The following is a 45,326-nucleotide window of genomic DNA, read 5'->3' as shown; positions in this document are numbered from 1 at the left end:
TTGTCGCGGCTTACGCCGCTCCTACAGGGGAGGATGGCGGCCGGAGGGTATCGGTGCCTTGCCGCCGCGCACGCTTCCGCGTTTGTAGGAGCGGCGCGAGCCGCGACGACCGCAGCGGTGGACGCAAGCGGGGTATCCGCAGGCCGGACCGTCGGGACAAAGCTTCGGCGCTCGACGATTTGGGCTTCGTTCGGCGGCGCTTTCGACCGTCGCTTCGGTTGTCGCGGCTTACGCCGCTCCTACAGGGGAGGATGGCGGCCGGAGGGTATCGGCGCCTTGCCGCCGCGCACGCTACCGCGTTTGTAGGGGCGGCGTGAGCCGCGACGACCGCAGCGGTGGACGCAAGCGGCGTATCCGCAGGCTGGGACAGTCGGGACAAAACTCCGGCGCTCGCCGATTTGAGCTTCGCTCGGCGGCGCTTTCGACCGTGGCTTCGTTTGTCGCGGCTTACGCCGCTCCTACAGGGGAGGATGGCGGCCGGGGGGTATCGGTGCCTTGCCGCCGCGCACGCTTCCGCGTTTGTAGGAGCGGCGTGAGCCGCGACGACCGCAGCGGTGGACGCAAGCGCGGTATCCGCAGGCTGGGACAGTCGGGACAAAGCTCCGGCGCTCGACGATTTGAGCTTCGTTCGGCGGCGCTTTCGACCGTCGCTTCGGTTGTCGCGGCTTGCGCCGCTCCTACAGGGGGCGATGGCCTCTGTAGGGAACCGATGCCGGCGGCGACGCCCGCGATGGCGCGGCTCAGAACCCGCCGTAGCGCGCCATGGCCGCGGCGAGCACGAACACCGCGCCGAGCAGCACCAGTTCGAAGCGCACGATGGCGCGCATCTTGGCCACGTCGGCGGCCTCGGGCAGGAAGGCGGGGTTGGCGCCCAACGCCTTGCGCCAGCGCAGAAAGCGCACGGTCGGCAGGATCGACAGCAGGCCGACCAGGACGAACGCGCCGAGCTTGGCGTGGAACCAGGGGTTGTGCAGATAGAAGTCGGGGCCCTTGACGCCGAACCACAGCCGCCCCAGGCCGATCGCCAGCAACAGTCCGGCGCAGCCGCCGTAACCGGCGTCGAGCTTGGCCAGACGTTGCAGCACGCCGCCGTCGAGCGGGCCGCGCAGCAGCACCGATTCGGCGACCAGCATCGCGACCAGGGCGAACACCAGCAGGTGATGGGCGGCGGCGAGCAGCAGATCGTTGAGCATGGCGGAGCCTGGTTGGCTGAGGCGGATCGCGATCTTCGCGGCGGGCCGGCGAGCGGGCCGCTGCGGGATGTCGCGCCGCCCGGGCGGGCGAAACCAGCGGCAGTCTGCGCGTGAGCGGAGCGTGCGCAGAAGGCGCGCGGCGCGGTCGAGCGTGCCGCGCGACCGGCTTACCGGCCGCGCAGGCTCAGGCCGCTTCGTCGGTGGCCAGGGTGCGGTCGACGCGGCGGAACCACTCGCCCTCGCGCGGGACGAACATCGAACAGCATTCCATCGGCGCCTTGTAGATGTGCAGCGACACCGCGACCGAGTCGTTGCTGGCGTTGCGGATGGTGTGGTACTCGTGCGGCGGAATCAGGCTGCCAGCGCTGCCGGGACCGGCGTGCATGCCGCCGGCGGCGCGGAAGCGGAAATTCTCGCCGTTGCGCTCGAGCAGCTCGTACTGGGTGATTTCCAGCTCGCCGTCCCACACGCCTTCCACGCACCACAGGCCGCTGTGGTCGTGCATCGGCGTGCCCTGGCCGGGGCCCCAGGTCATCGCGACCACGCTGTAGCCCAGGTCGGGGCTGCGGTAGATTTCGCGCCGCGCGTAATGGTCGTCGATCGGCTCGAACACGCACTCGGGCAGGTGCACGTCGCGGTCGCGGATCATCTTGCACAAGGTGTTGCGCAGGGCCGCGGTGACGGCATGTTCGTCGCCGGCGTTGACGGCGTCGTCGATTGCGGCGACCAGTTTGTCGTGGCCGGGAAAGTCGAGGTCGGGCAGGGCGTCGGTGGCGTTCATGCCGGCGATTCTACGCCGGTCCGCAGCTGGGCGAGAAATCCGCCGACCGCCGGTCCGAAACGGCCGATGTCGACCAGGAAGGCGTCGTGGCCCTGCGGCGATTCCAGCGGCAGAAACTGTGCGTCGGCGCCGCCGGCGCGCAGGCCGTCGGCGATTTCCTGCTGCTGCTGCAGCGGGAACAGGATGTCGGTGTGGACGCCGATCGCCAGGGCCTTCTCGACCCGGATCGCAGCCAGGCCGCGGCGCACCCGTTCATCGTTGTCGAGGCCCGCGCCGTCGCAGTAGTCGCCGAGGTCGAACCAGTCCATCGAGCGGCTCAGGTACAGATAGCAGTTCGGGTCGAACCGACGCACGAATCGGCGCGCATGGCCTTCCAGGTAGCTTTCCACTTCGAACTCCAGGCCGAAGGGCTCTTCCTCGGCGCGGTCGGAGTCCAGCCGCACCCGACCGAAGCGGCCGTCCCATTCCAACGCCGAACGGTAGGTGATGACGCCGAGCTTGCGCGCCATGCGCATGCCCGACTCGGGATAGTGGGCGTCGTCGTAGCGCCCCTGGTTCCACTGCGGGTCGAGCCGGATCGCTTCGCGTTGCAGCGAGCGGATCGCGATCGAGAACGGCAGCGCGCGCGCGGCGCCGGAGATGTTGATGTGGGCGCGGGCCAGGCCGGGATGGCGGATCAGCAGCGCCAGCGCGGTCATGCCGCCCATCGAATTGCCGATCACGCAGGCCAGGCGCTCGATGCCGAGCGCGCGCACCACGTGCGCGGCGGCGTCGGCGCCGTCTTCCACCGACAGTTCGGGAAAACGCAGTCGGTAGGGGGCGCCGGTGGCGGCCTCGATCGAGGCCGGGCCGGTCGAGCCCTTGCAACTGCCCAGCGAATTCACGCAGATCACGAACCAGTGTTTGCTGTCGATCGGCTTGTCGGGGCCGAGCATGGCCTCCCACCAGCCCGGCTCCGGGTTGGCGGCGTTGGCGGCGGCATGGGCGTCGGGCGACAGGCCGGTGACGATCAGGATCGCGTTGTCGCGCTCGGCATTGAGCTCGCCCCAGGTTTCGTAGGCGATGCGGGCGCCGTACAGGGCGCCGCCGCGCTTCATCGGAAACGGCGAGGGCAGGTCGATGTGGCGGGTGCCGGGCGGAATGAATTCGGTCATGCCTGAAACTCGTCTGGCCGGCGGAGCCGGTGTCCTTGGAGGGCGGCGGCGGGCGCCGGCGAGTGCGCGAGGCCGGCCGCAGCGCAGGGTAAACCATCGTCGCCGGACGCGCTGCGCGCCGGCGCGATTCTGTGCCTGGCGCAGCAGTGGCGCTGCGCCGCCGGTCGTGCGTCGCGGCTCACTCGATGGCGCGGTCGATGCGCAGCACGATTTCTGCGGCGTTGCCGCGCACCTGGACCACCACCGGCGCCGACGCGAGGTCGCCGGTTTGCGGCATGGCGTTGCCGCTGGCGGAGATCCGCGCCAACACCTGCACCCGTTCGAGCTGGGACAGCTTGGCGGTCGGCATCGGGCTGTCGCCGTCGTCGAGCACGACCTGCATCGGGAACTTCGTCGCCGCGAGCTTTTCCACCGCGACCGGCATCGGCCGGCCGTCGGCCTGGCGCGCGAGCACGAACAGGCTGGCGCCGGCGGGCACGCGCGCGGCCAGGGCCGGCGCCAGTTCGACCTTGATCTTCAGCCCCGGCGGCGCGGCGGCGGCCGGCGCCGGCAGCGGCGGCAGGCCGGCCTCCTGGCGCGCGCCGTTGATCTGTTCCAGCAGGCTGGCGGCGGTGCCGGCATCGACCACGCCCAGCAGCGGTTCCCAGGTCTGCGCCGCTTCGGCCGGACGCTCGCCCTGGCGGTGGGCGATGCCGAGGAACCAGCGCGCGCGCTGGTGCATCGGCTGTTGCTTCAGGGCGTGCTGCAGCATGCGCACCGCTTGTGCGTCGAAGCGACGGTCGTCGGTCGCCAGCGCGCGCGCTTCGGCGGCCTCGGCGAGCAGGTCCGGGTTGTCGGGCGCCAGCGCCACCGCGCGCGCATAGGCGTCGCGCGCCTTTTGGGTCTGGTTTTCGGCGGTGTAGGCGCTGCCGAGCAGGCGCCAGCCTTCGATCTGGCGCGGATCGCGCTGCAACTCGGCTTCGAGCTGGACGATCGCGTCGGCCAGGGTCTGCGGCGGCTTGCTTTGCTGCGGATCGAGCGCGCGCGGGGCGCCGATCGCCAGATAGATCGCCAGCGTCGCCAACCCCAAGGCCAGGCCGAGGCCGGCGCCGAGCAGCGGCCGGGCGCGCCACAGCGGATAGAGGGTGATGCCGAGCCCGAGCACCACCAGCAGCGCCGCGGCCGCGACGAACATCGACATCGACGCGGACCCCATCGCCACGGCGCTCACCATTCCCGCGCTCACCATTCCTGCTCCTCGTCGCTGCGCGCGTCGGCGGGCGCGCTCGCGTTGCGGCGCCCGCGCGCCAGGCGCGCGACGGCGAAACCGCCGGCCAGCAGCACCAGCGCCGGACCGAACCACAGCAGCCAGGTCTTGGATTCGACCTGCGGCCGGTACAGCACGAACTCGCCATAACGTGCGACCAGGAACTGTTTGATCTGGGCGTCGTCCTGGCCTTGGCGCATCAGGGTCAGCACTTCGCGGCGCAAGTCGCGGGCGATCTGCGCGTTGGAGTCGGCCAGCGATTGGTTCTGGCACATCACGCAGCGCAGTTCGGCGACCAGGGCATGGAAGCGGCGCTCTTCGGCGTCGTCATGGAAGCTCAGCGGCGCCGGGTCGTTGGCGGGCTGGGCGAGCAGCGGAGCGCTCACGACCAGGCTCAGGGCGAGGGCGACGGTCGCCAGGAGTCGGCGCGGACGGGACAAGGCGACAGTGCCGTCAGATCCTTCCCGTCCCCCTGTTTTCGGAAGGGGCCGCAGGGCGAGAAAGAACGCCGATGCCGGCGAGCGCACCGTTGCGCTTCTCCCCCCTTCGAGAAAGAGGGGCGGGGAAGATTCGCTCAGGGGCGCCGTCGCCAGCTTCATCGCGTCTTCTCGACTTCGTCCAGCATCGGTAGCAACTGTTCGGCGACGACCTTGTCGGTCAGCGGGCCGACGTATTTCCAGCGCACGATGCCGCGCGCGTCGACCAGGAAGGTTTCCGGCGCGCCGTAGATGCCCCAGTCGATCGCCGACTTGCCGTCGTAGTCGGTGACGACGATCCAGTACGGATTGCCGTACTGCTCCAGCCAGCGCAGCGCGTCGGCGTGTTCGTCCTTCCAGTTGAAGCCGAGCACGCGCACGCGCTTGGTTTCGGCGAAGCGGGTCAGCACCGGATGCTCGTCGCGGCAGGCCGGGCACCAGCTGCCCCAGACATTGAGCAGGTAGGGCGCGCCGCGCAATTCGTCGGACGACAGCAGACGCCCGGCCTCGTGCAGCACCGGCAGCGAGAATGCCGGCGCCGGCTTGCCGATCAGCGGCGAGGGCAGGGCTTCGCGGTTGGGATTGCGGCTCAGCCACACGCCCGCGGCGAGCAGGACGGCGAGGGCGGCGAATACGGCCAGCGGCAGCCAGCGGCTCTTGTTCATCGGTCAATCTCCATCGTCCGCAGCGCCGGACGTGTCGGCATACGGCCCGTCGTCGGTGCGGCGGTGACGCTCGTGTTCGAAAAAGGCCTCCGGGCCGTGGGCCGTGGCCAGCGCGCCCGGCGCGCCGCGGGCCGGCTTCGGCGCTTGCGCCAGCGCGGGCCGGAAGCGTCGATCGGCCGCGGCGACGAAACCGCCCAGCATCATCAACAGCGCGCCGGCCCAGACCCAGCGAACGAACGGCTTGACGTGCACGCGCACGGCCCAGGCGCCGTTGCCCAACGATTCGCCCAGGGCGACGTACAGATCTCGGGTCAGGCCGCGTTCGATCGCGGCCTCGGTCATGACCTGGCCGCCGCTGGCGTAGGCGCGCTTCTCCGGATGCAGCACGGTCAGCTCGCGGCCGCCGTCGAACACGGTGACGGTGCCGTAATCGGCCTCGTAGTTCGGTCCGACCCGGTGCGCGACCCGGTCGAAACGGAACGCATAACGGCCCAGGTCGACGCTTTGGCCCGGGGCCAGCGCGACTTCGCGTTGCACGCTCAGGCCTTCCACCAGCAGCGCACCGACCAGGAACACGGCCACGCCGAGATGGGCCAGGGTCATGCCCAACATCTCCGCGGTGTAGCGGGTGCCGTCGCCGCGCAGGCGGGTCCAGACGAAGCACAGAGTGCCGGCGCCGACCCAGACCGCGCCGCCCACGCCGGCGGCGACCTTCCACGCCCCTTGCGGAGCGAGGAAGAAGGCGCCGATCGCCGCGCCGAGGGCCAGCCCGAGCCAGGGAACCAGCATCGCCAGCGGCCGCGCCGGTTGCTCACGCTGCCATCGGAACAGCGGACCGAACGGCAGCAGCAGCACCAGCGGCGTCATCAACAACAGGAACATCAGCGCGAAGTACGGCGGGCCGACCGAAATCTTGCCCAGCTCCAGCGCGTCGGCCAGCAGCGGATACAAGGTGCCCAGCAGCACCATCGCGCAGGCGGTGGTCAGCAGCAGGTTGTTGAGCAGCAACAGGGTCTCGCGCGAGGACGCCTGGAACGGTTTGCCCGGGTCCTCGTCCGACGAAGGCGCGCGCAGCGCGTACAGCAGCAGCGAGCCGCCGATCACCAGGCCGAGGAACACCAGCACGAACAGGCCGCGCGAGGGATCGGCGGCGAAGGCGTGCACGCTGGTCAGCACCCCGGATCGGACCAGGAAGGTGCCGAGCAGGGACAGCGAGAATGCCGCGATCGCCAGCAGCAGGGTCCAGCCGCGGAAGCTGCCGCGCTTCTCGGTCACCGCCTGCGAATGCAGCAGCGCCGCGCCGGCCAGCCAGGGCATGAAGCTGGCGTTCTCGACCGGGTCCCAGAACCACCAGCCGCCCCAGCCCAGCTCGTAGTAGGCCCACCACGAGCCCAGGGCGATGCCCAGGGTGAGGAAGGCCCAGGCGATGTTAGTCCAGGGCCGGGTCCAGCGCAGCCAGCGCGCGTCTACCTTGCCGTCGAGCAGGGCCGCGATCGCGAACGCGAACGGCACCGCGAAGCCGACGTAGCCGATGTAGAGCATCGGCGGGTGGATGATCAGGCCCGGGTCTTGCAGCAAGGGATTGAGATCGCGGCCTTCGGCCACCGCCGGCAGCAGGCGCGCGAACGGATTGCTGGTGAAGATCAGGAAGGCGAGGAAGCCGACGCTGACCACGCCCATCACCGCCAGCACGCGCGCGATCACCGGCGCCGGCAGCGCGCGCGAGCACCGCGCCACCGCGCCGGTCCACAACGCCAGCACCAAGGCCCACAGCAACAGCGAGCCCTCGTGCGCGCCCCACACCGCGGAGTAGCGATAGCCCATCGGCAGCAGACTGTTGCTGTTCTCGGCGACGTAGCGCAGGGAGAAGTCCTGGACCACGAAGGCGTGGGTCAGGATGACGAAGGCCAGGCCGACCAGCAGCAATTGCGCGTAAGCGGCCGGACGCGCGATCGCCATCCACGCGCCGATGCCGCGCTGGGCGCCGAGCATCGGCAGCACCGCCTGCACCAGCGACACCAACAGAGCGAGGATCAGGGCGATCTGGCCGAGTTCAGGCAGCATGGAGCGGCTCGCTGGACGGAGTGAGGCGTGAGGCGGTCGTTGCCGAGGCAGCAACAGCAGCAGCGAATTCTGTACGCCCCCACTTTTTCAAAAGGGGGCGGGGGGCGGGAAAGCGCGAAGAAATTCGTACGTCCACGTCCACGCCGATGCTTTTGCTGTTCCCCCCGTGGAAAAAGGAGGGCAAGGGGGAGTCGCCTGTGATCCGATCCAGCGCCGCCATCAACGCGCCGTCTCCTTCCCGCCCGGCGCCGCGACGTCGTGCTTCTGGTGCGCCTTGCCCATCTTGTCGGCGACTTCCTTGGGCATGTAGGTCTCGTCGTGCTTGGCGAGGATTTCCTCGGCGACGAAAGCGTCGCCCTGCATGCGGCCGGTGGCGACCACCGCCTGCTTCTCGCGGAACAGGTCCGGCAGGATGCCGCGGTAACGCACCGCCAGCTCGGCATCGCCGTCGGTGACCCGGAACTGCGAGTCCAGGGTGCCCTGGGTGCGCTGGAACGAGCCGGCCGCGACCATGCCGCCCAGGCGGAAGCGCTTGGCGTCGCCGGCGTCGCCGCGCAGCACTTCGCTGGGCGTGTACAGGTACGCGATGTTGCGCTGCAAGGCGGTGGCGACCAGGGCGGTGGCCACGCCGGCGGCGGCGACCAGGCCGAGCACCCACAGCAGGCGGCGGCGACGGGCGGGATTCATCGGCTCAGTTCTCCGCTGCGGGGGCGCGCGGCCGCGGCGCGCGCGGCGCGCGCGCGGGCCTGGTGCAACTCGCGCCGCACCTGCCAATGGCCGGCGACGAAGTCCCAGCCCAGGACGACGACGAAGACCGCATAGGCGGCGACGATATAGGACAGGTATTCCATCAGCGCGTTTCCTCGCCGGCGCCGGCCAGTTCGGCGACCCAGGCCTTGCCGCGCTCGCGGCGCAGATTGTCGGCGCGGGCGCGGGTCAGCAGCGCGCCGACGAACCACAGCTTGGTGCCGATCAGCATCAACACCAGCGGCATCATCATGCTCGGGTCCAGGCTCGACTTGCCGAGCAGGCGGATGGTCTGGCCCTGGTGCAGCGAGTTCCACCATTCCACCGAGTAACGGATCACCGGCAGCAGGGCGACTCCGACGATGGCCAGCAGGCCCGCCGCGCGCGCGGCCGCGCGGCGGTCGTCGATGGCCTGGTAGAGGCCGATCACGCCCAGGTACAGGAACAGCAGGATCAGTTCGCTGGTCAGGCGCGGGTCCCAGTCCCACCAGGTGCCCCACATCGGCTTGCCCCAGATCGAACCGGTGGCCAGGGTGATGACGGTGAAGCCGGCGCCGATCGGCGCGCAGGCCATGGCCAGGACCTCGCACAGTTTGATCCGCCAGACCAGGGCGATGCCGGCGTACACCGCCATCAGCGCGAACACCGCCATGCTCATCCAGGCGCTGGGCACGTGAATATAAAGAATGCGGAAGCTGTCCTTCTGCTGGTAGTCGGCCGGCACTTGGAACAGGGCCCCGTACAGCCCCCAGGCCATGACCAGCAGGCCCAGGCCGTAGGCCCACGGCGCCCAGCGCGCGGCGAAGCGGTCGAAGTAGGGCGGCGAACCGAGTTGATGGAACCAGCGGACGATGGGATTCATTCAGCGGTTTCGGCGTCCAGGCCCGCCCTTGCGGGCCGGACGGTTGGGGCGCGCCGGTGTGGCCGGCGCGCGGGATCGGTTCACGGCCTCAGGTCAGCGCGATGCGGATCGCCGTCGCGGCCGCCAGCGGCGCCAGCAACAGCGCTATCGCCAGGCCCGCAGCCAGGATCAGCAGGGCGCCGACCGGGTCCAATCCCTGGGCCGAGGCAGCCACGCTGCCGGCGCCGAACACCAGCACGGGAACGTACAACGGCAACGCCAACAAGGCCAGGAGAATACCAGAGCGGCGCATCCCGACCGTCAGCGCGGCAACCACCGCGCCGAGCAAGCTCAGCAGCGGCGTGCCCAGAGCCAGCGAGGCCATCAGCACCGGCAATTGTTGCGCAGGCAGATACAGCAACTGCGCCAGCAGGGGCGTCGCCAGCAGCAGCGGCAGGGCGGTGGTGGCCCAATGCATGAAGGTGCGCACGGCGACCAGCCAGCTCAGCGGCACCGGCGCCAGCATCCATTGCTCCAACGAGCCGTCCTCGGCGTCGCCGCGGAACAGGGTGTCGAGCGAGAGCAGGCCGGCGAGCAGGATCGCCAGCCACAGCACCGCCGCGGCGACCCGGGACAGGGCCTGTTTCTCGCCGCCCAGGGCCAGCGCGAACAGGGTCACCACCAGCAGCGCCAGCAGCGCCGGCTGGGCCGCGTCGCCGCGCCGGCGCCAGAGCAGGCGCAGGTCGCGCAACAGCAGGGCGCGCGCGGCGGCGGCCAGGCCGGGCAGGGCGCGGTGATCGGGAATGGCGCTCGTGCCTGGGGCGCTCATGCCGCCTTCTCCAAGACCAGCATGCGGGTGCGCACCGGCGGCGCAGCGTAGGCGCCGTGGGTGGTGACCAGGGCCGCGCCGCCGTCGCGCAAGTGCGCCTGGACCATGCGGTTGACCAGTTCGATCCCGTCCAGGTCGAGGTTGGCGTAGGGCTCGTCGAGCAGCCACAGCGGCGCAGGCGAGGTCCACAGCCGCGCCAGCGACAGGCGCTTCTTCTGCCCGGCCGAGAGCTGGCGCGCCAGCGCGTCCTCGTAACCGGCCAGGCCGACGATCGCCAGCGCGTGCTCGGGCGACTGACTGGGGCGCCGGCCCTGCAGGCCGCACAGGAAGTTCAGGTTCTCCAGCGCGCTGAGGTCGGCCTTGAAGCCGGGCAGGTGGCCGAGATAGGCCATGGCGCGGGCGCGGTGGGCGGCGTCGGCGGGACGGCCGTCGAGTTCGATCCGGCCCCCGTCCGCGGGCAGCAGGCCGGCCAGCACCCGCAACAGCGTGGTCTTGCCGGCGCCGTTGTCGCCCTGGACCAGCAGGGCCTCGCCGGCGTCGACCGCGAAATCCAGCGGGCCGAACACCGGTTCGTCGTTGCGCGCGAAGCGCAGGGCGCGGGATTGCAGCAGCGGCGGGTGGGGGTCGGGTGTGGACGTCATCGGCGGCGAGCGTGCGGCCGGCGGGGCCGCGGATCGCCCAGTTTATGCGAGTCGGCGCCCGGCCCAGCAGGGGGCGGTCGAGACGAGCTCAGGCGCCGACCCAGTCCGTGTAGTCCGAGCGCTCGGCATCCGCGGGGCGGGCGATCAGCATGCGCAGCCGGACCGGCTCGCCACGGCTCCAGGCCAGCACGCCGGCCTGGCCGAAATCGCGCGCCAGGGCGTTGGCGGCGAAATCGTCGAGATCGGCCAGCAGCCAGCCCGGCTCGCGCCATTCGCCGGCCGCGTCTTGCGCCCAGGCGGCGTGACGTGGGATGCCGGCGGCTTCCAGGCGCGCGATCAGGCGCTCGTCGGCGGCGCGGTTGGCGCTCTCGGAGTGCGGCTCGGAGGCTGGGTTCCAGGCGCTGACGAACAGATAGCGCGCCGCCGGCCAGTAGGCCTCCAGATCGCCGGCCGGGCGTCCGACACGCAAGGGCAGGGCGTCGCCGTCCAGCGCCACCGCGTACTCGGCGGCGGCGTAGGCGAGCGCCAGCTCGGCGGCATTGACGACCTGCAATTCGCGCATGAGCGCAGTGTCGGGCGGGGCGCGATGCAGCGCAAATCCGGCCGACGGGCGGCGCGGGTCGGGCCGGGCTGGTCGCGGAGCCGGTTCGTCCGCGGCGTGCTTGTCGGGGGCGGCTCGTCAGGGGCTGGTTTGTCCAGGGCTGCGCCGGCATACCGATATGAGCGCGGGGAATCGCTGACGCCGGCTGCGGTCTCACGTCCTGCAATCGCGATTTCGTACACTCGCGGTTTCCGTGTGCGACCCCTGCCAGGCCCATGACGCCCGAAACCAAGCTGCCCAAGGTCGGTACCACCATCTTCACCGTGATGTCGCAGCTCGCGCTCGAGCACCAGGCGGTCAATCTCGGCCAGGGCTTCCCCGACTTCGACGTACCCGCGCGTCTGGTCGACGCGCTCGCCCGGGCGATGCGCGAAGGCAAGAACCAATACGCGCCGATGACCGGCATTCCGGCCCTGCGCCAGGCCATTGCCGCCAAGACCGAGCGCTGCTACGGCTACCGGCCCGACGCCGATGCCGAGATCACCGTCGTTTCCGGCGCCAGCGAGGCCATCTTCGACGCGGTGCAGGCGGTGGTGCGGCCGGGCGAGGAGGTGATCGTGCTGGATCCGTGCTACGACAGCTACGAGCCGGCGATCGATCTGGCCGGCGGCCGCGCCGTGCACGTGCCGCTGGACCCGCAGACCTTCGCGGTCGACTGGGAGCGGGTGCGCGCCGCGGTCACGCCCAGGACCCGCTTGCTGATGATCAACTCGCCGCACAACCCCTCCGGGGCCATGTTCGACGCCGACGACATCGTCCGCCTGAGCGAGCTGCTGCGCGATACCGGCATCTATCTGTTGTCCGACGAGGTCTACGAACACATCGTCTTCGACGGCCGCCGCCACGAATCCGTGCTGCGTTACCCGGAACTGCGCGAACGGGCCTTCGTCGTGTCCAGCTTCGGCAAGACCTACCACTGCACCGGCTGGAAGATCGGCTACTGCATCGCGCCGCCGGCGCTGTCGGCCGAACTGCGCAAAGTGCACCAGTACAACAGTTTCTGCAGTTTCGCCCCGGCGCAGTGGGCGTTCGCCGAGATGATCGAGGCCGAGCCGGAGCATTACCAACAGCTCGGCGCCTTCTACCAGGCCAAGCGCGACGCTTTCCGCGATCAGTTGCTGGGCACGCGGCTGCGTCCGTTGCCGGTGCCGGGCGGCTACTTCCAACTGGTCGATTACGCGCAGGTCAGCGATCTGGACGACGTCGCGTTCTGCCGTTGGCTGACGATCGAGAAAGGCGTGGCGGCGATCCCGTTGTCGCCGTTCTACGAAACCGCGCCGGCCGGGCAGCGCCTGGCGCGACTGTGTTTCGCCAAGAATCCGGCCACGCTGGATGCGGCGATCGAACGCCTGGCCCGACTTTGAGTAGCAACTCTAGATTGCACAAAAACTGCGTGACCACTTGCACACTGCTTTGACTTCGGTCTAACCTTCGCTTACGAGTGTCGGCAGACGCTCGAACGACGGCGCAGCCGTCTAGCAAGGGGGAGTTCATGGACAGAACGATCGTCATCCGCTGCACGTTGCGCGCAGCCCGTATCTCGCGAACCGAAGCATCCGCGGCCGACGCCGTTCGCGTCGCCGCAAAAAATGTGTCTTCTGTCGCAGTTTCGTCCGCTCCTGTCCGGACAACCCAATTCCAACAATGACCGCGGCGACGCCGTCGCAGCGCCTGAATCCAGGCGCGGCCGGCGCCACCGCGGACTAACTCGTGCGTCAGCTCATTACCTAGCCGGGGAAAGCGTGAGACATACAACTGCAACCAGCCCTCGTTTGTGGACCGCGATTCTGCTGGCGACCGCGCTGGCCGGGTGCGCCACAAGGCCCGCGCCGGATTTCGGCGGCCGCTGGAAGCCGGTCAACCGGTATTCCGAGGCTCCGAGCGAAATCCCGCTGCACCAGTCCTATGTGTTCTATCCCTCGCCGATGGACGGGACGCTCAAGGCCATGCTCACCCGTTGGGCCCAGGACACGAGCATGCAGCTGGACTACCAGCACTACTCCGATTTCACCCTGCACCAGGGCGTGTCGACCATCAACAGCACCAGCCTGCCGGACGCGATCAGCCAGTTGAACACGGCTTACGCGGCGCAGGGCGTGGTGATCGCGCGCGAAGGCGACCGTATCGTGGTGCGCACGGCGCCGTCCGCGCCGGCGGCCGGCGGCGGCGGCGAGGCGGCCGGTCCGACGCCCTGATCCATCGACGGGCCCCTAGGCCCCAGGTACCGGCGAGGGAACGGTTCGGATGCCGTTCCGCCTTGTCGGCAACGATCGCATAGTGATGGATGCAGCCCAGATGTTCGGAAAAAAGCCCGTAACCCCGCAAATCGAAAATGCCGTCGCCAAGGCGGCCAACTATGAAGTCACCGTCGCCGACATCGCCCGCAAGAGCGAGCGCCGGGCCTGGATCGTCGCCTGGTGCTCGGTCGTGATGTCGCTGATCCTGGCCGGCGGCTACTTCTACTTCCTGCCGCTGAAGGAGAAGGTGCCCTACGTGGTGCTGGCGGACGCCTACAACGGCACCGCGACCGTGGCCCGCCTGGCCAACGACTTCACCAACCCTTCGATCGCCACCAGCGAGGCGATCAACAAGGCCAACATTTCCCAGTTCATCATGGCCCGCGAGTCGTACGACTACTCGCAGATCGGCCAGAAGGACTGGGGCACCGTGTTCGCCATGGCGGTCCCGCAGGTGACCAGCGGCTATTCGGCGTTGTTCAAGAACGACAACCCGAACAACCCGATCAACCTTTACGGCAAGAGCAAGACCCTGCGGGTCAAGATCCTCAGCATCCAGCTGCAGGGCGACAAGAACGTCGATTCGAAGGCCAAGGTGGCGACGGTCCGCTTCCAGCGCAGCGTCTACAACAAGGACTCCGGCGGCTCGACCCCGCTCGACAGCAAGATCGCCACGATCGAGTACCTGTACAAGTCGAACCTGAAGATGGACGAGCTTAACCGTTTGGCCAATCCGCTCGGCTTCCAGGTCATCGGCTACCGGGTCGACAACGACTACGCCGCCTCGCCGCCGATCGCGACCGAAAACTACGATCCCAGCGCCGCGCCGCAGCCGGCCGCCGCGCCGCAGCCGCAGGGCTACCCGCAGCAGGGGTATCCGCAGGGCTATCCGCAGCAGCCGGGCGCGCCCGGTCAGCCCGGCGTCGCCCCCGCGCAGCCCGGCGCCGCGCCGGCGGGCTATCCGCCCGGCACCGTGCCGCCGCAGCCGGGCCAGCCTGGCGCTCCGCTTCCCAACAACCCCGCCGCCAATCCGGCAATGACGCCGGCGGCCGCCCAAGCTGCACCGACTGGCAATGCGAATGGAGTCAGCAACCGATGAACTGCCTGCGTAAACATCGCCTGGCCGCCCTGATGTTCCTGGCGGTTTCCGGCCTCGCGCAACCCGCTTCGGCCCAGGTCATCCAGGAATACGAGTACGAGGCCAACCGGATCTACACGGTGCGCACCGGCCTGGGCATCACCACCCAGATCGAACTCAGCCCGAGCGAGAACATCCTCGACTACAGCACCGGCTTCAGCTCCGGCTGGGACCTGAGCCGTCGCGACAACGTGTTCTACATCAAGCCGAAGAACGTCGACGTCGACACCAACATGATGATCCGTACGAGCACCCACTCGTACATCTTCGAGTTGAAGGTGGTCGCCACCGACTGGCGCGTGCTCGAGCAGGCCAAACAGGCCGGCGTGCAGTACAAGATCAAGTTCGTCTACCCGAACGGCACCGAGTTCTCGAGCGCCAAGGAGGCCAAGCCCGAGGAACCGACCCCGGAGCTGAACACCACGCTCGACAAGAACCGCGTCTACAACTTCGACTACCAGTACTCGAGCCGCAAGAAGCAGTCCTGGCTGGTGCCGACCAACGTTTACGACGACGGCCAGTTCACCTACATCAAGATCAGCGGGCTGAAGTCGCTGCCGACCGGCAACTTTCCCGCGGTGTTCGGCCGCGAACGCGAAGGCAGCGAAGACTTCGTCGTCAACACCACGGTCCAGGACAACACGATCGTGGTGCACGGGACCTATCCCTACTTGATCATCCGGCACGGCAATAACGTCGTCGGTCTGCGCAGGAAGAAGCAGAAATGAGCCAGAACATTCCGCCCAACACGCCCGGCCAGCAGCCGGACGACAACAACGGCCAGCAGGGCGCTTACGGCTATGCCGGTGCCGGCGCCAACCCCTATTACGGCCAGCAGCAGGCCGCCGCGGCGCCGAACCTGGACGCCGGCGCGCCGATGCTCAAGTCGGCCGACGTGCAGAAGCTCAACCGTAAGGCGCTGCTGTTCCTCGGCGGCATCGTCCTGCTGCTGATCATCGCTGCGGTGTGGATGTTCAAGAGCGCGACCTCGGGCGACGACGACAAGAAGCCGGTCGAGGAAGAGGTGGTCAACATTCCGGAGCTGCCCAAGGCCGCGGCCGACAATGCGCCGCCGCTGCCGCCGGTCGAGCCGGTGCAGGAAATGCCGCCGCTGCCGATGGCCCAGGACCCGACGCCTCCGCCGATGGAAGAGCGCGAGCCGCAGCCGCAGGAAGAGCAGGGGCCGCGTCCGCCGTCGCTGCTCGAGCGTCGCATGGGCATGGTCGAAGGCGGCGGCTACGCCAGCGCCGGCGGCGGTTCCGATGGCGGCAACGACCCTTACGCGGCGGCCATGGCGGCCGCGGTGCAGGCCAACACGCCCGGCGGCGGCGCCAAGGCGCGCGACGAGCGCGACATGCCGACCAGCGCCCAGCCGCTATACAACCCGGACACGCTGCTGCTGCGCGGCACCTACATCCGTTGCGTGATGGAGACCCGCATCGTCACCGATATCCCGGGCTTCACCTCCTGCATCGTGACCGAGCCGACCTATTCGGTGAACGGCCGTCGTCTGCTGCTGCCGAAGGGCTCGAAGATCTCCGGCCGCTACCAGTCCGACAACATCACCGGGCCGCGCGTGTCGGTGATCTGGGACCGCATCACCACCCCGAACGGCATCGACGTGAACATGGCCAGCCCGGGCGTGGACAACCTGGGCGGCGCCGGCCATGTCGGCGACTACAACGCGCACTGGGGCAGCCGCATCGCCTCGGCCCTGCTGATCAGCCTGATCAGCGACGCGTTCAAGTACGCCGCCGCGGAGAATGGTCCGCGCTCGACCGAAGTCAGCACCAGCGGCAACATCGTCTCGACGCCGTACGAGAGCAACACCGCCGAAGCGATGGAGCGTCTGGCCAACCAGGCCCTGGACAAGAGCATCAACCGTCCGGCGACCGTGACCATCAACCAGGGCACGATCGTCAACGTCTACGTCGCCAAGGACGTCGACTTCTCGTCGGTGATGAGGTGAGCCGTTCGCGGCCGCAGTAACGATGGACGCAGACAATTCACCGATCGCGCAGGTTTCCAACGCGTTCCTGGAGTATCAGTACCAGGTGCTCGGCATCCTGGAGTACATGAACTCCCCGGACGTCACCGAAATCTGCATCAACCGGCCGGGCGAACTCTATCTGGAGACTCGCGCCGGCTGGAACCGGATCGAAGTGCCGAGCCTGACTTTCGAGCGGGCCCGGCAGTTCTGCACCGCGGTGGTCAACGAGAGCAACACCGGCCAGCGCATTACCGATGCCGACCCGGTGGTCTCGTTGACCTTTCCGACCGGCCAGCGCGCGCAGTTCGTGATCCCGCCGGCCTGCGACGCGGGCAAGGTGTCGATCACGATCCGATTGCCGTCCAAGCACAGCAAGACCCTGGCGCAGTACCAGGAAGACGGCTTCTTCAACCAGATCCTGGAAGGCGCGCACACCATCAGCGACCACGACCGGGAGCTGCTGGAGTTGCGCGCGCAGCGCAACTACGCCGATTTCTTCCGCAAGGCGGTGCAATACAAGAAGAATGTCGTCGTCGCCGGCGCCACCGGCAGCGGCAAGACCACCTTCATGAAGTCGCTGGTCGGCCATATTCCGCAGTACGAACGGCTGGTGACGATCGAGGACGCGCGCGAACTCTTCATCGAGCAGCCGAATGTGGTGCACTTGCTCTACTCAAAAGGTGGACAAAGCACCAGCAATGTCACGGCCAAGAGCTGCATGGAGGCCTGTCTGCGAATGAAGCCGGATCGGATCATCCTGGCCGAGCTGCGCGGCGACGAATCGTTCTACTTCATTCGTAACTGTGCCTCGGGCCACCCGGGATCGATCACCAGCTGTCACGCCGGCAGCACCGCGCAGACCTGGGATCAGCTCGCGCTGATGGTGAAGGCGTCCAACGAAGGGTCGGGGCTGGAGTTCGCGGTCATCAAGCGGCTGTTGATGATGACCATCGATATCGTGGTGCACATCAAGGCCCATGCGGGCCAGCGATACATCACCGGCATCGACTTCAACCCGGAGCGCGCCTTCGCCGAGTGAGGCGAGGACGCTGAACGGCCTGAACTGTGACACAGATGTGCACGGCCATTGACATTGCTGGCTCCAGAATGAATCATTGCTGCGTCAATGCGACTTGCGATAAGTCCTTCATTTCTGGAATGTTTGCAGGGGGTCGGCGCCACGGTCGGCACGGGGGGATCAAGGAATGTTGCCCGGAATTGAGTTGACGAACTGCACGGGCTTGGCCGTCCCGCACGAGGTGATGCAACACGTCGTGCGCGTGGAGTCCTCGTTCAATCCCTACGCCATCGGCGTGGTCGGCGGCCGCCTGGTCCGCCAGCCCAAGAACCTGTCCGAAGCCGTGGCCACCGCGCGCATGCTCGAGCGCCGCGGCTACAACTTTTCCCTCGGCGCCGCGCAGGTCAACCGCTACAACCTGGAAAAGTACGGCCTGGAGTCGTACGAGAAGGCTTTCGAGGTCTGCCCGAACCTGCAGGCCGGCTCCAAGATCCTGGCCGAGTGCTACAGCCGCTCCGGCTCGGACTGGGGCAAGTCCTTCAGTTGCTACTACTCCGGCAACTTCGTCACCGGTTTCCGGCACGGCTACGTGCAGAAGATCTACGCATCGATCAACAGGGCCGCTGCGGCCGAGTCCGACGGCCAGGCGATCGCCCTGGCCGGTGTGCCGGCCCCCGTTCAGCGCCGGGTCGGCAGCGCGCCGATGTCCGCCGCCGCCGCGACCGCCACCGCCCGCGGGGTCTACGCCCCCGGCCGGCAGAGCGGTCCGCAGCGCTTGGCGGCCGCTTTGGGCGTTGCCGCGCCGCTAGCGGCGCCGGCGCCGGTCATGGCCGCTGCCCCGACCCCGATGCCGTTACCTACGCCAGTGGTAGTGGGGCCCCAGCCTCCTGCCGCGGCGGTCCGACTTGCTCCGGCCGGTGCGGCCGCGGCCCAGCCGCAGCCCAACCAGCCGGTCAAGGTGATGCCGATGAACGCGGCCACGGCGGCTGCGCCTGTCGCTTCCGCGCCGGCAACGGCGGTTTCCCCGGGAGACCAGGCCTTCGTCTTTTGATTGTTGATGTCCTCCACCGACCCCGTAAGCGATACCGTTTTCCTCGACCACCACTGACCACTCGCTAAAAAGAAGGGATTTCTTCATGAATACCACCATCCTCAAGAATTTCGCTTCGGCCTTCGCCATGGCCGTCATGTTCGTCGCCCTGCTGGCTCTGCCGGAGCTGGCCTTCGCCCAGAACCCGGCCGAAGGCCGCGTCAAGGGCTTCCTCGACAACCTGAACGGCCTGCTGAACATCGCTTCGGTCGCGATCGTGACCATCGCCGTGATTTTCGCCGGCTACCAGATCGCCTTCGCCCACAAGCGCATCTCGGACGTCGCTCCGGTCCTGCTCGGCGGCTTCCTGATCGGCGCCGCGGCCCAGCTGGCCAAGATGGTGATCCCGGAAGACGTCGGCGCCGACCCGGGCATGATCCTGTCCGCCCTGTCGCTGTATGCATAAGAACGTACTGTTTCGCGGCTGCACGCGCCCGCCGATGTTCCTCGGCGTGCCGTACGTGCCGTTCGCGATCGGCGCGGGCACCAGCCTGCTGCTGACGTTCTACATCGACATGTTCTGCATCCTGCTGCTGCCGATCGTGATTTTCATCATGCGCCAGATGGCCCGGCGCGACGAGATGATCTTCCGGCTGCTCGGGCTGCGGCTGCAGTTCCGCATGCGGGTCCGCAACCTGCAGAAGAACGGCAGCATGTGGGTGTTCTCGCCGAACCTCTATCGCAACCCTGGCGAAAAGAGCAAGGCATAGTGCCGTAAACCGAACGCCATTGCGGCCCGCCGCAATGGCGTTCGGCGCAGTACCGCAGTCAGGTTCGGAACCTGCGACGGCCGAGGCCGGCGCGGGCTCCGCCCACTTCCCAATGCAGACACCAAGCGCCGCCACATGCTGAGTCCAGACGCTCCCATCAGCGAATTCATCCCGCTGTCCACCCATGTCTCGCCCACGGTGATCAAGACCACCGGCGGCGATTACATGCTGGTGTGGCACCTGGGCGGCCTGCCGTTCGTCGGCCGCGAGGAGTGGGAGCTGGAGCACCGGCACAACACTTTCAATCGCATGCTGCAGACGCTGCGCGCGCCGGATTTCACCAACGTCGCGTTCTGGGTCCACGACGTGCGCCGCAAGCGCCGGATCAAGACCGAGAGCAAGTTCGGCCAGACGTTCAACCAGCAGCTCTCCGACGGCTATTTCGCCTCGCTGTCGGGGCAGAAGCTGATGCAGAACGAGCTGTACCTGACGATGATTTACCGCCCGATCGTGTCGGGCAAGCGGCTGACCGAGAAGTCTTCGAACGTGCAGCAGCTGCAGGAACAGCAGGACCAGGCCATCGCCAAGGTGCTGGAACTGGCCAGCAACGTCGAAGCGGTGCTGAAGGACTACGCGCCGTACCGGCTGGGCATGTACGAAGCCAAGAACGGCGTGGTCTTCTCCGAGGCGTTGGAGTTCTTCGGCTACGTGCTCAACCGCATCGACGAGCCGGTGCCGGTGCTGCCGGCGCCGGTCTACAACTACCTGCCGGTCAGCCGCCACACCTTCGCCAGCAAGACCGGCGACTTCGTGGTCACCACGCCGACCGGGCAGAACCATTTCGGCGCGATCCTCAACGTCAAGGAATACACCGACGGTACCTACCCGGGCATCCTCAACGGCCTGAAGTACCTGGATTTCGAGTACGTGGTGACCCATTCGTTCAGTCCGATGGGCCGCCAGGACGCGCTCAAGGTGCTCGACCGCACCAAGGGCATGATGATCTCCTCCGGCGACAAGGCGGTCAGCCAGATCGTCGAGCTCGATTACGCGATGGACCAGCTCGCCTCGGGCAACTTCGTGCTCGGCGAGTACCACTTCAGCTTCACCGTGTATGCCGACAGCCAAGAAGCGCTGGCGCAGAACATCGCCATGACCCGCGCCGAGCTGTCCAACGCCGGCTTCGTCTCGGTCAAGGAAGACCTGGCCGTGACCGCCGCGTACTACGCCCAGTTCCCGGGCAACTGGAAGTATCGCACGCGCCTGGCCAACGTCAGCTCGCTGAACTTCCTCGGCCTGTCGCCGCTGCACAACTTCGCCACCGGCAAGAAAGAGAACAACCCCTGGGGCGAATGCGTCACCACGCTGCAGACCACCAACGGGCAGCCGTACTACTTCAATTTCCACGCCACCCATCCGGCCGAGAACTCGCTCGGCGAGAAGGCGATCGCCAACACCATGGTGATCGGCAAGTCCGGTACCGGTAAGACCGCGCTGATCAACTTCCTGCTCAGCCAGGTGCAGAAGCTGCAGCCGGTGCCGACGATCTTCTTCTTCGACAAGGACCGCGGCGCTGAGATCTTCGTCCGCGCCTGCGGCGGCAACTACCTCGCCCTCGAGAACGGCCAGCCCACCGGCTTCAACCCGTTCCAGTGCGAGAACACCGAAACCAACGTCCAGTTCCTGTCGGACCTGATCAAGGTGCTGGCCGGCAAGACGGTGTACTCGGCGCGCGAGGAGGAAGACATCTTCCGCGCGGTCGAGAACATCCTCGATACGCCGATGCACCTGCGCAGCATGACCAACCTGCAGAAGAGCCTGCCCAACATGGGCGACGACGGCCTGTATGCGCGGCTGCGCAAGTGGACCGCGGGCAATTCGCTGGGCTGGGTGTTCGACAATCCGGTCGACACGATCAACCTCGAGAAGGCCAGCATCATCGGCTTCGACTACACCGACGTGATCGACAACGTCGAAGTGCGCGTACCGGTGATCAACTACTTGCTGCACCGGCTGGAAGAGCTGATCGACGGCCGCCCGCTGATCTACGTCATGGACGAATTCTGGAAGATCCTCGACGGCGGCGGCGCGCTCAAGGAATTCGCCAAGAACAAGCAGAAGACCATCCGTAAGCAGAACGGCCTGGGCATCTTCGCCACCCAGAGCCCGGAAGACGCGCTGGCCAGCGACATCTCGGCCTCGCTGATCGAGCAGACCGCGACCTTGATCCTGCTGCCCAACCCGAACGCCAGCCGCGAGGACTACATCGAAGGCCTCAAGCTCACCGACGCCGAGTACCAGGTGGTCAAGAGCCTGGACGAGCGCTCGCGTTGCTTCCTGGTCAAGCAGGGCCACGCCGCGACCGTCTGCCAGTTGAACCTGCGCGGCATGGACGACGCGCTGGCGGTGATCTCCTCGTCGACCGACAACATCGAGATCATGCACCAGGTGGTGGAGAAAGCAGCGCACAAGGCCGGCGTGGCGGCGGACGATCTCAGTCCCGACGCCTGGCTGCAGGATTTCTACGACAACCGCAAGGGCTCGGGCAAGGGCGGCGCGAAGAGCGCTTCGCCTAGCCGGTCCGCCGCTTAATCACGCGATCACCTTGAACCGCAACGTCAAGCGCGACTACGAGATCAGGAGAAAAGGAAGATGAAGACCATGAATGCCAAGCAGGCGATGAAGAAGAACCTGGCCGTTGCGGTCCTGGCGGCAGGCTGCGTCCTCGGTATCGGCAGCGCCAACGCGCAGTGGGTGGTGACCGACCCGGGCCACACCATCCAGAACATCGTTACCCAGATCAAGGGTTTCGCCGAGCGCTACGGCCAGCACATCAAGGAATACACCAAGCTGCAGCAGCAGGTTCAGCACTTCCAGCAGCAGGTCATTCAGATCTCCAGCATGCTGCAGAGCATCGGCATGCCGACCCAGCAGCCCTGGGCCGAGATCAGCAACAGCGAGCGCAACAAGCGCATCACCGACCGCTGCTCGACCGGCGGCGGCGGCCTGCTCGGTTCGCTGGCCAGCGTCTTCAAGCTCAACCCGAACGGCGACCTGGCCGAGCAGCAGAAGCAGATCTGCGCCAACATCGTCACCGCCAAGGTCGACAAGTACAACTACACGGTGCGCTTCGCCACCCAGACCCTGCCGCAGATCGAAAAGCAGATCAAGGATCTGGAATCGCAGCGCAAGCAGAACAACAAGCAGGGCAACCTGGAAACCGTCGCCAACGACTCCACCCGCCTGGCCAACAGCATGAGCGCCAGCTTCCAGATCTATCAGGGTCAGATGCAGGCGTACGACAACTACGTGCTGCAGATGGAAGACGAGCAGCGCGAGCTGGTCAAGACGGCGATGAAGGGCCGCAACGACATCCTGGGCTCGGTGTTCAAAGGCGTCGCGCTCGACAAGGCGTTGAACTGATAACGGCGCAAGCCATGGGGCATGGAACGTGCCGGGACCTTCCGGCACGGCGTTATGGATGCACTAGACCGGGGTAATCGACCCTAGGGGATGTGGCGGCATGAACAAGGCATTCGAAATTTTCAGCGGTTTGCAGGGCAGCCTGATGGGCTGGCTGGCGCCGCGCGTCGATTCGATCGGGGACTTCATCTTTTTCCGATTGATCCTCAAGTACCTCCGCAAGGAGATCAACAAGTTCGGCGTCGAGATGATGGGCAACGCGATGGAGTGGGCCGGCGGCATTGCCCTCACCTTGCTGACCCTGTGGATCTTGATCCAGGGCTACCGCATCGCTACCGGCCAGTCGCGCGACTCGATGATGGCCCTGGTGACCAACTCGCTGCGCGCCACCCTGATCGTCGGTGCGGCCACGACCATGGCCATGTTCGGCACCCCGGTGCAGAAATTCCTGAGCGAAGACGTCAAGCAGGAAATCCACTGGGTGGTCACCGGCGACAACACCAAGCCGGAGGACGCGATCGACGAGAGCCTGGGCTGGATGCAGGTCGCCTGGTCGAGCATCGACATGCTCGACGTGATGGACGACAAGGTCCTCGACGACCAGAAGACCCGGGCGATGTGGTTCGTCGGCGTCGGCGCCGGCGGCCCCGCGGTGACGGCCGGCATCTCGCTCCTGCTGTACGAGATCGCCATGGCCTTGTTCATCGGCTTCGGGCCAATATTCATCCTGTGTTTGCTGTTCGACCAGACAAAGCAGCTGTTCAGCAAGTGGCTGTACTATGGCATCGGAACGATGTTCTCGATGGCGGTGCTCAGCGCGATGATTTCGATCTCGCTGAAGATGGTGACCAAGGTCGCACTCGCGTTCTGGGGCTCGGCCCTGGCCGGCAAGCTGATCGGTTTGAACGTGACCGACGGCATGTCCAGTCAGGCCCTGCAGCAGGGCGGTCTGGGCCTGATCCTGTCGATCCTGATCATCAGCGCACCGCCGATGGCCGCAATGTTCTTCCAAGGCGTGTTGGGTCAGTTCAGCAGCTACAACAACTTCGCGGCGGGCGCTCAGCAATCGGCCTCGCCGGGCGGCGGGATTCCGCCGAGCCAGAGCTACAGCCGTGGGTATGAGGGTGGTGGGTATCAGCCGCAACCTAACGTGACTCAAGGTGTAGATGCCGGCGGTGGGAGAAACTCAGCTACGCCCCAGATGGTAACGGGTAGAGGTAATACTCCTGTTCACCAAGATGCAGTTAAGACAGGGCCGCGTGAATAGTCGTTGAGTGCTATCCACGCTAGGTCTAAAAGATTCGAGCGTGGATAGCCATAGGAGGCTGTGATGCGAGTTGCTGCGTTGGCTTTGTTGCTGTTGGGCATGAGTGGAGCTGTTTATGCTCAATGCCCCGCTGGCATTCCGAATACGCCCGGATGCATCCCTCCCGACGGCCCAGGCTGGCGGCACAACATGCCGGCGCAAAATCCTTCGCAGCCGGCTCCGTCTCCGCGTCCAAAGTGGTCTTCTCGGTGGGGCGCGGTGGCCATCGACACCAGCAATAATGCGGTCGGCGCCGCCTCGGCGGCTGTTACCAAGCGTGCGGCGGAGAAGGAAGCGCTCGCTTATTGCAGTTCTAAGGGCGGCGGCGGTTGCAAAATCAGTCTTACCTATACCAACCAATGCGGCGTGGTGGCGTGGGGCGATGATGGCTTCTATGCCGCTGCCCATGCGGCAACCGTCCCCTTGGCATCCGAACTCGCGATGGATCGGTGCGCTGAATCGTCGAATAATTGCAAGGTCTTGTACTCGGACTGCGCCTACGCAGTTCCCGCGCAGTAGGGTTCGTGTATTTCCAAGAACGGCGCCCTCGGGCGCCGTTCTTGTTTGATTTTGTCGTTCTTATCTAAGACGATGCCTAGTTTCACGGCCGCCGGCAATGATATGAGCATTAAGCACGCACTCTGGGTGATCGGACTTGCTCTGACCGCTCATGCATGGGACGTCGCTGCCCAATGCCCGGCTGGCGTCCCATCGGCGGGGAATCCGCAGTGCGTTCCGCCCAATGCGCCGGGTTGGCGCCATGGCGCGCCTGCGTCGTCGCAAGAAAGCGTCGTTCCACGTCCCCGATGGAAGCGGACATGGGGGGCGATCGCGGCGGATGGCGTCAGTGCCGCCCTGGGCGCGGCCTCTGGTGAAGACTCCAAGGGCCAGGCCGAGAAAGTCGCGTTGAAGCGTTGCCGCGAACAAGGCGGCAAGCAGTGCGTGCTGGATGTCTCCTACTACGACCAATGCGCGGTGTTGGTGACCGGCAAGTCGCGGTATCTGACGCAGACCGCGATCTCGATCGAACGGGCCTCGGAGCTTGGGATCGAGAAGTGCAGCGCCCGCGATACGGAGTGCCGCGTTTACTACTCCAATTGCTCGCTACCGGTACGCGTCGACTGACCGCAACCATGAGTATCGCTATTGCGGTATCGTCGTTCCCAATCGCTGAATCACACTAAATGGCGCCTTTATGGCGCCATTTTTTTTATGCGATGAATTCCCTCCGTGGCGCCGCGAGACGCTAGGATCGGCTACTCGACACATTGTGGTTCGACACTTTGGGGGGGGCTGCGATTGAGCATTCCGCGCGCGAGGTGGCGGCTTTTTGCGGCGAAAAGGACTTTGAGATGAAGGGGTTTCTGGCGACTTGCTCGATTCTGTTGGCTCTCGTGGGGAAGGCGGCCGCACAATGTCCTGCCGGCATCCCTCCGTCGCCTAACTGCGTGCCGCCCGATGGGCCCGGTTGGCGCCACAATATGCCGGCCCCCGAGGGGCGGCCGGCTTCGCCCCGACCGGTATGGAAGAGTTCCTGGGGCGCGATTGCGGCCGACGGACCGAATGCGGCCTTGGGGGCGGTCTCCGGGGCCAGTTCCAGACGCGAGGCGGAGCGCATCGCGCTGGAACGTTGTCGCGAGCGCGGCGGCAAGCAGTGCGTACTCGACGCCAGCTACTTCGATCAATGCGCGGTAATGGTCACCGGCGACAGGAACTACATCGTCCAGACCGCGGCCTCCATCGAACGCGCGACCGAGCTCGCGATGGGGCGGTGCAATCAGAAGGACTCGGGATGCCGCGTGCTGCATACGGATTGCAGCTTGCCGGTTCGGGTGCAATAACCCAGTGTTAGGTGTGTTCGAATTTGCACGCCTGACTCAATGTTTCTTCGGAGCGATAACGCTCGACTATTCCGCTGCGCGCTAATCGGCCTGAGCGGCGCGGAACTGCAGACAGGCCTCGCTGATCGACGGTGGCCGGATGAAACTGGCCTGGGGCGCCGATTTCTACATTGCGGCGAGCGCGATCGATGCGGACGAGGCTTCGGCCGTCGCCTCATGCGAGTGCGGCCGTTCTACGATGGACTGCAAGATCTGCTACTCCGAATGCGTTCGCCCCGAGTGGCAGCGCTGAGCGGCGGAGGTCAGGTCGATCGTGGGCGCCGTTCGAACTCGAGCGCGGACGCCGATCTTGCCGCGCGGTGGGCATGTGGAGGGCGGGAGCGACGCGGTTGAGGCTAGGGATGGAGGCGCGTTCAGCTTCGCGCCCCGAATTTGCGCTGATACTCGGATCGCCTCTGCTACGATGCCGCACGGCCTGGGACTGGGCTCCGATGGCGCGAATCCGCGCGCACCCGACGGGTCAGGGAGAGACGTAATCCGCATGAACGCCATTCATCGCTGCGGCTTGGCCGCATTGCTGGCATTGACTGCCGCCTGCCAAGCCCAGGCCCCGGCCAACGAGGCCGCGACGCCTGCGCCGGTTGCCGCGCCGGCGACGCAGCCGGAGGCCGTGCCGACGCCTGCCGTGCCTGAGGCCGTTGCGCAAGCGCCGGCGCCTGAGGCCGCCCCCAAGGAAAATTCCACCGACAAGGAAGCCAGCATGTTCCGCGAGTCCTACAGCAAGTGCGCCGAAGCCACCAACGGCGTCACCTTCGAGATCCAGGCCTGCATCGAGCAGGAGTTCGAGTATCAGGACGGCCGCCTCAACGCCGCCTACAAGCGCCTGCAGGCGCTGCTGCCGACGGCGGACATGTCCGTCCTGCGCGACGCGCAGCGCAAGTGGATCGCCGAGAAGGACAAGGCCTGCGCCTGGGATGCCGAGACCGAAGGTCAGGCCCAGCGCATCGAGGCCAACAGTTGCGCATTGAAGATGACCGCCGAGCGCGCGGTCGAACTGGAAGCGATGATCGCGCGCCAGCGCTGATCCGTCGGTAGGGAAACCCAGCAACGATCACAGGAGTGAATGCAATGGCAGACGATATCGAGAAGGCCAAGCGCGCCATCAACAGCTGGCATATCGGCCAGACCTCGTCGGGTTACGAGTCCTCGGGCAAGGGCGCCGGGACGATTTCCACCGGCGTCGGCGACGCCGGCGGCGTGTCTTACGGCGAGTACCAGTTGTCGAGCAAGAAGGGCACGGTGCAGGAGTACCTGGAACAGTCGCGCTACGGCGACCAGTTCAAGGGGCTGACCCCGGCGACGCCCGAGTTCAACGCCAAATGGAAGCAATTGGCCGCGTCCGATCCGGGCTTCGGCAAGGATCAGCACGACTTCATCGGCCGCTCGCATTTCGACAAGCAGAACGAGGCGCTGAAGGCGCGCGGCATCGATCTGTCCGATCGCGGCCGCGCGGTGCACGATGCCTTGTGGAGCACCTCGGTGCAGTTCCGCGGCCTGACCCCCGACATCTTCGACAAGGGGATGAAGGAGGCGTACGGCAAGGACTACAAGCTGTCGGAACTGAGCGACAAGCAGATCGTCGAGGCGGTGCAGGACTACAAGATCGCCCACAACAACACCTTGTTCAAAAGCTCGCCGGACTGGTGGCCCGGGCTGCTCAAGCGCGCCAACAACGAGAAAGACTCGCTGGTGCAGCTGGCCAACCAGGAAGCGTTGCTGAAGAACAACGGCATCGAGGTGCCGCCGGTATCGCTGGCGCCGGGCAACCGCTCGCACGATGCCGCGCCGCGTCCCGCGCCGAGCCGCGATGCGATGGCCGACGGCGTGCTCAAGCTCGACGAGCGCGGGCCGGCGGTGCGCGAGTTGCAGGACAACCTCAACCGCCTGGGGTTCCGCGACGCGCAGGGCCATCCCTTGTCCGCCGATGGGCATTTCGGCAAGCACACCAAGGAGGCCGTCGAGGCTTTTCAACGCGCGCATGGTCTGGACGACGACGGCAAGGCCGGCCGCGATACCTTGAACGCGATCAAGAACGCGGCGCCGGCGCAGCGCCGGAACGACGCGAGCCCGCAGGGGCCGCTCTTGTCGGATCCGGCGCATCCGAACCATGCGTTGTACAAGCAGGCCTTCGACGGCCTGGAGAAACTCGGCCCGCAGGCCGGCTACCCCCATCGCGAGGACCGCGAGCGCGCGGCGGCGGCGATGGCTTATGAGGCCAAGGCCGGCGGCCTGAGCCGGATCGACCATGTCGTGCCCAATGCCAGCGGCAGCGGCGTGTTCGCGGTGCAGGGCGCCTTGAACGATCCGGCCCATCTGCGTGCCCACGTCGATAAGGCCCAGGCCGCGACCCAATCGGTGCAGCAGACCAGCCAGCAGTTGCAGCAGGATGCCGCGCAGATGCAGCCGGTGTCGGCCGCGCCCGAGCGGCAGGCGCCGCGTCCGGCGATGCCCTGAGCGGTCCGGGCCGGGCAGGGGGCTCGCGTACGCCCGGGCCGCGTCGCGGCACGGGCGGTGACGTTCGCGAGGCCGTTCGTACACTGGCGAGGAGTGTCGGAATCGGACAGCCTGTCCGTTCCGGCGCCGTATTTTCGCTCGCAGGCGGACCGCTGCCGGGCTGGCGCCTGGCGGCCGGGTCCGGTTGTTTTGCGTCGATTGGCGATCGACGGCTCGCGCCGCACGCATGACGTACACTTGCCCCAAGACCGGTCACCATGCGATGAAACGATTTCAGTCCGTCTGTCTGTTCGTGATCTGCGGCCTGGTGGCGTGCAAAGCGCCCGACCGCGGCACGCCTGCGCCCGCACCCGCCGCTGCGGCGTCGCCGGCGGGGAGCGGCCAGGCGAGCACAGGAGTGTCCATGCCGATCTCTGTTTCCGCCCAGCTCAACGCCTCCGGCGCCCTGCAAGTCGAGGCCGGCGACCTGAGCCTGAGCCTTACCGCGCCCGCCTGCATCGAGCAGAGCGATACCCTGAGCCTGTGCAACCGAGGCGTCGAATTGAGCCTGAGCCGGCGCGACGGCAGTCTGCGCCAGAGCCTCAAGCCGGACGCCTTGTATCTGGACAGCGCCAAGACCTTGTACCGCGGTCCGCTCGATGAGCGCTTCCCGCAAGGCACGTCGCTGGTGCTGGCCGATGTCGACGGCGACGGCCACGACGACCTGCTGCTGTGGACCGGCAAGGAGGGCGCGCACGGCGCCGCTTCCTACGACGTGTATCTGTACGATCCGGCGCGGCACAGCTTCGAGTTCGACCAGGAATTTTCCGATCTGACCATCGGCAGCAATGGCCTGTTCCTGGTTCGTGACGGGCGTCTTGTTTCCACCTCCACCGATGGCTGTTGCCTGCACGTCGTCGAAACATACGCCATCGAAGGTGGGCGGCCGAAGCTGGTCGAACGTGTCACTGAAGACTCGACCGAAGGCCAGGATCGGGTTAAGGTGAGAACCGAGAAGCTCGTCGACGGCGAGATGAAGGAGGTGCTTCACCAGCCCTGATGCGAACAGGGCACGGCTGATCTTCAGCCACACACAACGCTGGTACATGCAACGCACGGGTCCCTCGATGGACTCGGCGATACAACAAATTCCAATGACATGCACGTACAGGAGATAGCACCATGAGCAACGGCCACGGCCGGAGCACGGAGGGCTTTGGGATAGACCGCAATTCGTCGGTCAACCTCATCGTCAAGACCGCGCTCGAAAACGGCGTCACCGATACGCGCCAGATCGCCTACATGCTGGCGACGGCGCAGCACGAAACCCGCAATTTCAGCGCCCCGGAAGAAGATTTCGGCCGGTCGCAGGCGCGCAAGCTGGGCTACAGCGGCGGGGAAGAATTCTATGGTCGCGGGTATGTGCACCTGACCCACGACTACAACTACAAGACTTTCGACAAGCTGCTGGGCCTCAACGGGCAGCTGGTCAAGCATCCTGATCTCGCCAAAGACCCCGAGCTGGCCGCCAAGATCCTGGTGGTGGGCATGCGCGACGGTCTGTTCACCGGCAAGCGTCTGGACCGCTACATCGACGAAGACTCGCACGATCTGTACAACGCGCGTCGCACCGTCAACGGCGTCACCCCGGCCAAGGCCTGGACCGTGAAAGCGGCCAAGGACTGCCAGAACTACGCCGAAGCCTGGGAACGCAAGCTTCCCGGCATCATCGAAGACATCAAGAAGCACGGCGTGTCCATCGGACAGGCCGACACGCGGGCGCCTGCCCGCGAACCGGCCGCTGCGCGCAATGCGCTGGCCGACGGGCTGCTCAAGCAGGACGAACGCGGCCCGGCCGTGCGCGGCCTGCAGGAGTCGCTCAACCAGCTCGGTTATCACGACGCGCGCGGCCATGCGCTGCGCGCCGACGGCGATTTCGGCGAGCGAACCAAGGAAGCGTTGCAGGCTTTCCAGCGCGCCCACGGCCTGAAGGACGACGGCATCGCCGGTCCCAAGACCCTGGAAGCGCTGAAGCAGGCCGAACGCGCGCCCTTGCTGTCGAATGCCGCCCATCCCGACCACGCCATGTTCAAGAACGCGGTGGACGGGTTGGAGAAGCTGGGCCCGCAAGCCTTCAAGAGCCACGCCGAACTCGAGCGCGCAGCCGCGACCTTGACCTACGAGGCCAAGGTCAGCGGACTGAGCCGCATCGATCACGTGGTGCCGACCGCCAATGGCGGCGGCTTGTTCGCCGTGCAGGGCGCCTTGACCGACCCCGGTCATCAGCGCGTGCACGTCGACAAGGCCCACGCGGCGCAGCAGCCGATCGAGCAATCGACCTTCCAGTCCGGGCAGGATGCGTCGCAATTCGCGGCGCAGGCGCCGGAGCAGAAGCCGAAGAGCCATACGGTCTGAGCCGACGGCGCCTCGTTCGCATCGCGATCGGGGTGCCCGGACTCGCCTGGTTCGAACCGGCCGCTTCGTCGCCGCCTGCGCGCCGGCCATCGCCGTGCGTCGCCCCGACTTTCGCCCGATCCGAACCGGCGCCGTGACCGCGCCCCGGGACGCTTGCGTCCTGCGAACGAACCCGCCGATCCCGGCGTCTTTCCGTACCTCGATCATCAAGGAACTGCCATGAAAGCTTCGAACCTGTTGGGCCTTGCGTTGTTGACCGTGCTGGCCGGCTGCAATTCGCCCACTGCGCCGGGCGGCGAGAGCGCGGCGGCATCCGCGCCGGCCGCGGCCGCGACCGTGCCGGCGAGCGAGGCCGACGCAGCGCCGGCGACGGCCGCGCCCGCCGCCACCGAGGCGGCTGCGGCGCCGGCCGGCGATGGGCGCTCGCTGTGCGCGGCGAACGAGGACATCGTGTTCGCGTGCAAGCTCGGCGGCGGTCAGCTGGCTTCGATCTGCGCGTCCAAGGGCGCCAACGAGCAGTCCGGTTACGTCTACTTCGCACAGGGCGCCGGCCGCGCCGAGTACCGCTTCCCGGCCGACAACAGCGCGCCGGCGGGCCGCTTCAAGCGCACTCAGCTGGGGTTCGCCGGCAACAGCGGCGGCTACGCGTACTCGTTCGAAGACGCAGGCAGCAAGCGCATTTTCTATTCGATTTCCGGCGAAGCCGGAATGCAGGAGCAGGGCCTGATGACCGTCGCCGCCGGCGCGGCCAAGGCCGACAGCGTGCAGGCCTGCGAGTCCGGCAGCGTGGTCGACGACATCGACGACGCGCTGTTCAAGTTCACCCGTAGCTGGGGCCGCGACGACGCCATCGATCGCAGCGGCCTGCCGGCCAAGAGTTGATCACACGGCCGGGAAGGTCCGGCCGTCGCCACGATTTCATCAAGGAGGAATACACCATGTCGAACCCGAGCAATCGCGATTTCCTGCTGCAACACGCCTATAACGCCGGCATCCGCGATCCGCGCGAACTGGCCGCGTTCATGGGCCAGATGCAGGTCGAGTCGGGCCGCTTCCGCAGCATGCACGAAGGCCTGGGCTACAGCGCCGAACGCCTGCTGGAAGTGTTCCCGGGCCGCAACGGCATGGACACCCTGGCCGAGGCGCGCGCCGCCGTGAACGGCGGCCGCGAGCAGATCGCCGAGCAGATCTACGGCGGCCGCTGGGGCCGCGACAACCTCGGCAACACCGAGCCGGGCGACGGCTGGCGTTTCCACGGCCGCGGCTACGTGCAGCTGACCGGCCGCGACAACTACGAGCGCGCCGCGCGCGAACTCGGCTTGGACCTGACCCGCAACCCGGACCTCGCCGCCGACCGCACCAATGCCGCCAACATCGCGGTGCACTACTGGCAGAGCCGAGTGGTGCCGCACGGCCACCAGTTCGACGTGCGCGCGGCGACCCGCGACATCAACGGCGGCAGCAACCATCTGCCCGAGCGCCGCGCCGCGGTCGCCGAGTGGGAGCGCATGCTGACCCCGGAAGTGATGCAGGGGCTGGCGCGCGGCCAGGTGAACCTGCCGGAGACGCAGGGTCGCGGCAGCCGCGATGCGATGGCCGACGGCGTGCTCAAGCTCAACGAGCGCGGCCAGGCGGTGCAGGACATGCAGGAAACGCTCAAGCGTCTGGGCTACCGCGATGCGGCCGGCGGCGAGCTCAATCCGGACGGCCACTTCGGCCGGCGTACCGAGGAGGCGTTGAAGGCGTTCCAGCGCGCCAACGGTCTCACCGACGACGGCATCGCCGGGCGCGACACGCTCAATGCCCTGCGCAACGCGCAGCCGCAGCGCGATCAGCAGCCGGCCGAGCGCCAGCAGCCGGCGCAGGCCGAGCCGGCGCGCACCGGTTCGCTGGCCGATCCGGCCAACCGCGACAACCCGATGTTCCGCCAGGCGGTGGAAGGCCTGGAGCGCCTGGGCCCGAACGGCGGCTTCCGCAATCGCGAAGACATGGAGCGCGCCGCCGCCACCTTGACCTACGAAGCGCGCGTCAGCGGTCTGAACAAGATCGACCACGTGGTGCCGAACGCCAGCGGCACCGGCCTGTTCGCGGTCCAGGGCGATGTCGCCGACCCGGCCCACCATCGCGTCCACGTCGATCGCGGCCAGGCGGTCGCGCAGACCGTGCAGCAGACCAGCCAGCAGTTGCAGCAGGACGTGCCGCAGCAGGCTCAGCAGCAGCAACAGCAGCAGGAGCGCCAGCAGCGGCCGGTGATGGTCTGACCATCCGCTGTTGAGTCAGGGACGACGGTCAAGGACGACCAAGGGTGACCGGTCGCTCACGCGGGGAGGCGGGAGCGGTCGGTGCGGCCCGGTCTGGCGCGTTCGCCGCCGATACGGCGGACGCGCCATTCCGGCTCGCAGAATCGATGTGAGCGCGACGATGTGCCGAAGACGGGTCTGAATGAGGATGGCAAGGCGATGAAGATCGATTCCCTGGTTCCGCTGCTGGCGCTGGCTGCCCTGGGGTGGGCGCTGACGGCCTGCGCGGCGGAACCCGCCGGCGAGCGCGCGGCCGCCGTGTCCGCAGCGAGCCAGGCAGCGCAGTCCCCCGACGCTGCCGCCGCGCGGACCGAGCCGGCCGTCGCGATGCCGCCTACGGCGGCGGAGATTCCGGCGGGTTTCTCGTCCTATGCCAGCGAGTCGATCGGCGGCAACCGGCAGTGCGTGGTCGGCGCGGCCACCGACGAAGACGGCATGAACCCGCGGCCGGTGGTCTACCTCGCCGAAACTTCGGGACGGCCGGTGTGGGTGCGCAGCCTGGACTTGCCGGCGGACATGCACCAAAGCCGGGCCACTCACTGCGTGGGCGAAGGCGGGGCGCTGTACGTGCTGCTGCAATCGGACACCCAGGCGCAGCAGAGCCTGTCGCAGACCGTGCTGCATGCGTTGAAGCTGGATGCGCGCAGCGGCGCGACCCTGGCGCAGGCGCCGCTGAGCGTGCCCGGTGCGAGCGGGGCGGTATCGGCCTGGGTCGGGGAGGACCCGGCCGGTTTCGCCTGGCGCGATGCCGGCCTCACGGTGAGCGGGCAGTACGCGCTCGGCGAAGGCCGCGACCGCCCGCAACCGTTCCGGCTGCGGGTGAACGGCGATCTGCAACCGTGATCGCACATCGGCAAGCGTGAAGCGGTGCCGCGAGCCGGTCGTCGGCGGCCGGTAAGCTCGTCGCCGCAGGCGGCGGAGTCCGAAGCTCCGCCGCGATCGTCCGCAGTACTTTGGAGAACCCGAGTGATGAAACGCATCCCGTCCCTGTTGTTGCTGGCCGCGCTGTTCGCCCTGGGCGGCTGCGAGGTCGCGTCCAAGAGCCAGGCCGCGGCGGACAAGCCGGCCCTCGCCAAGGGCGTCGGCGGCATCGTCTGTCCTTCGCAGGATTTCGATGCCTTCCTGGTCGCGTTCATGGACGACCCCGCGGTGCAGAAGGCCTTCACCAAGCGTCCGCTGCAGAGCGAAACCCTGGATGCCAATGCCGACCCGGAGCCCAGGCCCGTGACGGCGCTGCTCGACGGCGAAAAGTTGAAGTTTCCGTTGATGCCGAGCTCCGCCCGGCAGAAGCAGGACGGGCTGGCGCTGAGCCAGAGCGAGTTGAACGGCGACAAGGAAGTGATGCTGGCCAAGCCCGACACCGACTACCAGCTGTCGTATTTCTTCCGTAAGGGCGACTGCTGGACCTTGTACCGCATGCGCGACGACTCGCTGTGACCGGCGCCAACGAACCCGCTTCGAGGACTTCCATGTCTTACCAAGATGCCATGAACACGATCCTGCCCCCGCAGCAGGGCCGTTCGCCGCACATCACCGGGCACTACGGCGAGCACCGCGAGGGCGGCCCGCACGGCGGCTCAGACTTCAATTATGTCGGCGGCCAGAGCGGGGTGAACCTGACCCACCCGCGCATTCATTCGCCGGTCGCCGGCACGGTGGAATTCGTCGGCGGCCGCTTCGGCACCATCGGCATCCGCGACGGCGAGGGCAATCTGCATCAGCTGCTGCACACCGATCGCCAGTCGGTGGTGGTCGGGCAGCACGTCGAACCCGGCACCGAGATCGGCACCATGGGCGGACGCGGGCCGCGCGGCGCCGACCAGTACGCCCAGCACGTGCATTACCAGATGAAGGACGCGCAGGGACGCAACATCAACCCCGAAGATTTCTGGAACCGGCGCCAGAGCGTCGGCGCGCGCGATCACGGCCACGATCACGATCATGCCCACGACCGCGCGCGCAGCGCGCAGCGCGACGAAGGCGTATTGCGTCGCGGCGAACGCGGCGAGCAGGTGCTTGCGTTGCAGGAAAACCTCAACCGTCTGGGGTACCGCGACGAGCAGGGCCGTCCGCTGCAGGCCGACGGCGAGTTCGGCGATCGCACGCGCCAGGCCTTGCTGGCGTTCCAGCGCGCGCACGGGCTCGAGGCCGACGGCATCGCCGGGCGCAACACCCTGGCCCAGCTCGGTCGCGCCGACGCTGCGCCGCTGCTGTCGAATCCGGCGCATCCGAACTACGCCATGTACCGCCAGGCGGTCGAAGGCCTGGAACGGCTCGGCCCGCAGGCCGGCCTGCGCAGCCGCGAAGAACTCGAGCGCGCCGCCGGCACGCTGACCTACGAGGCGCGCGTGGCCGGCATGAACCGGATCGACCACGTGGTGCCCAATCTCAACGGCAGCGGCCTGTTCGCGGTCCAGGGCGGCCTGCAGGACCCGGCCCATCACCGCGTGTTCGCCGACCGCGGCCAGGCCGTGGCGCAGAGCGTCGAACAGTCCAGCCAGCGCCTGCAGCAGGACGCGCCGGCGCAGGCCCAGACCCTGGCCGAGCCGCAGCAGACCCTGGACGCGCGCCAGCAAACCGGGCCGCGGATGGTGATCGCATGAGGTGAGGCCGGCGCCCGCGAGGCGGGACGCCGGCGCAGGACACGGATCGCGGCGGGCTGCGCCGCGATCCGAACGGCTCGTTTCGGCGGCAGGTCCGTGATCCCGGTGGAGGGCGGACCTGCGGCCGACGCGGGATGGGCATCGCAGGCGCAAGGGAATGCGTCGGACAGGGAGGCGATGCCCGCGACAGGGAGGTCGACTCCGCCACGGAGGGCGGAGGCGGCAGGGCAGGTCCGACCGCTAGGGAGGTCGGGCCTGTCGCTGCCACGTTCCGCCGCGCGTCGGCTCCGGCCGTCGCGCGGCGCGGGCGGCTTGAACCCCCGCAGCGCTTGCGCGAGCATCGGCCTGCGGGACGGCTGCAGTCGAAATCGGCTCCGATCGGCGGCGATCGCGGGCGCAACGAACCGGAGGTTCGGCGATGAACGCAAACGCTCAGGAACCGCGCCTGGCCGTGCCGGAAGGCGCAGGCACGCAAACGCTGGACGACCTGCGCCGCGCCGAGCAGCGCAATCTGCTCAGCAGCCCCAGTCATCCGCATCACGACTTCTACGCCCGGGTTCGGGTCTGCCTGGACAAGCAGGACGCGCTGCGCAGTTACCCGACCGAGCAGCGCGACAATCTGGCCGCGGCGTTGGCCCTGGAGGCGCGCGCCGGCGGCTTGCGCAGCGTCGACCACGTCGCGCTCAGCCGCGACGGCGCGCGCAGCTTCGCCGTCGAGGGCGAGCCGGACGCGCCCGGCCGGAGGATCGCGCACGTCGATACCGCCCAGGCGGCGGCGCAGTCGATGGAGCGCACCACCCAGTTGTTCGCGCAGTTGGAGCGCGAGCGCCAATTGCAGGAGCTGCAGCGCGATCAGGAGCGCCGGCCCGGCCGCGACGAACCCCGCGACGATCGCCACAACGAAAACCGCGAGGAGCGCCGCGAGCCCTCGCTGATGCGCAGTCTGTTCAAGGACCGCGACTGACCGCGCCCGGCGCGCCGCAGGGCGCGCCGGCCAGGAGGCCGAATGAACGAGTACCGACACCATATCCAGACCCGCGGCCACTATCAGATCGTGGCCCTGACCCGCGACGCCGACTACGAAGAGGACGACATCTACGCCTATGCGGTGCTGTCCTCGTCCGGGCTCAAATTGCGTCAGGAACTGACCCTCAGCGACGCCCGGCTGTGGCTGGAGCAATGGGAGCGCGAACTGGCCTCCAGCGGAGCCCCCGCGCCGGATATCATGGCCGCATCGCGCCCGCCGGCCCCGTCCACCACGCGGCCCGGCCGGAGGCGACGCTGACCGACAGCGGGTTCGGGGATTCCAAGCAGGAAACATTACGTGAAAGGGAAGCTTATTTTCGCCCTGGCGATTCTGGTACTCGTACTGGCCGCGGGGACGTATCTGTCGGGATACGTGACGCTGATGTTGATGAAGATCGATACCGCGGCGCTCAAGTGGAGCACCTATCTCGATTACCTCAAGGTCCTCGACCTGCCGCAGTACAAGCCTTACGCGGGCAAGATCAAGGCCGGCGGCTTCATCGGCTACGGCGCGCCGCTGATCGGCTACCTGGTGCTGGTCGCGCTGATGCTGAAGCCGCAGAAGAAGTCGATGCACGGCGACGCGCGCTTCGCCAAGGCCGGCGACCTGTCGGCCAAGGGCATGTTCAAGTCCAGCCCGACCAGCATCGTGGTCGGCAAGTTCAACGGCCAACTGGTCCAGCTCAGCGGCCAGCAGTTCGTGATCCTGGCCGCGCCGACCCGCTCCGGCAAGGGCGTGGGCATCGTCATCCCGAACCTGCTGAACTATCAGGGTTCGATGGTGGTGCTGGACATCAAGCAGGAAAACTTCGACCTGACCAGCGGCTGGCGTTCGCAGCAGGGGCAGGAGATCTTCCTGTTCAACCCCTTCGCCGAAGACCGCCGCACCCACCGCTGGAACCCGCTGACCTACGTGTCCAACGATCCGGCGTTCCGTGTTTCCGACCTGATGAGCATCGCCGCGATGCTGTATCCGGACGGTTCGGACGATCAGAAGTTCTGGGTCAGCCAGGCGCGCAACGCCTTCATGGCCTTCACCCTGTACCTGTTCGAGGCTTACGACGACGCGCAGAAGGTCGGTTTCCCGTTCGCGACCGCGCCGACCCTGGGCGCGGTCTACCGCTTGTCCTCGGGCGACGGCAAGAGCGAGCTCAAGCCGTTCCTGAAGGGCCTCTCCGAGCGGCCGTTCCTGAGCAGCAACGCCAAGTCGGCGTTCGCCAACATGCTGTCGCAGGCCGACGAGACCTTCGCCTCGATCCTGGGCACGTTCAAGGAGCCGCTGAACCCCTGGATCAACCCGGTCCTGGACGCGGCCACCGCGACCGACGACTTCCTGCTGACCGACCTGCGCAAGAAGAAGATGACGATCTACGTCGGCATCCAGCCGAACAAGCTGGCCGAAAGCCGGCTGATCGTGAATCTGTTCTTCAGCCAGATCATCAACCTCAACACCCGCGAATTGCCGCAGAACAACCCCGAGCTCAAGCATCAGTGCCTGTTGCTGATGGACGAGTTCACCTCGATCGGCAAGGTCGACATCATCGCCTCGGCGGTGTCGTACATGGCCGGCTACAACATCCGCCTGCTGCCGATCATCCAGAGCATGTCGCAGCTGGACGCGACTTACGGCAAGGACGTCTCGCGCACCATCATCACCAACCACGCGCTGCAGATCATCTACGCGCCGCGCGAGCAGCAGGACGCCAACGACTACTCCGAAATGCTCGGCTACACCACCGTGCGCAAGGAGAACATCACCCGCGGCAAGGAAGTCTCGCGCAGCGAGTCGGAAGAGCGGCGCGCGCTGATGCTGCCGCAGGAGCTCAAGGCGATGGGCTTCGACACCGAGGTGTTCCTGTACGAAGGCATCCCGCATCCGGTGAAGTGCGACAAGATCAAGTACTACCAGGACAAGCTGTTCACCCAGCGCCTGCTGCCCAAGGTCACCGTGCCGGTGCTCGACATCAAGGTCGGCTGAGCCGGCCGGTATCGCCGGACGCGATCGGACGCCGCCGGGGAACCGGCGGCGTTTTCGTTCGCGCGCCGGCAGCCGTTTCTTGCACGAGCGGCGTGAGCCGCGACCGACCGACCGACGCGACGAAGCACCACGTCCGCCTCCGCTGCCGCGGACCGTCCGGTTTTGCCAGCCTCCGGTTCGCCTGGCTTCGGCCGGCGGCGGGTGCGGCACCGTTTCGGTTGGCCGCGGCCGGTGCCGCGACTGCCGGGCCGGCGCGCCATCCGGCGTCCGTCCGGGCCATAATGGGGCCATCCTCCACAGCGTTCGCTTCCGCATGAACGATCTGCGCGTTTCCCTGGTGCAAGGCGCCACCCGCTGGCACGATCCGGCCGGCAACCGCGAGTACTACGGTCATCTGATCGGCTCGCTGCGCGGCCTGACCGACCTGGTCGTATTGCCGGAGACCTTCACCAGCGGCTTCAGCAACGAGGCGATCGGCGATGCCGAGACCATGGACGGGCCGACCGTGGCCTGGATCCGCGAGCAGGCGGCCCGGCTCGATGCGGCGGTGACCGGCAGCGTGCAGCTGCGCACCGAGAGCGGCGTGTTCAACCGCCTGCTGTTCGCGACTCCGGACGGAGCGTTGTCGACTTACGACAAGCGCCATCTGTTCCGCTACGCCAAGGAGCACGAGCGCTATGCGGCCGGCCGCGAGCGCCTGACCGTGGAGTGGAAGGGGTGGCGGATCTGCCCGATGGTTTGTTACGACCTGCGCTTCCCGGTGTTTTCGCGCAACCGCTACGACGTCGAGCGCTCCGGCGCGCTGGACTACGACCTGCTGCTGTACGTCGCCAACTGGCCGTCGGCGCGGGCGTATCCGTGGAAGACCCTGCTGCGCGCGCGGGCGATCGAGAACCTGAGCTATGTGGTCGGCCTGAACCGGGTCGGCAACGACGGCAACGGCCTGCATTATTCCGGCGACAGCGCGGTGATCGATTTCCTCGGTCATCCGGTCAGCGAATGCACCGACGAGGAAGTCGTGGTCACCACGACCCTGCAGGCCGCCGAACTGGCCGCACACCGCGAACGCTTCCCGGCGATGCTGGACGGGGATCGGTTCGAGCTGGCCTGAAACGCCCGCCTCCGGAGGTGGCGTTTGCGCGCGTCCCTCCGGTTGTCGCGGCTTGCGCCGCTCCTACAGAGGCTGCGTCGCTATGGGGCAGGAGCGGCGCAAGTCGCGACCCTAGGGGCTCAGATCGCGGTGTCGCCGGGCGCGGGTTCGATGTCGCGGCTTGCGCCGCTCCTACCCAGGGAGAGCCGCGGTTTCGACGATTGGCGTTGCTAACGCTCGCTCTGTGCGCTGCTGCGGCGGCTTGCGCCGTTCGGGGGATGCGACGTTGCGCCCGTAGGAGCGGCGTGGGCCGCGAACCACGGCGACCGCGTGACGCGCATGCTCGCCGTGCTGCTGAGGAAGAGCAATCAGCGCACCCGATCGTGCACCTGCAGGCCTTGGTCCGGTTCGGCGGCGTCATAGCGCACGCTGACTTCGCGGTCCGGTGCGCCGTCGCGGCCGTAGCGCAGCAGGGTGACCCGTACGGAGCCGTCGTCGCGATCGTCGCGCGCCAGCGGTTCCAGCGGTTCCAGGCAGGAGGCGATGCGGTAGGCGTCGTGTTTGCGCACCGCCCAGGCCGCGTCCAGGGCCAGCCAGATCAGGTCGGTCTCGACGCCGGCGCCGCAGTAGCCGGCGCCGCCGTCTTCGCGGCTGGCCGAGTCGAGTTCCAGCAACAGGTAGCGCGCGGCGGCGGGCCCGGAATCGGCGAGCATGCGCACGCCTTGGATCGGCCCCTGCAACGATGCGGTCTTGGCGATACGCAGCGCCTGGCGCCGGGCGCCTTCGCTCAACAGCACGTCGCGCCGGCGCGCGTCGGGCGTCGCTTGCAGCGCAGCGGGCGGGGTGGCGGCCGGCCCGGTCGCCGACGGCTCCGGTCCGGATTGCCTGGGCGAGGGCTGCTTCGCCGCGGACTGCTGCGATACGGACGGCTCCGATCCGATTCGCCCCGACTGCGCTTGCGCCGGAGCGGCCAGGCCCGATCCGGCGAGCATCGCGCCCGCCAACGCCCATGCCGGTACCGCTCCTCCCGCCAGCCATCGTTTCATCCACCGCCTCCTCTGATTTGCGCCGGTGCTCAGCCGCCGCGCGGCCAACTGCGGTCCAGCTCGCCGGCGCTGTCCGGCGCATCCGCGCCGCGTACGCCGCGCTTGTGGAAATACACCTGCTCGGCGGCCCAGCGCAACGGGGGGGAGTGCAGCAACAGGTCGAACGGCCAGTCGAACTGGAAGTGATCGAAAGCCCAGCGCAGCGCGCGCTTGCGCCGGAAGCGCGGCGCGGCGTCGCGGGCGATGGTCTCCGGCGCCGGCCCCTGGCCGAGCGCGTGCAGGGCGATGGCCTGGCCCAGGGTTTCGCCGTGCGCCCAGGCCGAGTGGATGCCGCCGGCGGTGACCGGCGAGACGATGCCGGCGGCGTCGCCGGTCAGCATCACGCCGTCGCGCGCCAGCGGAAACACCGGGCCGCCGCAGGGGATCAGGCCGGCGCGGGTCGCGGTCGGCGCGATCGCCGGGTCGAGCCCGACCACGCCGCGCACGCGTTCCAGGAAGCCGTCGATATCCGGCACGCGCGCGTGCTCGGCGTCGTGGCGCAGCGCCAGCCCGGCCTGTACGCCGGTCGGGTTCTGCGCGACCCAGCCGATATAGCCGGGCGCGTAGCGTTTGCTGACGAAGCAGTGCAGGGCGCCGGACTCGGGCAGGCTGGCGCCGGGGAACTCGTACTCGATTCCGTACAGGAACTCGTGGGTGCGGCCCAGGCCGGTGCGCTCGGCGACGCGCGACTTGGCGCCGTCGGCGCCGACCAGGAAACGCGCGCGGCCGACGCCTTCGACGCGCCAGCCTTCGCCGTCGCGCTCGGCCTGGGTGAACGAGGCGCCCAGGCGCAGATCCACGCCATGACGCACCAGGTCCTGGGCCAGCCAGCGCATCAGCCGTGGCGTGTCGGTGGTGAGGAAGTAGTAGCCCGGCGCGCTCAGCGCCATGCTGCGCAGCTTGGGCGAATACAACCGCACGCGCTCGACCCGGTGCAGGCAGCCCGCCGGGGCGCGGCTGAGCCAGGTCTGTTCCGCGGCTTCCTTGACCACGATGCCGGTGGTGCGCAGTTTCTCGCCCGGGTCGCGCTTGCGTTCGAGCACGACCACGCGCAGGCCTGCGCGCGCGGCGGCGAGGGCGCAGGCGGCGCCGGCGAAGCTGGCGCCGACGACGACCAGATCGCAGTCGTAAGAACGGGAATCGTGATTCATGACCGTCTCGCAGGGGGAGTGCGGGATCAGTCTGGACCGGGTCGGCGAAGACTCGATGGCGTCTGTGTGAAGTCGCGGACCCGGTCGCTCAGGGCTGTGACGGGCTAAGCGTTCGGACTGAGAACGCGAGCGCTTCCAGGGCCGGGCCGGGATCGGTCTCGCTGGCCGCGCGCACGATCGCGCCGTCGACCGCCTGGGCGAGCGCGCGCGCGCGCAGCTCGCGTTGCGGCGCGTCCGCCGGCAGCAGCGCGGCGATGCGCTCGGCCAGCTCCTGCTTGTGCCGGCGCGCGCAAACCACCGCTTCGGGCAGCGCCGGCCCGATTTCGGCCACCGCATTGATGAAAGCGCAGCCGCGATAGTGCGGATGAGCGAACCATTCGGCCAAGGCCGGCACCAGCGCCTGCGCGCCGGCGTGCTGCGCGCCGTGGCGCAGCAGGGCGGCATCGAACCAGGTCATCCAGCGTTCGTGGCGGTACTTCAGGAAAGCCAGGATCAGCTCGTTCTTGCTCGGGAAATGCCTGTACAGGGTGACTTTGGTGACGCCGGACTCGGCGATCACCCGGTCGATGCCGGTAGCGCGGATGCCCTCCAGATAGAACAGATCGTGCGCGGTGCGCAGGATGCGCTCGCGCGCGGGCAGGGCGGCGGTTTCGGGGGCGATATCGCGGGTCATGGCGGCATGGTAGACCGATGGGTCCACCCTGTGCCAGCCATGTAGACAAATCTGTCTACATGGCCTAGATTGAATGTAGACAATCCTGTCTACACAACGTCGGAGCCGCCTGTGAACACCCGTCCCCCCTTGCCGCCGTTCAGCCGCGACAGCGCGATCGAAAAAGTCCGCCTGGCCGAGGACGCCTGGAACTCGCGCGATCCCGAGCGGATCGCGCTGGCCTACAGCGTCGACACGCGCTGGCGCAACCGCGCCGAGTTCGTGCAGGGGCGCGAGGCCGCCGTGGCCTTCCTGCGCCGCAAGTGGGACCGTGAGCTCGACTATCGCCTGATCAAGGAGCTTTGGGCCTTCGAGGGCCATCGCATCGCCGTTCGCTTCGCGTACGAATGGCGCGACGACGCCGGGCAGTGGTACCGCAGCTACGGCAACGAGAATTGGGAGTTCGGCGACGACGGCCTGATGGCGGTACGGGTGGCCAGCATCAACGATCGTCCGATCGCGGCCGCGGATCGCTTGTTCCATTGGCCGCAAGGCCGTCGACCGGACGAACATCCCGGGCTCAGCGAATTGGGGCTGTAAGCGCGCGGACCGGGTAGGGCGACCCGCCGGCGGTCGCCCAGGCGCGCGTCACATGGCGCCGCCGCCGCCGCGATGCATCGCGGCGGCGGTGGGAATCGGCCCGGCAGCGGCGTGATCGCGCTGCGGCGCCGTGGGCTCAGGGATTCAGCTTCCAGCGTTGGTAGCCGTTGCTCAGGCAGCTGTAGACGCGCAAGTACGCGCCCTGGGCCGCATTGTCGAGCGGGTCCAGGCAGGTGTCGCTGCCGACGTTGTACAGCCCGTCGCTGCCCGGCATCGGCATCCAGCGCTGGGCCGAGCTGTTGTCGCAGGCCGCCAGGGCGACCTCGCCGTTGCCGGCGACCTGCAGGCATTGCGTGCGGTTGCGCATCAACAGGCGGAAGCCGTCGTCGCGCTCGATCAGCTGATTGGCGTTGTTGCTGGCGCAGCTCCACAAGCCGGCGCGGCTGCCGCCGGCGAGCGTATCCAGGCAATAGCCGCTGTAGGTATTGAGCAGAACCTTGGGCGAGCCGAGCGTGCCGTACTTGTTGTCGGCGGCGATGCAATCTTGCTGGTCGGTGCAGGCCGAGCGTGCGATCGTCGCGCAGTTGCCGTAGTTCTTCGCCGTGCTGCTGAGCGGCGCGACGCTGCCGTTGACCGAGGCCGGGCGGAAGAACACCGCACTGGTCGCCGGCACCTGCGCGCAACTGGCGTACTGGTCGCTGCCCTGGGCGTAATTCTCGAGGAACTCGACCGTGGTTTCATTGAGCCCGCCCCAGGCGGTCGGGACCTGGATGGTCGCGACCTTGCGGCTGGCGCCGCTGCGCATGTCGGTGACGTAGGCCGCCCAACGCGCCTGCGACTCATTGACCAGGCGCAGCTTGTATTTGCGTCCCTGGGCCCAGGCGTAGGGAATCCAGCATTGCACGCCGCTGCCTTCGTGGTCGAAGTAACCGCACTGGGCGTCGGGTTCGGCGGTCCAGCCGGTGGCCTTCCAGATCGAGAAGTTCAACGCCTTCTCGCTGCCGGCGCGTTGCTGCAGGCCGATGTAGCCGCCGTCGCCGTTCTTGAAATAGAACTGATGCGCCCAGTAGGTGTAGCCGCTGTTGCCCGGCTCCTGGGTGACGGCGAGATAGATGTCGCGATCGCTGTAGCCCGACGCAGTGGCCGGCCACTTGCGGTCGATCGCGACCATGCCGCCGGCGACGACTGCGCCGGCGGTCGAATGCAGGCCCAGGCAGAACAACAGCAACAGCCATTTCGCGATGCGCATGAACAGTCCTCCGATCGGTGCGGGGCGGGGTGCGAGAACGCGGTCCGCGGCGGCATCGTTGCTGCCGGCCGCGGCGACGCGCGCCGATTACGCGCAGGACGATCCGTCGGGCGTCAATGCATGGGCCGTCATGAAAATCGCGCGGCCAGCAACGGTGCGGCTTGCGTAGCGGCGAAGGGCGCGCATGAAAGTTTTACGGCAGCGATTTGCCGCAATGCCGCATGGACAAGTGCGCACTGGCACACTCAGGCGGGCGCGACGCAAGCCGCGACCAACCGAAGCGGCGAAATACCGCGCACGATTCCGAAGCCGCGGATCGTCCCGCGCTACCGCAGCCGCCTGCGGCTTGTCAGGCTCCGGTCGCCGGCGTCGGCAAAGGCGATGAGTGCCGGGTCGCCTTCGCAGCCACGGATCGGCCTGGCTATCGAAGCCGTCCGCGCCCCGCCAGGCGCCGGTCGGCGACGTTGGCGAATCGGGCTTCGGTCGCGGCTTACGCCCGCTCCTGCAAGCACGGGCTCACGCCGCGCTCGGTCGAGAAAAGCGCAGGCACGGAAACGACACGGGGCGCCGTAGCGCCCCGTGAAGTGATGTCGGCCGGTACGACTCAGCCGCGCGGGCCGCGTCCGCCGCCGGGACGCCCGCCACCGCGCGGGCCGCCCGGACGCGGGCCGCTCGGGCGCGCGGCATGGCCGC

Annotated in this window: 46 protein-coding genes and 1 pseudogene; 30 read left to right on the top strand and 17 right to left on the bottom strand. The window is 67.7% G+C overall.

Annotated features, from left to right (window positions below; all coding sequences use genetic code 11):
* Nucleotides 1–740 precede the first annotated feature (740 nt).
* The 13 genes and pseudogenes from TX83_RS18555 to TX83_RS18495 form a co-directional block, all read right to left on the bottom strand.
* Entirely contained in the window at nt 741–1,193 is a 453-nt protein-coding gene (locus TX83_RS18555; RefSeq protein WP_064749462.1) for a DUF2214 family protein, read from the bottom strand.
* Between the two features lie 184 nt (nt 1,194–1,377).
* Complete coding sequence (locus TX83_RS18550; protein ID WP_064749461.1) at nt 1,378–1,974, bottom strand: cysteine dioxygenase family protein; 597 nt, start codon at nt 1,972–1,974, stop codon at nt 1,378–1,380.
* Nucleotides 1,971–3,128, bottom strand: coding sequence for a homoserine O-acetyltransferase MetX (gene metX / locus TX83_RS18545; RefSeq protein ID WP_064749460.1), 1,158 nt, complete (start codon nt 3,126–3,128; stop codon nt 1,971–1,973). Before metX ends, TX83_RS18550 begins: the two co-directional genes overlap by 4 nt.
* Nucleotides 3,129–3,306: 178 nt before the next feature.
* Nucleotides 3,307–4,308 carry a tetratricopeptide repeat protein gene (locus tag TX83_RS18540; RefSeq protein ID WP_064749497.1) on the bottom strand — a complete coding sequence of 334 codons (1,002 nt, stop codon included), beginning with the start codon at nt 4,306–4,308 and terminating at the stop codon, nt 3,307–3,309.
* Nucleotides 4,309–4,349: 41 nt separating this feature from the next.
* Nucleotides 4,350–4,793, bottom strand: coding sequence for a cytochrome c-type biogenesis protein (locus tag TX83_RS18535; protein WP_064749496.1), 444 nt, complete (start codon nt 4,791–4,793; stop codon nt 4,350–4,352).
* A 176-nt stretch (nt 4,794–4,969) separates the two neighbouring features.
* Nucleotides 4,970–5,515 carry a DsbE family thiol:disulfide interchange protein gene (locus tag TX83_RS18530; protein WP_064749459.1) on the bottom strand — a complete coding sequence of 182 codons (546 nt, stop codon included), beginning with the start codon at nt 5,513–5,515 and terminating at the stop codon, nt 4,970–4,972.
* A gap of 159 nt (nt 5,516–5,674) precedes the next feature.
* A pseudogene (locus tag TX83_RS18525) lies at nt 5,675–7,579 on the bottom strand (heme lyase CcmF/NrfE family subunit); the annotation flags it as partial.
* Nucleotides 7,580–7,798: 219 nt separating this feature from the next.
* Nucleotides 7,799–8,266, bottom strand: coding sequence for a cytochrome c maturation protein CcmE (ccmE, locus tag TX83_RS18520; protein WP_064749458.1), 468 nt, complete (start codon nt 8,264–8,266; stop codon nt 7,799–7,801).
* Nucleotides 8,263–8,430, bottom strand: coding sequence for a heme exporter protein CcmD (gene ccmD, locus TX83_RS18515; protein WP_075575252.1), 168 nt, complete (start codon nt 8,428–8,430; stop codon nt 8,263–8,265). The genes ccmE and ccmD overlap by 4 nt, the downstream gene beginning before the upstream one ends.
* Nucleotides 8,430–9,188 carry a heme ABC transporter permease CcmC gene (ccmC, locus tag TX83_RS18510; protein ID WP_064749457.1) on the bottom strand — a complete coding sequence of 253 codons (759 nt, stop codon included), beginning with the start codon at nt 9,186–9,188 and terminating at the stop codon, nt 8,430–8,432. Before ccmC ends, ccmD begins: the two co-directional genes overlap by 1 nt.
* 88 nt (nt 9,189–9,276) lie before the next feature.
* Nucleotides 9,277–9,996 carry a heme exporter protein CcmB gene (gene ccmB / locus TX83_RS18505; RefSeq protein ID WP_064749456.1) on the bottom strand — a complete coding sequence of 240 codons (720 nt, stop codon included), beginning with the start codon at nt 9,994–9,996 and terminating at the stop codon, nt 9,277–9,279.
* Complete coding sequence (gene ccmA / locus TX83_RS18500) at nt 9,993–10,637, bottom strand: heme ABC exporter ATP-binding protein CcmA (protein ID WP_064749455.1); 645 nt, start codon at nt 10,635–10,637, stop codon at nt 9,993–9,995. Before ccmA ends, ccmB begins: the two co-directional genes overlap by 4 nt.
* An 88-nt stretch (nt 10,638–10,725) precedes the next feature.
* Complete coding sequence (locus tag TX83_RS18495) at nt 10,726–11,199, bottom strand: DUF3293 domain-containing protein (protein ID WP_064749454.1); 474 nt, start codon at nt 11,197–11,199, stop codon at nt 10,726–10,728.
* Between the two features lie 254 nt (nt 11,200–11,453).
* Here TX83_RS18495 and TX83_RS18490 point away from each other — a divergent pair, with 254 nt between their 5' ends.
* The 29 genes from TX83_RS18490 (at nt 11,454) to TX83_RS18355 (ending at nt 39,917) form a co-directional block, all read left to right on the top strand.
* A complete protein-coding gene (locus tag TX83_RS18490) occupies nt 11,454–12,602 on the top strand; it encodes a pyridoxal phosphate-dependent aminotransferase (RefSeq protein ID WP_064749453.1) in 1,149 nt (382 codons plus the stop codon).
* 408 nt (nt 12,603–13,010) lie between these two features.
* Complete coding sequence (locus TX83_RS18485) at nt 13,011–13,433, top strand: hypothetical protein (protein WP_064749452.1); 423 nt, start codon at nt 13,011–13,013, stop codon at nt 13,431–13,433.
* Between the two features lie 85 nt (nt 13,434–13,518).
* Complete coding sequence (locus tag TX83_RS18480; RefSeq protein WP_064749451.1) at nt 13,519–14,574, top strand: virB8 family protein; 1,056 nt, start codon at nt 13,519–13,521, stop codon at nt 14,572–14,574.
* A 32-nt stretch (nt 14,575–14,606) separates the two neighbouring features.
* Nucleotides 14,607–15,341, top strand: a complete 735-nt coding sequence (locus TX83_RS18475; RefSeq protein WP_425606109.1) for a TrbG/VirB9 family P-type conjugative transfer protein — start codon at nt 14,607–14,609, stop codon at nt 15,339–15,341.
* Nucleotides 15,338–16,582 carry a TrbI/VirB10 family protein gene (locus TX83_RS18470; protein WP_064749449.1) on the top strand — a complete coding sequence of 415 codons (1,245 nt, stop codon included), beginning with the start codon at nt 15,338–15,340 and terminating at the stop codon, nt 16,580–16,582. The genes TX83_RS18475 and TX83_RS18470 overlap by 4 nt, the downstream gene beginning before the upstream one ends.
* 22 nt (nt 16,583–16,604) lie before the next feature.
* Complete coding sequence (gene virB11, locus TX83_RS18465; protein WP_064749448.1) at nt 16,605–17,642, top strand: P-type DNA transfer ATPase VirB11; 1,038 nt, start codon at nt 16,605–16,607, stop codon at nt 17,640–17,642.
* A gap of 178 nt (nt 17,643–17,820) precedes the next feature.
* On the top strand, nt 17,821–18,672 hold the full coding sequence (locus TX83_RS18460) for a lytic transglycosylase domain-containing protein (protein WP_186442649.1): 852 nt from the start codon (nt 17,821–17,823) through the stop codon (nt 18,670–18,672).
* A gap of 85 nt (nt 18,673–18,757) precedes the next feature.
* On the top strand, nt 18,758–19,117 hold the full coding sequence (locus tag TX83_RS18455; RefSeq protein ID WP_075575250.1) for a TrbC/VirB2 family protein: 360 nt from the start codon (nt 18,758–18,760) through the stop codon (nt 19,115–19,117).
* A complete protein-coding gene (locus TX83_RS18450; RefSeq protein ID WP_064749446.1) occupies nt 19,110–19,421 on the top strand; it encodes a type IV secretion system protein VirB3 in 312 nt (103 codons plus the stop codon). The genes TX83_RS18455 and TX83_RS18450 overlap by 8 nt, the downstream gene beginning before the upstream one ends.
* Nucleotides 19,422–19,556: 135 nt before the next feature.
* Nucleotides 19,557–22,013: a VirB4 family type IV secretion/conjugal transfer ATPase gene (locus tag TX83_RS18445; protein ID WP_064749445.1), complete on the top strand. Its 2,457-nt coding sequence runs from the start codon at nt 19,557–19,559 to the stop codon at nt 22,011–22,013.
* A 60-nt stretch (nt 22,014–22,073) separates the two neighbouring features.
* Nucleotides 22,074–22,844, top strand: a complete 771-nt coding sequence (locus tag TX83_RS18440) for a DUF4141 domain-containing protein (RefSeq protein ID WP_064749444.1) — start codon at nt 22,074–22,076, stop codon at nt 22,842–22,844.
* A 100-nt stretch (nt 22,845–22,944) separates the two neighbouring features.
* Nucleotides 22,945–24,111 (top strand): type IV secretion system protein, encoded by a 1,167-nt coding sequence (locus TX83_RS18435; protein WP_079248312.1) that lies wholly within the window; start codon nt 22,945–22,947, stop codon nt 24,109–24,111.
* Nucleotides 24,112–24,369: 258 nt separating this feature from the next.
* Nucleotides 24,370–24,669, top strand: a complete 300-nt coding sequence (locus TX83_RS23475) for a DUF4189 domain-containing protein (protein WP_075575249.1) — start codon at nt 24,370–24,372, stop codon at nt 24,667–24,669.
* Between the two features lie 102 nt (nt 24,670–24,771).
* Nucleotides 24,772–25,275, top strand: a complete 504-nt coding sequence (locus tag TX83_RS18425) for a DUF4189 domain-containing protein (RefSeq protein ID WP_075575257.1) — start codon at nt 24,772–24,774, stop codon at nt 25,273–25,275.
* Nucleotides 25,276–25,502: 227 nt separating this feature from the next.
* A complete protein-coding gene (locus TX83_RS18420) occupies nt 25,503–25,991 on the top strand; it encodes a DUF4189 domain-containing protein (RefSeq protein WP_075575256.1) in 489 nt (162 codons plus the stop codon).
* A 139-nt stretch (nt 25,992–26,130) separates the two neighbouring features.
* Nucleotides 26,131–26,283 (top strand): hypothetical protein, encoded by a 153-nt coding sequence (locus TX83_RS23470; protein ID WP_186442647.1) that lies wholly within the window; start codon nt 26,131–26,133, stop codon nt 26,281–26,283.
* Nucleotides 26,284–26,532: 249 nt separating this feature from the next.
* Entirely contained in the window at nt 26,533–27,075 is a 543-nt protein-coding gene (locus TX83_RS23985; protein ID WP_261370190.1) for a lysozyme inhibitor LprI family protein, read from the top strand.
* A 44-nt stretch (nt 27,076–27,119) separates the two neighbouring features.
* Nucleotides 27,120–28,505: a peptidoglycan-binding domain-containing protein gene (locus TX83_RS18410; protein ID WP_079248308.1), complete on the top strand. Its 1,386-nt coding sequence runs from the start codon at nt 27,120–27,122 to the stop codon at nt 28,503–28,505.
* Between the two features lie 262 nt (nt 28,506–28,767).
* A complete protein-coding gene (locus TX83_RS18405; protein WP_186442646.1) occupies nt 28,768–29,544 on the top strand; it encodes an FG-GAP repeat protein in 777 nt (258 codons plus the stop codon).
* Nucleotides 29,545–29,666: 122 nt separating this feature from the next.
* Complete coding sequence (locus tag TX83_RS18400) at nt 29,667–30,899, top strand: peptidoglycan-binding protein (RefSeq protein ID WP_064749440.1); 1,233 nt, start codon at nt 29,667–29,669, stop codon at nt 30,897–30,899.
* A 219-nt stretch (nt 30,900–31,118) separates the two neighbouring features.
* On the top strand, nt 31,119–31,781 hold the full coding sequence (locus TX83_RS18395) for a hypothetical protein (protein WP_064749439.1): 663 nt from the start codon (nt 31,119–31,121) through the stop codon (nt 31,779–31,781).
* 56 nt (nt 31,782–31,837) lie between these two features.
* Nucleotides 31,838–33,160 (top strand): XVIPCD domain-containing protein, encoded by a 1,323-nt coding sequence (locus tag TX83_RS18390; protein ID WP_064749438.1) that lies wholly within the window; start codon nt 31,838–31,840, stop codon nt 33,158–33,160.
* A gap of 198 nt (nt 33,161–33,358) precedes the next feature.
* A complete protein-coding gene (locus TX83_RS18385) occupies nt 33,359–34,042 on the top strand; it encodes a hypothetical protein (RefSeq protein ID WP_095179438.1) in 684 nt (227 codons plus the stop codon).
* 126 nt (nt 34,043–34,168) lie between these two features.
* Nucleotides 34,169–34,636 (top strand): hypothetical protein, encoded by a 468-nt coding sequence (locus TX83_RS18380; protein ID WP_064749436.1) that lies wholly within the window; start codon nt 34,169–34,171, stop codon nt 34,634–34,636.
* 32 nt (nt 34,637–34,668) lie between these two features.
* Nucleotides 34,669–35,802: an XVIPCD domain-containing protein gene (locus TX83_RS18375; protein WP_079248307.1), complete on the top strand. Its 1,134-nt coding sequence runs from the start codon at nt 34,669–34,671 to the stop codon at nt 35,800–35,802.
* A gap of 418 nt (nt 35,803–36,220) precedes the next feature.
* Nucleotides 36,221–36,766 carry an XVIPCD domain-containing protein gene (locus TX83_RS18370; RefSeq protein ID WP_064749434.1) on the top strand — a complete coding sequence of 182 codons (546 nt, stop codon included), beginning with the start codon at nt 36,221–36,223 and terminating at the stop codon, nt 36,764–36,766.
* 42 nt (nt 36,767–36,808) lie between these two features.
* A complete protein-coding gene (locus TX83_RS18365; protein WP_064749433.1) occupies nt 36,809–37,087 on the top strand; it encodes a hypothetical protein in 279 nt (92 codons plus the stop codon).
* Between the two features lie 39 nt (nt 37,088–37,126).
* Nucleotides 37,127–38,806 (top strand): type IV secretory system conjugative DNA transfer family protein, encoded by a 1,680-nt coding sequence (locus TX83_RS18360; RefSeq protein WP_064749432.1) that lies wholly within the window; start codon nt 37,127–37,129, stop codon nt 38,804–38,806.
* Between the two features lie 313 nt (nt 38,807–39,119).
* Complete coding sequence (locus TX83_RS18355) at nt 39,120–39,917, top strand: amidohydrolase (RefSeq protein WP_064749431.1); 798 nt, start codon at nt 39,120–39,122, stop codon at nt 39,915–39,917.
* A gap of 347 nt (nt 39,918–40,264) precedes the next feature.
* On the opposite strand, the gene TX83_RS18350 is transcribed toward TX83_RS18355, so the two are convergent.
* The 3 genes from TX83_RS18350 to TX83_RS18340 form a co-directional block, all read right to left on the bottom strand.
* Nucleotides 40,265–40,942: a hypothetical protein gene (locus TX83_RS18350; protein WP_141233566.1), complete on the bottom strand. Its 678-nt coding sequence runs from the start codon at nt 40,940–40,942 to the stop codon at nt 40,265–40,267.
* A 29-nt stretch (nt 40,943–40,971) separates the two neighbouring features.
* Nucleotides 40,972–42,132 carry an NAD(P)/FAD-dependent oxidoreductase gene (locus TX83_RS18345; RefSeq protein WP_064749429.1) on the bottom strand — a complete coding sequence of 387 codons (1,161 nt, stop codon included), beginning with the start codon at nt 42,130–42,132 and terminating at the stop codon, nt 40,972–40,974.
* 88 nt (nt 42,133–42,220) lie between these two features.
* A complete protein-coding gene (locus tag TX83_RS18340; protein ID WP_064749428.1) occupies nt 42,221–42,805 on the bottom strand; it encodes a TetR/AcrR family transcriptional regulator in 585 nt (194 codons plus the stop codon).
* A gap of 111 nt (nt 42,806–42,916) precedes the next feature.
* On the opposite strand from TX83_RS18340, the gene TX83_RS18335 reads away from it, so the two are divergent.
* Nucleotides 42,917–43,384: a DUF1348 family protein gene (locus TX83_RS18335; RefSeq protein WP_064749427.1), complete on the top strand. Its 468-nt coding sequence runs from the start codon at nt 42,917–42,919 to the stop codon at nt 43,382–43,384.
* 136 nt (nt 43,385–43,520) lie between these two features.
* Here TX83_RS18335 and TX83_RS18330 read toward each other — a convergent pair whose 3' ends face one another.
* On the bottom strand, nt 43,521–44,633 hold the full coding sequence (locus tag TX83_RS18330; RefSeq protein WP_064749426.1) for an RICIN domain-containing protein: 1,113 nt from the start codon (nt 44,631–44,633) through the stop codon (nt 43,521–43,523).
* Nucleotides 44,634–45,326 lie beyond the last annotated feature (693 nt).

Origin of the sequence: Lysobacter antibioticus HS124 (assembly GCF_000336385.2) — a bacterium.
Lineage (GTDB): Bacteria > Pseudomonadota > Gammaproteobacteria > Xanthomonadales > Xanthomonadaceae > Lysobacter > Lysobacter firmicutimachus.
Note: the sequence above shows the minus strand (reverse complement) of the source record. Positions and strands in the feature narration are given on the sequence as shown.

Coding starts and splice junctions, on each gene's coding strand:
- ccmD (WP_075575252.1), bottom strand. CDS start 8,430: ATGGAATACCTGTCCTATATCGTCGCCGCCTATGCGGTCTTCGTCGTC.
- TX83_RS18355 (WP_064749431.1), top strand. CDS start 39,120: ATGAACGATCTGCGCGTTTCCCTGGTGCAAGGCGCCACCCGCTGGCAC.
- TX83_RS18495 (WP_064749454.1), bottom strand. CDS start 11,199: ATGCGCGAATTGCAGGTCGTCAATGCCGCCGAGCTGGCGCTCGCCTAC.
- TX83_RS18365 (WP_064749433.1), top strand. CDS start 36,809: ATGAACGAGTACCGACACCATATCCAGACCCGCGGCCACTATCAGATC.
- ccmC (WP_064749457.1), bottom strand. CDS start 9,188: ATGAATCCCATCGTCCGCTGGTTCCATCAACTCGGTTCGCCGCCCTAC.
- TX83_RS18375 (WP_079248307.1), top strand. CDS start 34,669: ATGTCTTACCAAGATGCCATGAACACGATCCTGCCCCCGCAGCAGGGC.
- TX83_RS18475 (WP_425606109.1), top strand. CDS start 14,607: ATGTTCCTGGCGGTTTCCGGCCTCGCGCAACCCGCTTCGGCCCAGGTC.
- TX83_RS18455 (WP_075575250.1), top strand. CDS start 18,758: ATGAATACCACCATCCTCAAGAATTTCGCTTCGGCCTTCGCCATGGCC.
- TX83_RS18345 (WP_064749429.1), bottom strand. CDS start 42,132: ATGAATCACGATTCCCGTTCTTACGACTGCGATCTGGTCGTCGTCGGC.
- TX83_RS18380 (WP_064749436.1), top strand. CDS start 34,169: ATGAAACGCATCCCGTCCCTGTTGTTGCTGGCCGCGCTGTTCGCCCTG.
- TX83_RS18445 (WP_064749445.1), top strand. CDS start 19,557: ATGCTGAGTCCAGACGCTCCCATCAGCGAATTCATCCCGCTGTCCACC.
- TX83_RS18395 (WP_064749439.1), top strand. CDS start 31,119: ATGAAAGCTTCGAACCTGTTGGGCCTTGCGTTGTTGACCGTGCTGGCC.
- TX83_RS18405 (WP_186442646.1), top strand. CDS start 28,768: ATGAAACGATTTCAGTCCGTCTGTCTGTTCGTGATCTGCGGCCTGGTG.
- ccmA (WP_064749455.1), bottom strand. CDS start 10,637: ATGACGTCCACACCCGACCCCCACCCGCCGCTGCTGCAATCCCGCGCC.
- TX83_RS18425 (WP_075575257.1), top strand. CDS start 24,772: ATGAGCATTAAGCACGCACTCTGGGTGATCGGACTTGCTCTGACCGCT.
- ccmE (WP_064749458.1), bottom strand. CDS start 8,266: ATGAATCCCGCCCGTCGCCGCCGCCTGCTGTGGGTGCTCGGCCTGGTC.
- TX83_RS18435 (WP_079248312.1), top strand. CDS start 22,945: ATGAACAAGGCATTCGAAATTTTCAGCGGTTTGCAGGGCAGCCTGATG.
- TX83_RS18385 (WP_095179438.1), top strand. CDS start 33,359: ATGAAGATCGATTCCCTGGTTCCGCTGCTGGCGCTGGCTGCCCTGGGG.
- TX83_RS18340 (WP_064749428.1), bottom strand. CDS start 42,805: ATGACCCGCGATATCGCCCCCGAAACCGCCGCCCTGCCCGCGCGCGAG.
- TX83_RS18450 (WP_064749446.1), top strand. CDS start 19,110: ATGCATAAGAACGTACTGTTTCGCGGCTGCACGCGCCCGCCGATGTTC.
- TX83_RS18540 (WP_064749497.1), bottom strand. CDS start 4,308: ATGTCGATGTTCGTCGCGGCCGCGGCGCTGCTGGTGGTGCTCGGGCTC.
- ccmB (WP_064749456.1), bottom strand. CDS start 9,996: ATGAGCGCCCCAGGCACGAGCGCCATTCCCGATCACCGCGCCCTGCCC.
- TX83_RS18370 (WP_064749434.1), top strand. CDS start 36,221: ATGAACGCAAACGCTCAGGAACCGCGCCTGGCCGTGCCGGAAGGCGCA.
- TX83_RS18420 (WP_075575256.1), top strand. CDS start 25,503: ATGAAGGGGTTTCTGGCGACTTGCTCGATTCTGTTGGCTCTCGTGGGG.
- TX83_RS23470 (WP_186442647.1), top strand. CDS start 26,131: ATGAAACTGGCCTGGGGCGCCGATTTCTACATTGCGGCGAGCGCGATC.
- TX83_RS18480 (WP_064749451.1), top strand. CDS start 13,519: ATGGATGCAGCCCAGATGTTCGGAAAAAAGCCCGTAACCCCGCAAATC.
- TX83_RS18390 (WP_064749438.1), top strand. CDS start 31,838: ATGTCGAACCCGAGCAATCGCGATTTCCTGCTGCAACACGCCTATAAC.
- TX83_RS18490 (WP_064749453.1), top strand. CDS start 11,454: ATGACGCCCGAAACCAAGCTGCCCAAGGTCGGTACCACCATCTTCACC.
- metX (WP_064749460.1), bottom strand. CDS start 3,128: ATGACCGAATTCATTCCGCCCGGCACCCGCCACATCGACCTGCCCTCG.
- virB11 (WP_064749448.1), top strand. CDS start 16,605: ATGGACGCAGACAATTCACCGATCGCGCAGGTTTCCAACGCGTTCCTG.
- TX83_RS18470 (WP_064749449.1), top strand. CDS start 15,338: ATGAGCCAGAACATTCCGCCCAACACGCCCGGCCAGCAGCCGGACGAC.
- TX83_RS18400 (WP_064749440.1), top strand. CDS start 29,667: ATGAGCAACGGCCACGGCCGGAGCACGGAGGGCTTTGGGATAGACCGC.
- TX83_RS18530 (WP_064749459.1), bottom strand. CDS start 5,515: ATGAACAAGAGCCGCTGGCTGCCGCTGGCCGTATTCGCCGCCCTCGCC.
- TX83_RS18410 (WP_079248308.1), top strand. CDS start 27,120: ATGGCAGACGATATCGAGAAGGCCAAGCGCGCCATCAACAGCTGGCAT.
- TX83_RS18440 (WP_064749444.1), top strand. CDS start 22,074: ATGAAGACCATGAATGCCAAGCAGGCGATGAAGAAGAACCTGGCCGTT.
- TX83_RS18350 (WP_141233566.1), bottom strand. CDS start 40,942: ATGAAACGATGGCTGGCGGGAGGAGCGGTACCGGCATGGGCGTTGGCG.
- TX83_RS18330 (WP_064749426.1), bottom strand. CDS start 44,633: ATGCGCATCGCGAAATGGCTGTTGCTGTTGTTCTGCCTGGGCCTGCAT.
- TX83_RS23985 (WP_261370190.1), top strand. CDS start 26,533: ATGAACGCCATTCATCGCTGCGGCTTGGCCGCATTGCTGGCATTGACT.
- TX83_RS18555 (WP_064749462.1), bottom strand. CDS start 1,193: ATGCTCAACGATCTGCTGCTCGCCGCCGCCCATCACCTGCTGGTGTTC.
- TX83_RS18550 (WP_064749461.1), bottom strand. CDS start 1,974: ATGAACGCCACCGACGCCCTGCCCGACCTCGACTTTCCCGGCCACGAC.